General features: G+C 72.4%; 38 protein-coding genes and 3 pseudogenes. 26 read left to right on the plus strand and 15 right to left on the minus strand.

All coding sequences use genetic code 11. From position 1 onward, the window contains the following. Positions 1–540 precede the first annotated feature (540 nt). The 6 genes from IG64_RS29770 to IG64_RS29795 all read left to right on the plus strand — a co-directional run bounded on the left by IG64_RS29770 (position 541) and on the right by IG64_RS29795 (position 7,992). Positions 541–1,401, plus strand: a complete 861-nt coding sequence (locus IG64_RS29770) for a helix-turn-helix transcriptional regulator (RefSeq protein ID WP_107474397.1) — start codon at positions 541–543, stop codon at positions 1,399–1,401. Between the two features lie 101 nt (positions 1,402–1,502). Continuing rightward, positions 1,503–1,868 (plus strand): DUF4440 domain-containing protein, encoded by a 366-nt coding sequence (locus tag IG64_RS29775; protein ID WP_037861782.1) that lies wholly within the window; start codon positions 1,503–1,505, stop codon positions 1,866–1,868. A gap of 253 nt (positions 1,869–2,121) precedes the next feature. Next, entirely contained in the window at positions 2,122–2,481 is a 360-nt protein-coding gene (locus IG64_RS29780) for a hypothetical protein (protein ID WP_037861785.1), read from the plus strand. A gap of 178 nt (positions 2,482–2,659) precedes the next feature. Next, positions 2,660–3,622, plus strand: a complete 963-nt coding sequence (locus IG64_RS29785; protein ID WP_037861787.1) for an ABC transporter ATP-binding protein — start codon at positions 2,660–2,662, stop codon at positions 3,620–3,622. Beyond that, positions 3,619–5,160 (plus strand): ABC transporter permease, encoded by a 1,542-nt coding sequence (locus tag IG64_RS29790; RefSeq protein ID WP_234438654.1) that lies wholly within the window; start codon positions 3,619–3,621, stop codon positions 5,158–5,160. Before IG64_RS29785 ends, IG64_RS29790 begins: the two co-directional genes overlap by 4 nt. 81 nt (positions 5,161–5,241) lie before the next feature. Beyond that, positions 5,242–7,992, plus strand: coding sequence for a bifunctional YncE family protein/alkaline phosphatase family protein (locus IG64_RS29795; RefSeq protein ID WP_037861788.1), 2,751 nt, complete (start codon positions 5,242–5,244; stop codon positions 7,990–7,992). Between the two features lie 103 nt (positions 7,993–8,095). On the opposite strand, the gene IG64_RS29800 is transcribed toward IG64_RS29795, so the two are convergent. Continuing rightward, positions 8,096–9,538: an MFS transporter gene (locus IG64_RS29800; RefSeq protein ID WP_037861789.1), complete on the minus strand. Its 1,443-nt coding sequence runs from the start codon at positions 9,536–9,538 to the stop codon at positions 8,096–8,098. A 206-nt stretch (positions 9,539–9,744) separates the two neighbouring features. Between IG64_RS29800 and IG64_RS29805 the strand changes: the two genes are divergently transcribed. After that, the gene (locus IG64_RS29805) at positions 9,745–10,632 is read left to right on the plus strand and encodes a helix-turn-helix domain-containing protein (RefSeq protein WP_037861791.1); all 888 of its coding nucleotides are present in this window, start codon (positions 9,745–9,747) and stop codon (positions 10,630–10,632) included. A 141-nt stretch (positions 10,633–10,773) separates the two neighbouring features. Here the strand turns inward: IG64_RS29805 and IG64_RS29810 are convergent, their stop codons facing one another. After that, positions 10,774–11,142, minus strand: coding sequence for an ArsR/SmtB family transcription factor (locus tag IG64_RS29810; RefSeq protein ID WP_037861795.1), 369 nt, complete (start codon positions 11,140–11,142; stop codon positions 10,774–10,776). A 110-nt stretch (positions 11,143–11,252) separates the two neighbouring features. Between IG64_RS29810 and IG64_RS29815 the strand changes: the two genes are divergently transcribed. Further along, positions 11,253–13,235 (plus strand): heavy metal translocating P-type ATPase, encoded by a 1,983-nt coding sequence (locus tag IG64_RS29815; RefSeq protein ID WP_037861798.1) that lies wholly within the window; start codon positions 11,253–11,255, stop codon positions 13,233–13,235. A 100-nt stretch (positions 13,236–13,335) separates the two neighbouring features. Here IG64_RS29815 and IG64_RS29820 read toward each other — a convergent pair. From IG64_RS29820 to IG64_RS29830, 3 genes and pseudogenes are all read right to left on the minus strand, one after another. Continuing rightward, positions 13,336–14,436: pseudogene (locus tag IG64_RS29820) on the minus strand (pectate lyase family protein); the annotation flags it as partial. A gap of 181 nt (positions 14,437–14,617) precedes the next feature. After that, positions 14,618–15,847, minus strand: a complete 1,230-nt coding sequence (locus IG64_RS29825) for a right-handed parallel beta-helix repeat-containing protein (protein ID WP_037861802.1) — start codon at positions 15,845–15,847, stop codon at positions 14,618–14,620. A 436-nt stretch (positions 15,848–16,283) separates the two neighbouring features. Next, the gene (locus IG64_RS29830) at positions 16,284–17,225 is read right to left on the minus strand and encodes a LysR family transcriptional regulator (RefSeq protein WP_107474399.1); all 942 of its coding nucleotides are present in this window, start codon (positions 17,223–17,225) and stop codon (positions 16,284–16,286) included. Between the two features lie 293 nt (positions 17,226–17,518). Between IG64_RS29830 and IG64_RS29835 the strand changes: the two genes are divergently transcribed. The 5 genes from IG64_RS29835 to IG64_RS29855 all read left to right on the plus strand — a co-directional run bounded on the left by IG64_RS29835 (position 17,519) and on the right by IG64_RS29855 (position 21,934). Then, positions 17,519–18,160: a hypothetical protein gene (locus IG64_RS29835; RefSeq protein WP_051813485.1), complete on the plus strand. Its 642-nt coding sequence runs from the start codon at positions 17,519–17,521 to the stop codon at positions 18,158–18,160. Further along, complete coding sequence (locus IG64_RS29840) at positions 18,151–18,582, plus strand: tautomerase family protein (protein ID WP_037861804.1); 432 nt, start codon at positions 18,151–18,153, stop codon at positions 18,580–18,582. Before IG64_RS29835 ends, IG64_RS29840 begins: the two co-directional genes overlap by 10 nt. A gap of 201 nt (positions 18,583–18,783) precedes the next feature. After that, a complete protein-coding gene (locus IG64_RS29845; RefSeq protein WP_037861805.1) occupies positions 18,784–19,146 on the plus strand; it encodes a YciI family protein in 363 nt (120 codons plus the stop codon). Then, positions 19,143–20,396 carry an RNA polymerase sigma factor gene (locus tag IG64_RS29850; protein ID WP_037861806.1) on the plus strand — a complete coding sequence of 418 codons (1,254 nt, stop codon included), beginning with the start codon at positions 19,143–19,145 and terminating at the stop codon, positions 20,394–20,396. The genes IG64_RS29845 and IG64_RS29850 overlap by 4 nt, the downstream gene beginning before the upstream one ends. 317 nt (positions 20,397–20,713) lie before the next feature. Then, on the plus strand, positions 20,714–21,934 hold the full coding sequence (locus IG64_RS29855) for an FG-GAP-like repeat-containing protein (RefSeq protein ID WP_037861808.1): 1,221 nt from the start codon (positions 20,714–20,716) through the stop codon (positions 21,932–21,934). A gap of 169 nt (positions 21,935–22,103) precedes the next feature. On the opposite strand, the gene IG64_RS29860 is transcribed toward IG64_RS29855, so the two are convergent. Next, positions 22,104–22,700 carry a dihydrofolate reductase family protein gene (locus tag IG64_RS29860; RefSeq protein WP_037861809.1) on the minus strand — a complete coding sequence of 199 codons (597 nt, stop codon included), beginning with the start codon at positions 22,698–22,700 and terminating at the stop codon, positions 22,104–22,106. 330 nt (positions 22,701–23,030) lie between these two features. Then, positions 23,031–23,942 (minus strand): SDR family oxidoreductase, encoded by a 912-nt coding sequence (locus IG64_RS29865; protein ID WP_037861810.1) that lies wholly within the window; start codon positions 23,940–23,942, stop codon positions 23,031–23,033. Positions 23,943–24,064: 122 nt separating this feature from the next. On the opposite strand from IG64_RS29865, the gene IG64_RS29870 reads away from it, so the two are divergent. Next, entirely contained in the window at positions 24,065–24,655 is a 591-nt protein-coding gene (locus IG64_RS29870; protein ID WP_037861812.1) for a TetR family transcriptional regulator, read from the plus strand. Positions 24,656–24,851: 196 nt separating this feature from the next. Here IG64_RS29870 and IG64_RS29875 read toward each other — a convergent pair whose 3' ends face one another. Continuing rightward, the gene (locus IG64_RS29875; RefSeq protein ID WP_037861817.1) at positions 24,852–25,493 is read right to left on the minus strand and encodes an MBL fold metallo-hydrolase; all 642 of its coding nucleotides are present in this window, start codon (positions 25,491–25,493) and stop codon (positions 24,852–24,854) included. Positions 25,494–25,589: 96 nt separating this feature from the next. Here IG64_RS29875 and IG64_RS29880 point away from each other — a divergent pair, with 96 nt between their 5' ends. Next, positions 25,590–26,015 (plus strand): MarR family winged helix-turn-helix transcriptional regulator, encoded by a 426-nt coding sequence (locus tag IG64_RS29880; RefSeq protein ID WP_037861818.1) that lies wholly within the window; start codon positions 25,590–25,592, stop codon positions 26,013–26,015. Positions 26,016–26,288: 273 nt separating this feature from the next. Further along, positions 26,289–27,026: a phosphotransferase family protein gene (locus IG64_RS29885; protein WP_037861819.1), complete on the plus strand. Its 738-nt coding sequence runs from the start codon at positions 26,289–26,291 to the stop codon at positions 27,024–27,026. A 318-nt stretch (positions 27,027–27,344) separates the two neighbouring features. Here the strand turns inward: IG64_RS29885 and IG64_RS29890 are convergent, their stop codons facing one another. After that, positions 27,345–28,298: a LysR family transcriptional regulator gene (locus tag IG64_RS29890; RefSeq protein WP_051813486.1), complete on the minus strand. Its 954-nt coding sequence runs from the start codon at positions 28,296–28,298 to the stop codon at positions 27,345–27,347. Between the two features lie 130 nt (positions 28,299–28,428). Here IG64_RS29890 and IG64_RS29895 point away from each other — a divergent pair, with 130 nt between their 5' ends. From IG64_RS29895 to IG64_RS29905, 3 genes are all read left to right on the plus strand, one after another. Then, entirely contained in the window at positions 28,429–29,154 is a 726-nt protein-coding gene (locus IG64_RS29895; RefSeq protein WP_037861825.1) for an SDR family oxidoreductase, read from the plus strand. A gap of 342 nt (positions 29,155–29,496) precedes the next feature. After that, entirely contained in the window at positions 29,497–30,105 is a 609-nt protein-coding gene (locus IG64_RS29900) for an ester cyclase (protein WP_037861829.1), read from the plus strand. Between the two features lie 230 nt (positions 30,106–30,335). Further along, complete coding sequence (locus tag IG64_RS29905) at positions 30,336–30,731, plus strand: Imm7 family immunity protein (RefSeq protein WP_037861831.1); 396 nt, start codon at positions 30,336–30,338, stop codon at positions 30,729–30,731. Between the two features lie 12 nt (positions 30,732–30,743). Here IG64_RS29905 and IG64_RS43360 read toward each other — a convergent pair whose 3' ends face one another. Together IG64_RS43360 and IG64_RS39535 are read right to left on the minus strand one after the other, a co-directional pair. Continuing rightward, positions 30,744–30,968: a BRCT domain-containing protein gene (locus IG64_RS43360; RefSeq protein WP_420710008.1), complete on the minus strand. Its 225-nt coding sequence runs from the start codon at positions 30,966–30,968 to the stop codon at positions 30,744–30,746. A 111-nt stretch (positions 30,969–31,079) separates the two neighbouring features. Continuing rightward, a pseudogene (locus tag IG64_RS39535) lies at positions 31,080–31,950 on the minus strand (NAD-dependent DNA ligase LigA); the annotation flags it as partial. Positions 31,951–32,302: 352 nt separating this feature from the next. Here IG64_RS39535 and IG64_RS43365 point away from each other — a divergent pair. Both IG64_RS43365 and IG64_RS29925 read left to right on the plus strand, forming a co-directional pair. Beyond that, positions 32,303–32,512: a hydrophobic protein gene (locus tag IG64_RS43365; RefSeq protein ID WP_078884300.1), complete on the plus strand. Its 210-nt coding sequence runs from the start codon at positions 32,303–32,305 to the stop codon at positions 32,510–32,512. 130 nt (positions 32,513–32,642) lie between these two features. Beyond that, positions 32,643–33,140 (plus strand): DUF2231 domain-containing protein, encoded by a 498-nt coding sequence (locus IG64_RS29925; RefSeq protein ID WP_037861837.1) that lies wholly within the window; start codon positions 32,643–32,645, stop codon positions 33,138–33,140. A gap of 59 nt (positions 33,141–33,199) precedes the next feature. Here IG64_RS29925 and IG64_RS29930 read toward each other — a convergent pair whose 3' ends face one another. Further along, the gene (locus tag IG64_RS29930; protein ID WP_234438655.1) at positions 33,200–33,847 is read right to left on the minus strand and encodes an ATP-binding protein; all 648 of its coding nucleotides are present in this window, start codon (positions 33,845–33,847) and stop codon (positions 33,200–33,202) included. A 198-nt stretch (positions 33,848–34,045) separates the two neighbouring features. Continuing rightward, the gene (locus tag IG64_RS29935) at positions 34,046–34,912 is read right to left on the minus strand and encodes an RNA polymerase sigma factor SigF (RefSeq protein WP_037861884.1); all 867 of its coding nucleotides are present in this window, start codon (positions 34,910–34,912) and stop codon (positions 34,046–34,048) included. 195 nt (positions 34,913–35,107) lie between these two features. Between IG64_RS29935 and IG64_RS29940 the strand changes: the two genes are divergently transcribed. From IG64_RS29940 to IG64_RS29950, 3 genes are read left to right on the plus strand one after another with little or no spacing between them, the layout of a single operon-like run. Further along, positions 35,108–35,911: an alpha/beta fold hydrolase gene (locus IG64_RS29940; RefSeq protein ID WP_037861839.1), complete on the plus strand. Its 804-nt coding sequence runs from the start codon at positions 35,108–35,110 to the stop codon at positions 35,909–35,911. Next, positions 35,911–37,272, plus strand: coding sequence for a PP2C family protein-serine/threonine phosphatase (locus tag IG64_RS29945; protein ID WP_037861845.1), 1,362 nt, complete (start codon positions 35,911–35,913; stop codon positions 37,270–37,272). The genes IG64_RS29940 and IG64_RS29945 overlap by 1 nt, the downstream gene beginning before the upstream one ends. Further along, positions 37,269–37,586: an STAS domain-containing protein gene (locus IG64_RS29950; RefSeq protein ID WP_037861846.1), complete on the plus strand. Its 318-nt coding sequence runs from the start codon at positions 37,269–37,271 to the stop codon at positions 37,584–37,586. The genes IG64_RS29945 and IG64_RS29950 overlap by 4 nt, the downstream gene beginning before the upstream one ends. Positions 37,587–37,819: 233 nt before the next feature. Here IG64_RS29950 and IG64_RS29955 read toward each other — a convergent pair whose 3' ends face one another. Then, a complete protein-coding gene (locus tag IG64_RS29955; RefSeq protein ID WP_051813488.1) occupies positions 37,820–38,431 on the minus strand; it encodes a hypothetical protein in 612 nt (203 codons plus the stop codon). 271 nt (positions 38,432–38,702) lie between these two features. On the opposite strand from IG64_RS29955, the gene IG64_RS29960 reads away from it, so the two are divergent. Continuing rightward, positions 38,703–39,533 carry a hypothetical protein gene (locus tag IG64_RS29960; protein WP_037861892.1) on the plus strand — a complete coding sequence of 277 codons (831 nt, stop codon included), beginning with the start codon at positions 38,703–38,705 and terminating at the stop codon, positions 39,531–39,533. 7 nt (positions 39,534–39,540) lie between these two features. On the opposite strand, the gene IG64_RS29965 is transcribed toward IG64_RS29960, so the two are convergent. Then, positions 39,541–39,765, minus strand: coding sequence for a hypothetical protein (locus tag IG64_RS29965; protein WP_037861847.1), 225 nt, complete (start codon positions 39,763–39,765; stop codon positions 39,541–39,543). A gap of 463 nt (positions 39,766–40,228) precedes the next feature. Between IG64_RS29965 and IG64_RS29970 the strand changes: the two are divergent. After that, positions 40,229–40,612: pseudogene (locus IG64_RS29970) on the plus strand (MFS transporter); the annotation flags it as partial. Between the last annotated feature and the right edge of the window lie 124 nt (positions 40,613–40,736).

Here is a 40,736-nt window from a genome sequence, read left to right on the forward strand (position 1 = left end):
GCTGGTCCAGCACCGGGGGCTGGGCACGGGCGGCCTGCGGCGGGGCCAGTGGGACAACGCCAGTTGGCGGGGTCTGGACAGCGGCCCTTCTGACCTGCCGGACCCGTCGCCCCGTACGGGCCCGGAACCGCGGGGCCGGGCCCGTACGGGTGTGGCGGGACTCAGAGCTGCGAACAAAAGTGGGCCCCGGCGGGCGGTGTCCGGCACGCGCCCTCGCCGCGTTGCCGGAAGGCCCTGGCAGCTCCGCTGCAAGGACCTTCCGGCGCCTTGCGATCGCACGCACCGGACACCGCCCGCTGGCAGGGACCTTGAAATGGGCGAAAGGCACTGGGTTCTCCTTGGATCGATCTGTTTTCTCCGCGCGTGGGGCGCGGGGCGTGGGGTGCGGTGCGTGCGGCGTGGTTGCGGTCGTCTCCGATGGCGACAGCGTTGGCGGGGAAGGGCCTGCGTGCACGTCTCCAGAGTGAGCGCTGCGGGCCGGCGCAACCAGGGGATGTCATCCCCTGGGTCGCCGCCCCGGCCGCGCGCAGAATGGGGGCCATGGGTTCTGCGAAATACACCGAGCTGGGGTCCTTTCTGCGGTCGCGGCGTGAACGCATCCGCCCGGCGGAGGTGGGCCTCCCCACCGGGCCCCGCCGCCGGGTGCCCGGGCTGCGGCGTGAGGAGGTCGCCCAGCTCGCCGGGGCATCGGTGGACTACTACAACGAGCTGGAACGCGGAGCGGGATCCCAGCCGTCGGAGCAGATGATCGCCGCCCTGGCCAGGGCGCTGCGGCTGAGCGCCGACGAACGCGACCATCTCTACCATCTGGCCGGTCGCCCGGTGCCGGTGCACGGCGGGGCCGCCTCCCACGTCCACCCCGGCATGTCCGACCTGCTCCAGCGCCTGACCTCGACACCGGCGCAGGTCATCACCGACCTGCACGTCACCCTGGTGCAGAACCCGCTCGCGGTGGCCCTGCTCGGGGACCAGTCCGGCTTCCGCGGCGCCCGGGCCAGTTTCGTCCACCGCTGGTTCACCGAGCCCGGAGCCCGGCAGCTCTATCCCGAAGCCGACCACGACGCCCAGTCCCGCGCCTTCGTCGCCGATCTGCGGGCGGCGGCCGCACGGCGGGACGCGAAGGACGCCGAGGCCTCCTCGATGATCAGCACGCTGCTCGACACCTCCTCCGAGTTCGCCGCCCTCTGGGCCGGCCATGAAGTGGCGTTCCGGCGGGACGACCGCAAGCGCCTCAACCACCCGGCGATCGGTCTGATCGAGGTCAACTGTCTCAGTCTGTTCAGTGAGGACGGCCGGCAACGACTGCTCTGGTTCACCCCCGCGGTCGGCACGGACAGCGCCGGCCTGCTCGACCTGCTCACGGTCATCGGCACCCAGGACATCGTCGACTCGGCCCGCTGAAGGGCGCGGTGCGTGCCGCGGGCGCGACGCGTCACCGTGCCCTCGCCGCCGCGGAGGGCCGCCCGCCGTGTCCTGGCCGGCAGCACCCGTAGGCTTCCCGCATGACCGACGAGAGCGAGCGTGCCGTGCAGGCGGCCGTCGAGGGGGAGATGCGGCTCCTCGACCCCGTGGTGCGCGCTTCCCCGGACCGGGTCCTGGCGCTTCTGGACCCGGAGTTCACCGAGATCGGAGCTTCCGGGCGCCGCTGGGACGTGGAGTCGATCCTCACGGTGACCAGTGGCGGCTCGGTGTCCGCGGAGTCTCCCGTCGAGGTCAGCGAGGTGTCCGGGGTCGTCCTCGCTCCGGGCGTCGTGCACCTGACGTACTTCGCCGACCACCAGGGCCGTCGGGCATGGCGCAGCTCTCTGTGGCGTCTGACCAGGACGGGCTGGCGGCTGTACTTCCACCAGGGCACCTTGACCGGTTGAACGGGGGCCGCGCACCTGCCGGTGCGACGATCTCGCGGCGCCAGGTCCAAGACCTCGTCGACCTCCTGCCGGCTCGTCCTGCGCGCGATGCGCGGCGGGGGGCGGCTCCGGCGGGGGACTTCCCCCCGGTGCCGGACGCCGCCGTGCTTCACCCGCCCTCCATCGTCCCTCCAGGGCGTACGGCCATGGTGGTCCAGGACAGCCGTACCCCTGTCCGCACGGGATGACGAACCACAAGGGAGGGCCTCCTGCCATGGCGCCCGCGTCGATCTCCCCCCTCGGTGAGGTGCTGCACGACCTCCTCACCGCCCGCACTCTGCGCGAGCGCAACAAGGAACTCGCCCTCGCCCTGGTCGCGGCGGTCAACCGCGGCGAGGACGACAGCCTCACCAGAGACTGGACGGCCCCCGCCGGACCGGGCCGGCGCGCCCTGCCCGCCGGGCTCCGGCTGACGGTGGAGAGCCTCCTCGCCGACGGTGACGTCGTCGTCCTGCGGGCGACCGCGCGCGCCGGACAGGAGGCCTGGTCGCTGGTCACGGAGTTCCGCTTCGACACCGCGGGCCGGATCGCGTCCCACCACGACATGCTCGTACCGGAGCCGATGGCGACCTGAGCCGTCCCTCCGTCCGGCGTCGGACGGGCCCGTTCGCCGGGCGCGTGCCGAACACCGGCGCCCGCCGGGCTCGTTGACTCCCGTTTGGCATTCCGTTCGCTGAGCGTTCAACCCGTGATCCCTGTCAGGGACGTGTGTGCTTCCTAGGGTGCATGAGGCTTTCCGAAAGAAGGAGCTCATGGACTCACAGCTCGCCATCCGGGCTCGCGGCATCACGAAGTGCTTCGGGGACGTCGTCGCGCTCGACGGCGTCGACCTGGATGTGGCGCAGGGACAGATCCACGGCCTGGTCGGTCCGAACGGCGCCGGCAAGACGACCCTGCTCGGCGTCCTTCTCGGCCTGGCCGTGACGGACAGCGGAAGTCTGGAGATCCTCGGCACGCCGGTGGGCCGTGCGTTCGAAGCACCCGGCGGTGTCGCCGGGTTCGTGGACGGGCCGGGGCTGTACCCCTCGCTCACCGCCCGGCAGAACCTCACCGCGCTCGCCGCACTGCGCAGGGACGACAGGCGGCCGGCGGACGTCGACGACGCGCTGGAGCAGGTGGGGCTCACGGACGTCGCCGACGACCGCACCCGCGGCTTCTCCCTGGGCATGCGCCAACGGCTCGGGCTCGCCGCGGCCCTGCTCTCCGAGCCGCGGCTGCTCGTCCTGGACGAACCATCCAACGGCCTCGACCCGGCCGGGAAGAAGCACGTCCACGGTGTGCTCACCCGGCTCGCGCGGCAGGGGACGGCCGTCGTGCTCTCCAGTCACCGCATGGACGACCTGGAGGCCCTGTGCTCCGAGGTCACGATCCTGGCGACCGGGCGGACCGTCTTCTCCGGTCCCCTGGGCGAGCTGGCCGCCGAGAACCGTGAACTCGACTACCGGCTCGTCACGTCCGACCCGGCGCGCGCCCGCCGGCTGGCCGCCGACGCCCCGGGGATCCGCCTGGTCGACGGCAGCCCGGGACGCCACGACGGGGCGGGTCTCGTGGTGCGCGCGCTGGTGCCCGCCCTCGACGGCCTGGTGGTACGGCTCGTCGAGGAGGGCATCGCGCTGCGCGAACTGGGCCCGCTGGTCTCCCCGTTGGAGGCGGCGTTCCTGGCCCTGACCGAGCAGCAGAGCACCGACGTCCAGCAGCAGGAGACCGGTCGATGACCACCATGTCCCCCACCCCGGACTCCGCCTCCACCCCGGACTCCGCCCCTGCGGCAGACCCCGCCGCCACCGAAGACACCGCCACCGCGGATCCCACCCCCGCGGAGGATCCGGCCCGCACGGAGACCCCGACGCCGCCCGAAGACCCGGCGCCCACGGCAGGCGGCGCGACCGCCGCACGCTCCGAGCGAGCACACAGCACCGCCTCGGGCCGCGCCACCGTCGTCCGGACCTACCGCTTCGAAGTCGTCAAGCTTCTCTCCCAGTGGCGGATCCGCCTCCTGCTCATCGCCTGCTGGATCGCACCGGCGCTCTTCGTGGCTGGGGTGAGCGTGCAGAGCACGCTGCCCACCGACACCCTCTTCGGCCGCTGGATGCACGCCACCGGGTGGGCGGGACCGCTGGTGACGCTCGGCTTCGCGGGCACCTGGGCGCTTCCGCTGCTCACCTCCGTCGTCGCCGGCGACGTGTTCGCCGCCGAGGACCGGCTCGGCACCTGGCGCCATCTCCTCGTCGCCGTCCGCTCGCCCCGGCGGATCTTCGCGGCGAAGGCCCTGGCCGGCCTCACCGTCCTCCTGCTGCTCGTGGCCGGGCTGGCGGCCTCCAGCACGGCCGGCGGGCTGCTGGCCGTCGGCGACCAGCCGCTCGTCGGCCTCGACGGTCATCTGCTCGCGCCGGGCGAGGCAGCCGGCAAGGTCCTGCTCGCCTGGTCCTGCGTGCTCGCCCCGACCCTGGCCCTCGCCGGAATCGGACTGCTCGGATCGGTCGTGCTCGGGCGTTCCCCGATGGGTCTGCTGCTGCCCGCGATCGTCGCACTGGCTATGCAACTGGCCCAGATGCTGCCGCTCCCCGTCGCCGTGCGCCTCGCCCTGCCCGGCGACGCCTTCCTCACCTGGAACGGCCTGTTCACCCGCCCGGCGCAGCTCACCCCGCTCCTCGTCGGCATCGTCGTCAGCCTGCTGTGGGCCGTGACGGCGACGGCGCTGGCGTACGTCCTCTTCCTCCGGCGGGACTTCACCAACCCCACCGACGACGGCGCGGTGCGCCACGCGGTCACCCGGGCCGCGCTGCCGCCGGCGGCGCTGCTCGGTGTGACGGTCGCGGTCGTGGCGGCGACGACCACGGCCGCCGGCTCCGGGATCGACCAGGCCAAGGTGGAACAGGCGCTCGCCACCGAGTTCGCCCACCTGTACCGCATGCAGACCGCCCAGCTCCACCGGCCCGCCGTCACCGAGGCGCAGCTGAGGACCACGGCGGCATGCACGAAGGCCGGTGTCCAGGACGGCGCCCAGGGGGCGGGCAACGACTGGCGGTGCGTCGTCTCCTGGCACCTGCCGGGCGCCGCGGCTCCCGGGTCGGCCGTCTACCAGCTCGACATCACCTCCGACGGGCGGTTCGTCGCGGACGGCGACGGACCGAAGGAAGTCAACGGCTACTTCCTGGTGCGGACTTCGGACCGGGACGCGCCCAACCCGCTCTGGCAGTTCGACGGCAACGTCGACCTGCTGTCCGCCTCCCCCGGCGCCAGGACTCCCTGACCCCGGCTTCCCCGGACGGACTCCCCGAACTCCTCCTCCCGGCCACCCCCCGACGCTCCCGATTCCCGAAGGAATGACCTCATGCAGACAACACGCCGCCGCCGGCAGGCGGAGAAGAAGTACTACGACCTGCTGGGCAGACGTGTCAGCCGCCGGGCGACGCTGGTCACGGCATGCATCGCCACGGCCGCCCTGGCCACCGGGACGGCCGTGGCCGACACCCGTCCCTTCGGCACCGACCAGGTCGGCCAGGTCACCGGCAAGGGCCAGGTCGTCTCCGCCGACCAGTACATCGCTCCGTACGGCCACCGCCTCGTCATCGACGACGGCAAGATCATGTCGTCGGCGGTCAGCCCGGACGGCGCCCACCTCGCCGCCGCGGTCACCGACGGCGACGCCGCGCTGGTCGTGGTGGACCTCGCGACCGGGCGGGTCAAGCAGCGGGTCGGCACCAACGCCGCCGACGACCTGCGCATCGCGAACAGCTCCGTCGGCCAGGAAGGCCCGGCGTACTCACCCGACGGCAAGCAGCTGTGGCTGGGCCAGGCCGACGGCTACACCAGGTTCACCGTGACCGCGGACGGCACCCTCGCCGACCCGGTGACCGTCAAGATCCCGGCCGACGGCGGCAAGCAGGCCCTGGTCGCCGCGGCGGTCTTCTCCGCCGACGGCTCCACCGTGTACGCCGCGGTCAACGGCCAGAACCGGGTGGTGGCCATCGACGCGGCGACCGGGACCGTCGAGCGGAGCTGGGCGGTGGGCAACGCCCCGCGCGGCATGGCCCGGGTGGGCGGCAAGCTCTACGTCAGCAACGAGGGCGGCCGGCCCGCGAAGGCGGGGGACTCCACCCTCAACTCCTACGGCACCCAGGTCCCGGCAGACCCGAAGACCGGTGCCACCACGACCGGCACGGTCAGCGTCATCGACCTGGCCGACCCGTCCGCCGCCGTCGCCACCGTCGGCGTCGGCCTGCACCCCACCGCCGTGTACGCCCGGCGCGGCGCGGTGTTCGTCACCAACACCGCCGACAACAACGTGTCGGTCATCAGCACGGCCAACGACAAGGTCGTCCAGACCATCTCCACCCAGCCGTGGCCGGAGGCCTCGGTCGGCTACGAACCCGACGCGGTGACCCTCACCGACGACGGCCGGCTGCTGGTGACGCTCGGCCGTGCCAACGCCGTCGCCGTCTACCGCTACACCTCCGCACAGGAGCCGGTCAGCTACGTCGGCCTCCTCCCGACGGACTACTTCCCCGCCGAGATCACCACCGTCGGCAAGAAGGTCGTCGTCTCCAACACCCGCGGCATCGACGCGCGTCGCCCCGCCGCCGCCGGCCACGGCACCCATGACACGACCTCCAGCCTGACGCAGTTCACCCTGCCCAGTGACCGTGTCATCCGCGCACAGACCGCCAAGGTCTTCCGGCAGAACGGCTGGAGCGCCGGTTCCGTCCGGCTGGCCCCGGGACACGGCCACACCAAGGCGCAGCCGGTCCCGGAGCGGATCGGCGACCCGTCGACGATCAAGCACGTCTTCCTGATCGTCAAGGAGAACCGCACCTACGACCAGGTCCTCGGTGATGTCGCCAAGGGCAACGGGGATGCGTCGCTGGCGCAGTTCGGTGAGAACGTGACGCCCAACCAGCACGCGCTGGCCGAGCAGTTCGGGCTGTACGACAACACCTACGACATCGGCACCAACTCCGCCGAGGGCCACAACTGGCTCATGCAGGCGGACAATCCCGAGTACACCGAGTCCTCGGCCGGCGAGTACAAGCGCAGTTACGACACCGAGGACGACGCCCTCGGCCATCAGAAGACCGGCTTCCTGTGGACGGGAGCGCAGGCGGCCGGCAAGAGCGTACGGGACTTCGGCGAGTTCCAGCAGTTCCTGACCAAGCCGTCCGGCGCCAGTTGGCAGAACCTGTACTGCGACGCCAAGAACATGGACGCCACCGGCCAGGCCACCGCCTACCCCCTGAACTCCTCCTCACCGATCCCGTCGCTCAACAGCGTCTCGGTGCCCGGCTTCCCGAAGTTCGACACCGGCGTCCCGGACCAGTACCGGTACGAGATCTGGAAGAAGGACTTCGAGAAGAACGGGCCGGCGAACCTGAACATGTTCTGGCTCTCCAGCGACCACACCGGCGGTCCGGCGAGCCCGGCCGCCCAGGTCGCCGACAACGACCTCGCCACCGGCAGGATCATCGACAGGATCTCGCACAGCAAGTACTGGAAGGACTCTGCGGTCTTCGTCGTCGAGGACGACTCCCAGGCCGGCCTGGACCACGTCGACGGCCACCGCGCCCCGGTGCAGATCGTCAGCCCCTGGGTCCGGCGCGGCACCGTCGACAGCCGCTACTACTCGCAGATCACGATGATCCGCACCATCGAGCAGATCCTCGGGATCCACCCGATGAACCAGAAGGACAGCGCGGCCACCCCCATGCGGGGCGTGTTCACCCGGCACCCCGACTACCGGCCGTTCACCGCCCTGCCCAACCGCACCTCACTGACCGACGGCCTGAAGACCCCGCCGGCCTGCGGCGTGGACACCCCCGCCGCGCAGGACCGCAAGGCGGCGGCCGTACCGCCGGCGGAGGTGCCGGCGGACAAGAAGTCGCTGGCCGCCGCGTGGGACACCTGGAAGTCCCGGCAGCGCCTGACCGGTCCCGACGCCGTCCCCGACTACGCCAACCCGGCCCAGATGAACCACCTCACCTGGTACCAGACCCACAACTGGGCCCGTCCGTACCCCGGTGAGAAGAAGATCTACGCGCCCAACGACGTACCCGGCGCCTACATCCCGTCGCCGGAGTCCGACGGCTGACCCACGCCGCGCACCACCGAGGACCCCTGCCGGGCCGGCCGCCTGTCAGGGGTCCTTCGCGGATACCGGGGGGCGTCGCGTGCTCACCGCCGGGCAGGACGCGCTACCTGGTGGTGCGGGCGCGCAGGAACAGGGCGCTGGTGAGGGCGGCGACGAGGACGAGAGCGGTGTCGGCGGCGACGGCGGTCCGGATGCCGCCGAGGACGCCGGTGACGGTGGTGGTCGTCATGGCGCCGGTGGCGACGGCACTCATGACGGGGGTTCCCATGGTGATGCCGATCTGCTGGCTCATGGTGGCCAGTCCGGTCGCCATGCCCTGTTCGTGGTCGGGCAGACCGCTGGTCGCGGTGACCATGAAGCCGACGATCAGGAGCATGTTGCCGACGCCGCCGACGAACGTGGCGGGCAGCAGCAGGGCGAGGCTGTGGGCAGTGGTGCCCAGGAGGAGCAGGGCGGCGGTGGCGACGGTCTGCACCAGCGCGCCGGTGACCAGGGTGGCGCGGGTGCCGGTGGCCGCGATGACGCGGGGTGCGACGGTGCCGCCCAGGACGGTGCCCAGGCCCAGGACGCCGAAGGACAGCCCGGCCGCCAGCGGTGAGAAGCCCAGGACCTCTTGCAGGTAGAGGGTCATCAGGAAGACCAGGGAGGTCTCGGTGACGAAGGCGAGGACGCCCGCGACGTTGCCCCAGGCCACGCTGCGCCGGGCGAGGACGCTGACCGGGACCAGCGGGGCGGGGCTCTCGCGTTCGACGAAGTAGAACGCGACCAGCAGGAGCACGCCGGTGGCCAGCACGGCGAGGGCGGTGGGGTCGGACCAGCCGTGCCCACCGGCCCGGGTGAAGCCGAAGACCACGGCGAGCAGACCGAGGGTGACGCTCAGGGCACCGGGCAGGTCCAGGCGCGGACGGACCCCGGGGCGGGACTCGGCCAGCACCATCGGGGCGATGACCAGCACGGCGGCGGCGACGGGCACGTTGATGAAGAACGACCACCGCCACGACAGCAGGTCGGTCAGCACGCCGCCCAGGACGGCGCCGGTGGTGAAACCGGCCGACATCAGGGCGCCGTTCAGGCCGAGGGCCTTCTCCCGCAGCGGCCCCTCCGGGAAGGAGGTGGTCAGCAGCGACAGACCGGCCGGGGTGACCGCCGCGGTCGCGAGTCCCTGAAGGACACGGGCGAGGACGAGTACCTGCGGGCTGGTGGCCAGACCGCCGGCCAGCGAGGCCAGCCCCAGAACGGCCAGGCCGGCCAGGAACAGCCGGCGTCGGCCGAACAGGTCCGCGACCCGGCCGAAGAGCAGGGTGAAACCCGCCGCGCACAGCGCGAACGAGGTCGCGATCCACTGCAGGCCGCCCAGCGAGAAACCCAGGCCCTCGCCGATCACCGGCAGCGCCACGTTCAGGATCGAGAAGTCCACCGCCAGCATGAACTGCGCGACCAGCAGCACCACCAGCGTCAGCCGCATCCGGGACGTCAACCGGCGCGGTCCCGGGTCACCCGGACCACTCGCGACAGCCTTCCCGGCCACACCATCGACAACAGACATGAGATTCCCTTCGAGAAGCTTCGACCGGGGGAATCCTGCGCCGCCGGCCGGCCGCCACCCAGTCCCCGAAGAGGACTCCCCGCCCGCTGACGAGGCGTGCGGTGGGTGGTCAGAACATGACCACCCAGGGCGGGAAGCACGCGGGCGCCGCGTCCGTTGGACCCAGGGCACGGTTCACTTCACCGGATCGACTGGGAGAGCACCTCATGCCTGACTTCTCCGAGCTGAGCGATTTCCTGCGCAGCCGCCGAGCAGCCCTGACGCCCGAGGAGATCGGGCTTCCGCAACTGGCGGAACGACGCAGGGTGCCCGGTCTGCGGCGCGAGGAAGTGGCGTTGGCGGCAGGCCTGAGCGTCACCCACTACACCCGGCTCGAGCAGGGCCGCGTCCACCAGGTCTCCGACTCCGTGCTCCGGGCGATCGCCCGCACCCTGCGCCTGACCCCGGACGAGTCCGGCCACCTCATGGATCTCGCCCGGCCGGAGGCGATCACCTCCCGGCGTGCCCAGACCCCGCGGACCTCCGGCGCCGCTCCCGGTGTCCGCCAGCTCATCGACACCTTCACGGACACCCCCGCCCTGGTCCTGGACCGGCGCAACGACATCCTCGCCTGGAACGCCATGGGCCATCTCCTGCTGGCCATGCATCTGCCCTTCGACGCGCCCGGGCAGCGGGACCGCCGGCCGAACCTGACCCGGATGCTGTTCCTGGACGAGCACAACCGCGACCTCTACCCGCGCTGGCACGACGAGGCCCAGCTCGCGGTGGCGTCGCTGCGGCTCGTCGCCGGCCGTCACCCCCACGACAAGCAGCTCGCCGAACTCATCGGCGAACTCACCATGAACAGCGAGGAGTTCGCCCAGCGCTGGGCCCGGCACCCGGTGCGGACGTGTGTCGCGGGCACCAAGGAGATCGACCACCCTCTCGTCGGTTCCATGGAACTCTCCTTCCAGAGCCTGCTGCTTCCGGAGGCGGCCGGGCAGCGCGTGATCGCCTACACCGCCCGGCCCGGCTCGAGTTCGGACGCGGCCCTGCGGCTCCTCTCCTCCACCCTCTGCGTCCCCAACACGAGCGTCCCGACGAACCTCGACTGACGCCCGGGCAGTGCGACGGCACAACGCGCACGACCGGCACATCCCGTGCGACGGCCAGGTCGCCGCGGGACGCACCGGAGCCGGGCGGCTTGCGGTCGGTAGGGCGGCGTAGAACCTCGCCCACGGCCGGGGCCAGGACGCCTACTGAGCGGGCAGGGCCGTGTCGCTCAGGCCGAGGCGGAGGTGTTCGACGTGGTAGAGGGCCTGGTCCAGGAGTTCGGCGACGTGGTTGTCGTAGAGGGCGTAGACCACGGAGCGGCCCTTGCGGGTGCCGGTGACGAGGCCGAGGTTGCGCAGCAGCCGCAGCTGGTGGGAGCAGGCGGACTGCTCCATGCCGACCTCGGCGGCCAACTCGGTGGCCGGCAGGGGGCCTTCGCGCAGGCGGGCGAGGATGAGCAAGCGCGAGGGCGTGGCCAGGGCCTGGAGGGTCGTGGCGACCTTGGCGGCGCCGGCCGCGTCCAGGCGTGTGCGCGGGACGTTGCTGGAAGGCGGTGCGGCTCCGTGACCCATGCGTCCATGGTACGCCGCCCGATGAACACATGAATCAATGTTCATTCGTTCCTGTTACGGTGGTGGTGCCGGACGCGCTGCGCGTCACCGCTTCTCCAGGGGCTGCCTCGATGTCTTCCACTCTTCTCCGCCCGGCCTCATCCGGCGGCGCCGCCCGCGGCACGGTGGTGCCGCGGCGCCGTACGCGGATCCTCGCCCTGCCCGAGGCCCGCTGGGCGGCCGCGGCGCTGGTGCTGTTCCTGGCCGCGCTGCCGCTGTACCTGACGGGGGCGCCGGCGTGGTCCTGGGCGCCGCTGTTCGCGCTCTCCTACGCCACCGGCGGCTGGGAGCCGGGCTGGGCGGGCCTTCAGGCCCTGCGGGAGAAGACCCTGGACGTGGACCTGCTGATGGTGGTCGCCGCGCTCGGGGCGGCGGCGATCGGGCAGGTCCTGGACGGTGCGCTGCTGATCGTCATCTTCGCCACCTCCGGCGCCCTGGAGGCGATCGCCACCGCCCGCACCGCCGATTCGGTACGCGGTCTGCTCGATCTGGCCCCCGCGACAGCGACCCGGCTCGCCGACGACGGCACGGAGGAGGCGGTCCCCACCGAGCGGCTGGCCGCGGGCGACGTCGTCCTGGTGCGGCCGGGGGAGCGGATCGGTGCCGACGGCCGGGTGCTGGAGGGGGCGAGCGAGGTCGATCAGGCCACCATCACCGGCGAGCCGCTGCCGGTGGCCAAGCAGGTGGGCGACGAGGTCTTCGCCGGTACGCTGAACGGCACCGGCGCGCTGCGGGTGAAGGTGGAGCGGGACCCGTCGGACTCGGTGATCGCACGGATCGTGGCGATGGTCGAGGAAGCCTCCGGGACCAAGGCGCCCACCCAGCTGTTCATCGAGAAGGTCGAGCAGCGCTACAGCCTCGGCATGGTCGCCGCCACCCTCGCCCTGTTCGTCCTGCCCCTGCTCCTCGGCGCCGGGCTGCGGCCGACGCTGCTGCGCGCGATGACGTTCATGATCGTCGCCTCGCCCTGCGCGGTGGTGCTGGCGACCATGCCCCCGCTGCTGTCGGCCATCGCCAACGCCGGCCGCCACGGCGTGCTGGTGAAGTCCGCGGTGGTCATGGAACGACTGGGACAGGTGGACGCGGTCGCCCTGGACAAGACCGGCACGCTGACCGAGGGCACCCCGCGCGTGACCGGCCTCCGCCCGCTGGCCGCCTCCGGCCTGAGCGAGGAGGAGCTGCTGCGGCTGGCGGCGGCCGCCGAGCACCCCAGCGAGCACCCGCTGGCCCGCGCGATCGTGGACGCCGCCCGCGCCCGCGGCCTGGACATCCCCCCGGCCGAGGATTTCGCCTCCACCCCCGGCGCGGGGGTGAGCGCGCGGGTCGGGGGCCGCACGGTCGCGGTCGGCAGTCCCGCCCGTCTGCTGGACCCCCGCGCCGGGCACCGGGCCGCCTCCGTGGCCGCGGGGCTCGAGGAGGAGGGCCGCACGGCCGTACTGGTCACCCTGGACGGCACGCCGGCGGGGGTGCTCGCCATCGCCGACCGGCTGCGTGCGGAGGCCGCCGCCACCGTGACCGCGCTGAGGGAACTGACCGGCACCGCACCGGTGCTGGTCACCGGGGACAACCCGCGCGCGGCGGCCCGTCTGGCGGCCGAGGCCGGCATCACCGACGTCCGCGCGGGCCTGCTGCCGCAGGACAAGGTCGCCGCGGTGCGGGAGATGGAGCGGGCCGGGCGGAAGGTGCTGGTGGTCGGCGACGGCGTCAACGACGCCCCCGCGCTGGCCGCCGCGCACACCGGCGTCGCCATGGGCCGGGCCGGCTCCGACCTGGCCCTGGAGACCGCCGACGCGGTCGTGGTCCGCGACGAACTGGCCACCGTCCCCGCCGTCGTCCGCCTGTCGCGCACCGCTCGTCGCCTGGTCGCGCAGAACCTGGTCATCGCCGCGGTGTTCATCACCGGCCTGGTCGTCTGGGACCTGGCGGGCACACTGCCCCTGCCGCTCGGTGTCGCCGGCCACGAGGGCTCCACCGTCATCGTCGGCCTCAACGGCCTGCGCCTGCTCGCCGACGGCGCCTGGCGCCGCGCCCGCGCCGCCGGGGAACCGCGGTGAGCCCCGGCGGCAGCGGGCCGCGCTGCCGCCGGGGACGGCCGGGGCGGTGACGCTCACCCCGGCCGTCCGGGGCCGCCGGGGGTGCGGGCGTCCGCCGTCAGCAACCGCCGTTCGACGTGAGCAGCCCCGTGCCGGCGCCGGCCGTCCGGCTCACGACGGCCGGCACGCACCTGGCCGCGTCGAGGGTGTAGGAGTAGGGGATGGCGACGGTGGTGCCGGACTGCGGGTCCGGGCCGGCCGGGTGGTTCTCGCTGCCGGGGGCCGACCAGGTCACGTTGTCGTAGATGTTGCCGCTGACCTGCCAGTAGCCGGCCTCGTCGGTGTAGAAGGTGCCCAGGACGTCCTTGGAGTCCTTGAAGTAGTTGTTGTCCACCTTGGCGTGGGCCCCGGCCCGGGAGTTGATGCCCGACTTGTGGAGGTTCACGTAGTAGTTGTCGTAGATGTGGGCCGTGCCGCCGCGCAGCAGCGGGGCGCGGGAGTCCAGGTTCTCGTACAGGTTGTGGTGGTACGTGATGAAGGTGCTCGTGAGGTCGCTGTCGCTGTGGCCGACGAGACCGCCGCGGCCGGAGTCGCGCAGGACGCTGTAGGACAGCGTCACGTACCGGGTGTTGTTCTTCAGGTCGAAGAGGCTGTCGTACCCCTCGTCCTCGCCGCCCGACGCTTCGAGGGTGACGTGGTCGACCCAGACGTTGTGGACGTTCTTCTCCATGCCGATGGCGTCCCCGCCGTTGGACACCGGCGAGCCGGACTTCTTGACGTCGCGGACGGTGACGTTCTGGATGACGATGTTGCCGGCCTCGCGGACATGGATGCCGAGCTGGTCGAAGACGGCGCCGCTGCCGACCCCGACGAGGGTGACGTTGCTGATCTGCTTCAGCTCGATCACGTCGTCGGCGGTGTTGCAGCTTTTGCCGGACACCTGGCTGGTGTTGCCGTGGTTGATGGTGCCCTCGACCTCGATGACGATCGGGGTGCTGCTGCCGGCCCGGTCGCACAGCGCCGCGTTGATCTCGGTACCCGTGGTGGCCCGCACCGTCTGGCCGCCCGCGCCGCCGGTGGTGCCGCCGTTCTGGCTCGCGTAGCCCGAGGCCCCGCCGGCCGCCGCCGACGCCTCGGGTGCCGACAGGGCCGCGCCGCCCGCGGCCACGAGGGTCATCGTGGCCAGCGCCGCACCGACCCGGGACATGACCGGTCTGCTCATCGGCATCTCCTCATCTCCTTGTCTCCTCACCGGTTCTCGCCGTCTCTTCATCGGTTGCCGCCGCCGCGGGGCCGGAGCCTCGCGGCGGCGCCGAACACGTCGTACGGGCCCGTGCGGCCGTGTCACCGGGCAGGGCCGGCGGCGTGCGCCCGGGGCCTCGCGGCCCGGGGCGACCGCGTCGTCACGGGGTGACCGCCTTGCCGCCGAAGGTCACGACGAGGCGGCCGTCGGAGGCGAAGGACCAGCCCAGGGCCCCGGTGTAGGAGGAGCAGCGCGACCCGTTCGAACCGAGCCAGAACTGGTTCGAGGCGTCGGCGTCGGCGTCCGTGCCGATCTTGTCGTTCGTGCCGCTGCCGCTGCGGCACGAGGTGTTGTTGCGGAACACCGAAGTCCCCTCGTCGAACGCGAAGTTGCGGACGCCGTTGTCGACACTGGCGTTGTTCGAGACGGTCATCGTCCCGGGGTTGCTGTTGTAGGTGAAGCCGTGGTGGCCGTTGCCGTACGCCACGTTGTGCCGGACGATGTGGTCGACCTCGATGCCGGAACCGCCGAGCTTGTAGCCGTTGCGGTCGCCGTTCTTGTTCTGGGTGCCGTCGGTGAGGGTGCCGTTGCCGTAGGAGAGGGAGTACTCGATGGTCACCGGGCCGATGGCGCCGGTGTCGGTCTTGGCGTAGAGGTCCCAGCCGTCGTCGATGTTGTGGTGGGAGACGTCGTAGCGGAAGACGTTCCCGGTGCCCGTGGTGAGCTTCGCGGCGAAGCCGTCGGCGTTCTCGCCGGAGGAGTCCTTGTTGTCGTGGGACTCCGAACTCACGACGAGGTTGTTCGACGGCCACTGGGACTTGGGGGTGCTGGAGGCGATCCTCCCGAGCTGCAGTCCCGTGTCACGGTTGTACGCCGTCACCACGCGCTCGACGACGTTGTTGCTGCCGCCGACGTAGATGCCGTTGTCCCCGGCGTGCTGGACGGTCAGGCCGTACAGGTGCCAGTAGTCGGCCATCAGCTGGAGCCCCCGGTTGGAGGAGCTCTCGCTCTGCGCCGAGAAGTCCAGCACCGGCTTCTCGCCCGGGTAGGCGGACAGGGTGGTGCGGGCCCCGGAGGTGCCGTTGTCGCCGGCCGGGACGGTGATCGTCGAGGAGTACTTGTATGTCCCGCCGCGCAGGTAGATCGTGCCGCCGGAGGTGATCCGGCTGATCGCCGAGGTGAGCGTCGTCGGGGCCGACTCAGTTCCGGCCGCGCTGTCCTTGCCGTTCGGCGCGACGTAGAGAACGGTGCCCGACGCCGTCACGGCGCCGGCCGCCCCGGCGGGCGCGGCGTCGCCGTGGACGGAAACGGCCTGCGCCATGGTGCCGGACAGCGTGACGAGCGCGCCGGCCAGCAGGCCGACCGATGCGATTGCGGCTCTCGAGTGCATTGCGTGTCTCCTTGGCCGTGGGGATGCGCGCGGGCGGTCGCCGCCCTTGGGGTGGGGCGTCGTTCCGGAAGGACCGAGGGGCTGTCCGGGCCCTTGAGGTTCACCCGCGCACCGCTGGGGAAAGCGCTTGCTGGAGAAAGCTAGAGGCCTGCCGTGACCGCGTCAATAATCCTGTACGTTGAACGCCGTTCACATTACTGAACCTTGGCGTTCGGGCTGCGGGTGTGAAGTCCCGTGCTGATGACGGGTGTTGAGGCCGCCGAGGGGGAGTCGCCCGACCGTGCTCACACAGACTCCGTGTTCAACAGAGTGACCCGTGCTGCGGGCTCAGCAGCGTCCGGCCTTGCTCGTCCGCCGGATCACCGGCGGACGAGCAAGGCGGCCGGATCCGCCGTTCGCCGGGCCGCCGCGCCTCCGGGATCGGCGCGCGCCACGATCAGCCGGCGGGGTCGCTGAGGTCGCTGAGGTCGCTGAGGTCCGCGAGGTCGGCGGCTTGGCGGCGCAGAGCGCGTGCCAGCGCCTGCACGGGCGCCCCGGCGGGGCCCGGCATGCGCACCAGGCTGACGCGTCGTACCTCCTCCGCGACGCCCTCGACGGGTACGACGCGGACCCCGGGCGGGAGGACGGGCAGCAGTGCCGGCGTCGCCGTGGTGATGCCGGCACCGGCCGCGACCAGGTGGAGTTTGGTCAGCCAGTCGCGGGCGGTGTGACGGACCCGGGGCCGCCCGGGCAGACCGGGCCAGACGCCCAGTACGGGCTCGTCCGCGCTGCCGGCACCGGCGATCCATGGTTCGCGCGCGATCTCCTCGACGCTGACGCTGTCCCGTTCGGCGAACGGGCCGTCGGCCGGCACCACCACGGCCAGGCGCAGTTCCAGCAGCGGTTCGACGCTCAGGGGCGGATCGTCCGTGTCGGGCGAGCGGTGCGGTGGCCGGGAGGAGAGGAGCGCGAGATCCAGGGTGCCGGCGCGCAGCGCGCGCACCAGCGAGGGAGTGCTGCCCTCACGCGTCGTCACCTCCAGGCGAGGGCGCTCCTGGCGCAGCATCGCCAGGGCATGGGGCACGATCACCGCACCGGCGGTGGGGAAGAAGCCGAGCCGGACACGGCCCCTGTCCACCTCCTCCGTTCCGCGCAGCTCCCGGTCGGCGGCCTCAAGGGCATCGAGGGCGACGACGGCGTTCCGCAGGAGGACACGGCCTGCGCCGGTCAGCCGGACACCGCCCGCGTGGCGGTCGAAGAGCCGGGCGCCGCTCGCCTGTTCCAGCGCGGCCATCTGCCGGGAGACGGCCGACTGCGTGTACCCGAGCGCGTCCGCCGCGGCCGTGAAGGTACCCCGCTCCGCCACCTCCCGCAGCACCCGCAGCCCGACCAGCGTCATCTCCATGAGGTCTCCGTGGGACAGCCATGAGCAGTGAGCCGGCCCCGGCAGCGAGGCGGCCCGAGCACCGAGTCGGAGTGGTGGGTCAGTGAGCAGTGAGTCACCGGGAGCATCGAGTCCGTCAGGGCAGTGGGTCGGTCAGGGCATCGAGTCGGTCAGAGCATCGAGTCAATCAGAGCAGTGGGTCAGTGTGAGCAGTGGGTTGCTCCGGGCGGTGTCATGAGTGATCGGAATGCCCATCATGCCGAACATTCGTTGGCGGAATACCCGTCCGCCTTCCTAGCGTGGAGGGCATGAACGACGACCCCCCTGACACGGCATCCGGGCTGGGCGGCCGGTTGCCCCTCCTTCCTCCCGACGGCCTCGACGAGGCGCAGCGCGCACTGCGCGACCGTCTGCGGGCCACGCGGGCGCGCGACGCACAGGAGGCGGGCTATACGGCCGTCCTGCCCGACGGGCGGTTCATCGGCCCGTTCAACGCCCTGCTGCGCACTCCGCACCTCGCCCGGCCTCTGCTGGAGTGGGCCCGGGCGCTCACCCGGGCCGGCATCGCGGCGGACGTCCGAGAGACCGTCATCCTCACCGTGGCCGCCCACTGGCGGGCCGAGTACGCGCTGTACGCCCACGCCGCGGCGGCCGGGAAGGCCGGGCTGCCCGCTCCGGCCATCGCGTCGTTGCTCCGAGGTGAGGCCCCCCGCGGGCTGCGCCCCGACGCTGAGCTCGCGCACCGCCTGGCCGCCGCCCTGGTCCGCGACCACCGCGTGCCGGACGGCCTGTACGACGAGGCATCGGCCGCGTTCGGCACGAACACTCTCATCGCCCTGGTCGGCCTCGTCGGCCAGTACCTCAACACCTCGGCCCTGCTGGCCTGCTTCCAGGTACCGGCACCGGACGACGACCAGAAAGAGAAGGAAGGCGGCAGCCCATGCCTCTGATCAACATCTACCTGCGCCAGGGAACCCCCGCCGAGTACCGCCGGAACGTGTCCCTGGGCCTGCACAAGGCGATGGTCGACGTGCTGAAGATCCCCCAGGACGACCAGTTCCACGTCTTCCACGAGGTCCTGCCCGACAACTTCCAGATGCAGCCGGTGGTGTTCGGCCTGCGCCGCACCGAGCGGGCCATGCTCATCCAGTTGTCCTTCAACCACCGCACCGCCGAGCAGAAGGCCGAGCTGTTCCAGGCGGTCGTCGACAACCTCCGGCTCTTCGCCGACGTCCCCGAAGAGGACATCCTGATGATGATCAACGAGACGGCCAGGGAGAACTGGTGGGCCGCCGGCCGCGTCGTCAACCCCGCCACCGGCTATGACGAGCGGATGGAGGAAGACCTCACCGGTACCGGGGCCGCGAGCTGAGGCCGACGCCGACGGCTGCCCTGCCGGGGAAAGGCCAGGTAAGTTGATCACCCGCGTCACGAGGGGGCGTGGGACGGCCCTCGGTCCCGCGGAAGAAAAGCCGGAGAAAGCCGTCGCCGGATGTCGAGGGCCCGTTCCCGGCTCCGACTGAGGGGTGACAGCGCGCCGACGGGGCGCGCGGGACCGAAGGGGACACCCGGGATGAAGTACGTCGCGATGATCTACGGCAACCAGGCCAAGTGGGACTCCTTCCCGGCCGAGGACTGGCCGGAGGCCATCGCCGCGCAGGAGGCGTTCAACAAGAAGTACCGGGAGACCGGAGAGCTTCTGGGCGCCTACGGCCTGGCGGACGCGGCCAACGCCCAGCTCGTGCGCCGCGAGGGCGGGGCCCCGGCGGTCACCGACGGCCCCTACCTGGAGACCAAGGAGTACATCGCCAGCTTCTACCTGCTCGACTGCGCAAGCCAGGAGCGCGCGCAGCGGATCGCGGCGGAGATGCCCTTCGCCGACGTCGAGCCGGTCGAACTGTGGCCCGTCCTGCACGAGTCCGCGGCCGACCTGTGACCGTGGACCACGGCGTCGAGGACCTGCTGCGCGAACTGGCGCCGCAGGTCCTCGGCGCACTGCTGCGCAGGTACGGCACCTTCGACGCCTGCGAGGACGCCGTCCAGGAAGCCCTGCTCGCCGCAGCGCTCCAGTGGCCCGCCGAAGGGCCGCCGGACAACCCGAGGGGCTGGCTGGTCACCGTCGCCTCCCGCAAGCTGGTCGACCAGGTGCGCAGCGAGCAGGCACGCCGGCGCCGTGAGGACCGCATCGCCCTGGCCACCCCGCAGTCGGAACTGCTCAGCCGCGCCGCCGACGCCGATCCGGCCACCGACAGGGACGACTCGCTCGCCCTGCTGTTCCTGTGCTGCCACCCGGCGTTGTCCACGCCGAGCCGGATCGCGCTGACGCTGCGCGCCGTCGGCGGCCTGACCACCGCCCAGGTCGCCGCCGCCTTCCTGGTCCCGGAAGCGACCATGGCCCAGCGCATCAGCCGGGCCAAGCAGACCATCAGGACCTCCGGCACGGCGCTGCGCATGCCCGAGGCGGCCGAGCGCGGCCGGCGGCTGGACGAAGTGCTGCACGTGCTGTACCTGATCTTCAACGAGGGATACACCACCACGGACGGCGCCGACCTGACCGCGCCCGCCCTGTCGGCCGAGGCGATCCGGCTCACCCGGCTGCTGCACCGCCTGCTGCCCGACGACACGGAAACGGCGGGCCTGCTGGCGCTGATGCTGCTCACCGACGCCCGCCGCCCCGCCCGCATCGGCGCCGGCGGCGACCTGGTGCCGCTGGCGGAGCAGGACCGCGGCCGGTGGGACCGCCGGCTCGTCACCGAGGGGATCGAGCTGATCAGCAGGACCCTGCCGCGGGGGCGGACCGGCCCGTACCAGGTGCAGGCCGCCATCGCCGCCGTCCACGACGAGGCGGAGCACGTCGACGCCACGGACTGGCCGCAGATCCTCGCCCTGTACGAACTCCTGGAGCACCTCGCTCCCAACCCGGTGGTCACCCTCAACCGTGTGGTCGCCCTCGCCATGGTGTACGGTCCCGCCGCCGGACTCGACCTGCTCGCCACCCTGCGGTCCGACAAGCGCATGGCACGCCACCACCGCCTGCTCGCCACCACAGCGCACCTCATGGAGATGCTCGGCCGCCACGACGCGGCGGCGGACGCCTACCGCGAGGCCGCCCGACGCGCCACCAGCGCACCGGAACGGCGCCACCTGGCCGCCCGCGCGGCACGGCTGTCACCGGGACCGGGTTGACCGGCAACGGCCGGGCCGCCGGACCGGCACGCGGCCCCGGCGAAGGCGCCGGTTACGGTCGGACCCCCACCCCGGCGCGAAGGGCGCCCGAGCCCGGTGCGGCGCGGTGCGTCGCGGGGCCACCGGGAGCGGGAGGCCCGGCCCCCGCACGGAAGGCCTCCTGGCCTGGTGAGCGGGCCGGGCGACCGGTGCGGACTCGTACGCGTTCTCTCGCGTCCCGCCAGATCGCCCCGCGCACCGCGGTGATCATCTCGACCAGGTATCTTCCTCTCGCGGCGCGTCGAGCGTCTCTCCGCGCCGCGTTAGGGAGGGAACGCATGCGCGTATCACCGCTTCGGCGTCTGGCCACCGTGGCCACGGCACTGGGGCTCGCTTCACTCGGGCTGCTCGGCGCGGGCGGGACGCCCGCGCAGGCCGCGGTCAGCGACTGCCCGTCGGGCTACTTCTGTGCCTGGAAGACCGAGAACGCCTCGGGCACCATGTTCAAGACGAACACGGCCAAGGCGACGCTCGGCAGCTGGAACAACACGTTCCGGTCGGTCGAGAACCACACGTCCAAGTACGTATGCCTGCACGACGACGCGAACTACGGTCAGGTCGGTCCCGTCGACGTGTGGGCGCCCGACCCCGCGGGCAAGGACTGGGGCCACTCGGCCGGCAGCACCAGCTCGGTGCGGTTCGTCTCCACCGCGCGGGAGTGCACCCTGCCGGCCTACCCGCAGTGGTTCTCCTCGCCCGCGCCCAAGGCGGCGGGCTTCGGCGACCTGAACGCCGACCGCCAGGCCGACGTCCTGGTCCGGGACAAGGCGGGCCGGCTGTGGTTCCTGCCCGGGGACCAGACCGGCAAGCTGGTCGGCACCGGCGGCTGGAACGGCATGAACGCCCTGGTCCGGCACGGCGACTTCAGCGGTGACGGCCGCGAGGACGTCATCGCCCGTGAGGCCTCGACCGGAAAGCTGTGGCTGTACCCGGGCACCGGTACGGGCAGTCTCGGCTCGCGCAAGCTCATGGGCACCGGCGGGTGGAACGGCATGAGCCGGATCGTCGCGTCCGGAGACATCTCCGGCGACGGCCGCTCCGACGTGCTGGCCGTGGAGAAGTCCACGGGCAAGCTGTGGCTGTACCCGGGCACCGGCGCCGGCGGCCTCGGCTCGCGCAAGCTCCTCGGCAACGGCGGCTGGAACGGCATGAACGCCCTGACCGGGGCAGGTGACATGAACGGTGACGGCCGTGCCGACCTGATCGCCCGCGAGGCGTCCACCGGGAAGCTGTGGCTGTACCCGGGCCGGACCGGTTCCCTCGGTTCGCGGGTGCTGGTCGGTTCCGGCGGCTGGAACGTCATGGACACCGTGCTGGGTCTGGGCGACGTCACCGGCGACGGCCACGCCGACCTCGTCACCACGACGACCGCGGGCTATGCGGGCGAGGGCTGCCGGGGCACCGGCTGCCAGCTCGTCTACACCGGCCGCGGCACCGGCGCGCTGAACGCGGGCCAGGTGACGGCCACCGACTGGTGGGGTCTGAACGGCGCCTTCTGATCCGGTCATCCGGTGAAAGGGCCTCCGCCGGCGGGCGGAGGCCCTTTGCGCGTTCACCCCACGACTCGGACGCCCCGGGCACCCGGCTGCGGCGGCGCGCCCCGGGGCGGCGGACGGGGACGGGTCCTGACACCCGGCCCGGGTCACGGGCTGTCCCCGCCCGCGGCCTTCAGCCGTCTGCGCGCGTGTAGGTGAGGAACACCGCGCCGCTCTTGAGGACGGTGTGGTCGGCGAGCGTCCAGGTGCGCGGGTCGAAGGCGGCCTTGCGGGAGAACAGCGGGATCCCGTCCCCGATGGTCAGCGGACCGACCTTGAGGATGAGCGTGTCGATCTCGGCGTACAGGGAGCCCGCCAGCTCGGCGCCGCCCAGGAGCCAGATGTCCTTGCCGTCCTGCCGCTTGAGGTCGCGCACGGTCGCCACCGGGTCGTCGGCGACCAACTCGACGGCGGGGTCCGGGCTCTCGGTCAGGGTCCGGGAGAACACCAGGTGCCGCAGGTGGGGATAGGCGTCGGTGAGACCGGCCGCGAGACCGATCTCGTAGCTGCGCCGCCCCTCCAGCACGGTGTCGAAGTGCGTGCCCTCCGCCGTGACGGACAGTGCCTGACGGGCCTGGACGGGCAGCGTCTCCGGGTACTCGGCCACGAGGTGCTGTATGTAGTCCGCCGGGACGGGCCAGAAGCCGTCGGGACCGGTGGGGTCCCCGCCGTCCGGGCCCGCGATGAAGCCGTCGAGAGTGGTGGCGATGTAGTGGACGAGTCTGCGCATGACGGTTCCCTTCCGTTGGTCACGCTGTCGCGCCACGGCCCGGCACCGCCGGCCGGTGTGCCGGGGCGCGAGGCCGCTGAGCGATCATGACACCCGTCCGGCCGAGGTGAGTACCGTGCCGTCAGATCCCGCCCGTCCGCCCCCTGCCAGGGCGTCCCCACCGGTCCTGACCGGGATCGCCGTGATCACTCCCGGAGCCGTCGTGCCGTGGCGCCGGCGCTCCGCGCGTCGGGGGGCCAGTTACTCCGAGCGGCGTGCCGAGCGGGTCACCGGCGTGGACGAGCGACACCGCCGGGTCTCACTCGGGCGCAAGGCCGCGGGGGCGCGGGATCAGGAGGCCGGCCGGGTCAGGTAGTCGCCGTGCTCCAGGTCTTCGAGGAGTGCCGGGTGGGTGGGCGACCAGCCGAGCAGTTCCCGCGTGTGCGCACTGGAGGCAGGCCCGTCGAAGCCGTAGGCCGTGGCCATGAACGGGCTCACGAAGTGGGTGGCGGCCTCGTCGGGGGTCAGGGAGACCGTGGGCAGGTCCAGGCCCCGGGCGATCGTCTCCGCGATGCTCTTCAGGGTGACCCCGCTCTCGGCCACTCCGTGCAGCACGCTGCCCGCGGGTGCCTTCTCCAGCGCCAGACGGAACAGGGCCGCCGCGTCGAGACGGTGCACGGCGGGCCACCGGTTGGTGCCGTCGCCGATGTAGGCCGAGACGCCGGTCTTGCGCGCGGTGGCGATGAGCATGGGGATGAAACCGTGGTCCTCGGGACCGTGGACGGTGGGGGCGAGACGGACCACGCTCGCGCGCACCCCCCGCGCGGCGAAGCTCAGACCGGCCCGCTCACCCGCGATCCGGAAGGCGGCGATCCCGGTCGTGTCCGGCTCGTCCAGCTCCGTCGCCACCCGGCCGGCGGGCATGACCAGTGTGCCGGAGGTCACGACGAGGGGCTTGCCCGAGTCTTCCAACGGCCGGCCCAGCGTCTCGATGGCGGTCCGGTCGCGCCGCATCATGTCGCCGAGGTCGGAGAAGTCGCCGCCGTAGGCCATGTGCAGGACGCCGTCGGCGGCCTCCGCGCCTCGGCGCAGACTGCCGAGGTCGTCCAGGGACCCGCGGTGCGGGGTGGCCCCCAGTGACTCGAGCCGGGCGGCGGCGGTGTCCGAGCGCGCCAGGGCGGTGACCGTGTGGCCGGCCGCGATGAGTTCGGTGACGACGGCGGGGCCGGTCTGACCGGAACCCCCAGTGACGAACACGTGCATGGAAACGGTCTCCTCTTAACGCCAGTGACTGGCACTACGTAGCGCCAGTCGCTGACCTTAAGTAGTGTCAGTCACTGGCGTCAAGTAGCGCCAGTGACTGACACGCGGGTATCGTTGGGGGCGTGCCACGGAGCGGAGCAGAAGCGCGACGCCGCCTTCAGCAGGCAGCCCTGGAGCTGTACCGGGAACGCGGTTTCGACCAGACGACCACAGCGGAGATCGCCGCCCGGGCCGGCGTCAACGAACGCACTTTCTTCCGCCACTTCCCGGACAAACGCGAGGTCCTCTTCGACGGCGAAGCCGACCTGCGCGCCGCGCTGACGCGAGCGGTGGCCGAAGCACCCGAGGATCTTCAGCCGCTCGGTGCCCTGCTCCACGCCTTCCGCAAGGCCGGGCGGATCCTCGAGGAGAACCGCCCGTTCTCCGAACCGCGACTGGCGATCATCGCGGTGACACCGGCGCTGCGCGAACGCGACCTGGCCAAGGCCGCGTCGCTCACCGAAGCCGTGGCGGAGGCGCTGCGGGGGCGCGGCGTCCCCGGCCGGCTGGCCGGCCTGGCCGCTCAGACCGGCTGGGCCGCCTTTCACCACGCGGCCCAGGCCTGGATCGACGACCCTTCCCGGAGCCTGGACGCACACCTCCGCCAGGCCTTCGACGATCTGCGCGCCCTCTGCGCGACCGCCTCACCGACACGGACGCAGCCCGGGAGCTGACCTCCCCCACCGGTGATCACCGGCCGTCTCGCGCGCCGGGCGGCACGCATCCTGGACGGGCGGAAGCCGGGCGCTCCTTGCGCGCAGACCTCGGTCCGTCACCGGAAGGGCGCCGGACGGTGCACCGCGCACGCCGCGCGCTGTTCGCCGGAGCCGGGTGCCGCACGGCGCACGCCGCGCGCTGTTCGCCGGAGCCTCAGCCGATCTCGGCGCAGGCTCCCGCGGTCAGGCGGTGGTAGGCGGCCCCGGTGCCGGGGCCGTTGTCGCCCAGGAAGCCGGCGATCATCGCGGTGCCGGCATCGTTGAGCGCGCCGTCGTGGACGGCGTAGGTCTGCCGCGGGGCCACCGCGCGCACGTAGTCGATGAGTTGCCCGGTGGTGGACCAGGGGCCGTGCACGGGCAGCAGGAGGGTGTCCACGGGGGTGCCCGGGACCGTGAGCGCGTCCCCCGGGTGGAACAGGGCGTCGTCGACGAGGAAGCCGATGTTTCCGATGCGCGGGATGTCGGGGTGGAGGGGTGCGTGCCAGGTCCCGTGGACCTTCACGTCGAAGCCGGCCGCGGTGAACGCATCCCCCTCGCCGACGGCGGTGACCTGGGCGCCGAGACCGTCCAGCAGCCTGGCGACGGAGGTGTTGGTCCAGATCTTCAGGGCCGGGTTGTTCCGGGCGGCCCTGCGGAGGAGTTCTTCGGAGAAGTGGTCGAAGTGTTCATGTGTGACGAGGACCGCGTCGGCGCCGTCCACTGCGTGCGTTTCGGTCAGGCCGCCGGGGTCGACGACCAGGCGGCGGCCGTCCTTCTCGATGCGCACACAGGCATGGCCGAACTTTGTGAGGTGCATGGTGATGTCCCGGTTTCCTTCCAGCGGAAATGTGTACAACCAATCTGTACAACTAAGTTATACACCTAGGTTACATACTTCTGTTAGGGTGAGGGCATGGACGACGACGCGCTGCCCGAAGACCTGCGGCAGGTGATCGGTGAGCTGGTGCGCGCCGTGCGGGCCGCGGACACGATGCCCCCCGGCGAAGCCGCCATCCTCGGCCATCTCGACCGCGGGGGCCCGCAGACCACGGCCGACCTCGCCCACCTGCGCGGCGTGAGCCACCAGGCAGCCGCGAAATCCGTGAAGGAACTCGCCGGCAACGGACTCGTCCGCGCAGAGCCCCACCCCACCGACGGCCGCAAGCTCCTGCTGCACATCACCGACGCAGGCCGGGCTCGCCTGGAGCGGGAACGCTCGCAGCGCGCCGACTGGCTCAACACCGCCGTCCGCGACGCGCTCAGCTCCGACGAGCAGCGGCAACTCCGGCAGTGCATCCCCCTGCTGGCCCGCCTGGTCACCCGCATCACCGGACAGTGACCCGCGTCCGGACGCCCGTACACCGGCCCGACGCATCACCCGTCACCGGCAACGACACGTTGACGCCTGACGCCTGACGCCTGACGCCTGATGCCTGAGGGCCTGCCCGCCGTTCGTGCGACTCGTGGCGGAAGGGGCGGGCTCGGTCCGGGCGGCGGCCTGGGCGAGGCCGGTGCCGTGCACGGAGCCGCCGGGCAGCGGGACGCGGCCGGTCACACAGTCCCACGCGAAATTCCCGGCGGCGTCGGCGGTCCTCCCGGGATACTGGTCGCCATGGATGAGGTCAAGGTCGTCGTCGCCCATTCCGAGCGCGCGACCCTGCGCGTCGGCGACGTGTTCCTGAAGGTGGACGCCGATCAGGCGCGCATCGACGTGGAGGCCGAGGCGATGGCCCTGGCGCCGGTCCCGACGCCGAAGGTCCTGTGGCGCAAGCCGTCCGTGCTGGCCATCGCGGCGGTCCCGGGGAAGGCGCTCGGCCGCCTCGGCGAGCCGTCCGCCGCGCCGCCGGCGGCATGGGCGGCGGCGGGTGCCGCCATCCGGAAACTGCACGAGGCGCCGTTGCCGCCCTGGGCCGGCCGGGGCCTCGACGAGCTGGCGGCGGATCTCGACGCCGAGTGCGAGTGGCTCATGGCGAACGGCGTCCTGCCCGCCGACCTGGTCACCCGCAACCGCCGGATCGCCAGGGCCGCGCTCCGGCCGTGGACTCCCGTCTTCGCACACGGCGATCTGCAGATCTCTCACGTGTTCGTCGACGGCGACGAGGTCACCGGCATCATCGACTGGTCCGAAGCGGCCCCGGGTGACGCGCTGTTCGACCTCGCCACGTTGACGCTCGGACACGAGGAGCACCTCGGTGACGTCGTCGCCGGCTATGGCGCCGATGTCGACCTCGACGTGATCCGCGCCTGGTGGTCGCTGCGGAGCCTGCTGGCGGTTCGCTGGCTGGTCGAGCACGGCTTCGACCCGTCCGCGCCGGGCTGCGAGGTCGACGTGCTGAGATCGGCGTACTGAGACCGGCGGGCTGGGACCGGCGGGCTGGGACCGCCGTACTGACACCCGCCTGTGAGGGTGTGCGGGCCGCACGGCTACGAGTGCGTTGCGACGCAACGAGCAGGCCGCTTCCCGCTCCCGCCTCCCGCCTCCCGCCTCCCGCCTCCCGCCTCCCGCCTCCCGCCTCCTCAAGAACATCACCGCCCGGCGTTGACGTCGCCGTGAGGCGGGCGACGCATGTGTGCCGTGTGTGAGTACACGTGTGCGCATGCGTGTGCGCCGGTCCCCGGTCGGCGGGCGGACACCGGTCGACGCCGGCTCAGCTCAGCTCGCCCAGGTTCATCCGGCGGACCGCGCGGGGGCGTCGGCCCGGGGCGGGAGCGGGACGGTGGGCGGGAAACCGGCCGGGTTGACACGGGCCTGGTCGGCGAGCAGTTCGGTGAAGGCGACGGTGAGGGGGTCGGGGCGGGTGCGGGTGTAGGCGGTGAGGGTGCGGCGGATCGGGGGATCGGGACGGAGCAGTGCGCCGTCGAAGTGGGGCGGGACGGCGTTGGCGGGCACCAGGGCCGGACCGAGTCCGGCGGCGGCGAGCAGGGGCGCGGCGGGAGTCTGCTCCGTGCGGATCGCCGCGCGGGGGTGGAAGCCCGCCTGGGCGCAGGCACGGTCGAGCAGATCGGCGAGGCCGTTGTCGGGGGCGTAGTGAACCCAGGCGCGGTCGGCGAGGTCGATGAGGGCGACCGTGCCGGTGGGGCGTTCGGCCAGCGGGTCGTCGGCGGGCAGGACGATGGCGAACTCCTCGACGCCGAGTTCGCGGATCGGGCCGTCCCAGGCGGTGGGCGCGGGACCGACGGCGAGATCGGCGCGGCCGGAGTCCATGGCGGCCTGGAGCCGGTCGGTGTGCGGGTACTCGCGCAGCCGGATCCGTACACCGGGGTGACGGCGGCGCCAGGCGCGCAGGACGGGCGGCAGGATGCCGAGACTGACCGAATAGATGGCGGCGACCTCCAGTTCGCCCTCCTCCAGGCCCGACGTCCGCCGCGCCACCGTGTGCAGGCGCTCTGCCTCGGCCAGCGCGGCGCGGGCGTGCGGCAGGACCGCCCGGCCCATCGGGGTCAGCCGCACCGACCGCGGCAGGCGTTCGAGCAGCGGGCCGCCGACCGTTCTCTCCAGGGCCCGCACCTGGTGGGAGAGCGCGGGCTGGGTGACGTGCAACTGCTCGGCCGCCCGTGTGAAGGAGCCGGTGTCGACCACGGTGACCAGGTATTCGAGCTGCCGGAGCGTCGGGGCTGCCATGAACAGAATTTATCACTGAGGTAGAAAGCAAGCCTTGGACGCATGGCAGGAGGCTGCGGGAGGCTCCTGGTGCGGCCCCGAGGAAGAGCAGAGCGGGCGGCCGTACCCCGATGACTCGAAGGAGAACCTCATGTTCGATGGCACGCCTCTCAAGGAGCAGCGGCTCGTCGTGGTGGGCGCGGGCTCGCGCACCGGGCGCGCTCTCGCCCGAGCCGCCTCCGCGGCCGGTGCCGCGCTCGTGCTGGCCGGTCCGGATCCGCGCAGGCTGGAGTGGACGGCGGGCGAGCTGTCCGGGCCGTCCGAGGTGCTCGCGCTGGACCTCGCCGACGAGCGGTCGATCGCCGGCTTCGCCGGGCGCGTGGGCGGGTTCGACCACTTGGTCTCCACCGCCGCGATGCCCGCGAACGGCCCGCTGAAGGACCTCGAAGCGGCCGATGTGCAGCGGGCGTTCTCGGCCAAGGTGATCGGTCCGCTGCTGCTGGCCAAACACCTGTCCGGGCAGGTGGCCGCGAGCGGTTCGTTCACCTTCTTCTCGGGACTGGCCGCCTGGCGGCCGGCTCCCGAGCGCACCGTGATGGCCACCACCAACGGCGCGCTGGCCTTCCTGGTGCGGGCGCTGGCGGTGGAGATCGCCCCGGTCCGGGTGAACGCGGTCTCCCCGGGCATCGTCGACACCGGTTCCTGGGACGGCCTCGGGGCGGACAAGGAGGCGTTTCTGCGCGGCGTGGCCGAGCGCAACCCGGCCGGGCGGGTCGGCAGCCCGGAGGATCTGGTCAAGGCCGTGTTCTACGCCATCGACAACCCCTACGTCACCGGCACCGTGTTGCACGTCGACGGTGGCGGCCGCCTCGCCTGACCGGCGCCCCGCGCACCCCGTCCCCGGCTCGGCCGACGCTCGGCCGGCGAAGGACACCGCTGACGGAAGCGGCTGCCGGGCGGCCGGGTCTCCCGGTCACCCGAGCGTCCTCGTCGGCGCCGCGGGCTGGGGGTGCGGCCAGGGGCGGCCAGGGTCCGCCAACCTCGCCGCCGAGCCTCCCGGGCCAGGTCACCGGCGCCGGACACGCCGTCCGGACGGGGCTCCGCGCGCCGGAAGCGCCCCTCATTTCTCCACTTCCCCCGACCGGTCCCAGAGGACCGGCGGCCCCCCGGTCACGCCCGAAACGTCAAGCATGACCGGCTGACCGAAGGAGCACTCCTCATGCGTTCGCACACACTCTTCCGGATCGCCGCCCTCGCCGCCGCGGCAGCCTGCCTGGCTGGTGGCACCGCTGCCGCGGGCTACGCCCACACCGAGGACCACCACCCGGCCTCGCGCGCCTGGCCCCAGCGCCTGATCGACCGCTCGCCGGATCTGGTCCGGCCCCGGGCGATCACCGTCGACCGCTCGATCGGCGTGCAGCGAGCGGCCCGGGAGGTCCACCTGGCCCAGCAGTTGTACACCTTCTGGAACACCGGGCGGCAGACGTACCTGGATGCCGCCGTCAGCCCCCGGTTCAAGGACAACACCCTGCCCGCCGGCCGGCCGCAGGGCCCCGCCGGGCCGGTCTTCGCCTCGAAGAACTTCCGCACCGCGGTGCCGGATCTGACCTGCGAGCTGTCCGACCTGCTGGTCACCGGTGACAAGATCACCGCGCGGCTGGTCTTCCGCGGACACTTCACCGGCACCTTCAACGGCGTCCAGGGCAAGGGCCAGAGCGTCGACTTCGGCGCCCTCGACATCCAGCACGTCGGCCCCGACAAGATCATCGAGGACTGGCACATCGAGGACAACGAGACCCTGCTGGCCCAACTGGGCGTCACCGCCTGACGATTCACCTCCTAAGCGCCCTCCCCGGACGGGGCAGGGGGAGTCACACGAGGGCCAGCGCCATCTCCACATCCTCGTGTGTGGTCATGACCGAGGGGGCGGCGCGTGACCAGGGTGTCCGTCCGGCGGACGACGCCGACCGCTGTCGGCTGCCGGCTGTTGTAAGGAGTGCCCGGCGGATCACGCTCTGGCCGGAAGGGCAGAGGGGGGCGCCTCACTATGATCGTGGGGTGTTCGAGTACCACGGGTGGATCACGGTCAGGGAGACCGCAGCCGGTGACGACGATGAGTTCCGGTTGCGGCAGATCGTCGATGAGCTTCGCCGTCGCATCGCTCAGATGGACAGCCCGTACTTGCTGGACATCAGGTGGATGAACGGCGAGCCGTTCATCCACCTCGGCGGCGCCTCCAATCACCGCTCATCACCGGACGTCCTCGAACTGTTTGAGCATGTTGCCGTGGTAGCCCCTGGTTCCTACGGGCTCCTCCACGTTCTCGACGACGAGGAACCGGGTCGCGGGAACGAGGTACGTGTGCTGAGGCTCGTTCGGGGAAGAGTCACGCAGCACACGGAAGCCCTGCTGTCGCCGTACGTCCCGACGGTGGAAGATCCCTTCACGGGGTGAGGCGCCGCCGGATCATGCGGCAGGCCGGTTCAGGCAGCCGGCGATGATGATGGCGAATTTGTCCGGGGTGGCCAGGCGGACACCGAGCTGCTCGGCCTTCGCTCGCTTGGAGCCCGCGCCGTCTCCGGCGACGACGAGGGCCGTCTTCCTGGAGACGCTGGAGGACGAGCGGCCGCCGGCTTGTTCGGTCAGCTCGTTCATCTGGTTGCGGCTGCGCTTTTCCAGGGGACCGGTCATCGCGCCGCTGACGACCACGGTCGTGCCGCCCAGCGGGCCGCCCGCACGCTCGGTGTCCTCGTCCTGGGCGCGGATCTCGCCGGCGGGCGAGGTGGGCGGGGTGGCGCCGGGCTCGGCCCGCAGGGCGGCGATCTCCTGCACGCGGACCAGCACCTGCTCGACGGTCCCGGCGGTGATGCCGGCCACCGGGGTGCCGACGATGGTGTGGATGCCGTACGCGGCGGCCTGGGCCATGAGGTCGCTGTGCGCCGTTTCACCGAGCCGCGCGGCGAGCGGTGCCTCGGTGCCGGGCCGGGGCGCAGGCCGTAGCCGAAGAACGTCAACGGCACGGTGCAGGCGCGCTCCTTGGCACGCACAGTGCCGGCCGCGGCGCCCCGCGGATTGGCGAACGGCTGCCCGCCGTGCGCGGTGCGCACGTCGTTGGCGTGCTCGAACTGAGCGGTCGTCATCAGGACTTCGCCCCGCACCTCCAGGGTGACCGGCTCGGCGAGTTCATCCGGCAGGCCCTCGATGGTGCCGATCGCGTGCGAGACGTCCTCCCCGGCCGTCCCGTCGCCGCGTGTGATCAGCTGTCGCAGGCGACCGCCTGTGCAGCGGGCGGCGACCGCGAGCCCGTCGAGCTTCGGCTCGACGCTGAACCGCTCGGCCTCGTGGCCGATGCGCCGGGCCAGGGAGGCAGTCCAGGCGGTGAACTCCTGCGGTGAGAACACGTTGTCCAGGCTCAGCATCGCCACCGTGTGCGGGACATCGCCCTGCACGGCACCGCCGGCGACCTTCCCCGTCGGAGAGCCGGGCAGCACCTGATCGGGATGTCCGGCCTCCCACGCGGCGATGTCTCGCACCGACCGGTCGTAGGCGTCGTCGTCCAAGGCCGATGTCCCCTCGCGTAGTAGGCCGCCGACGCCTTCACCGCGTCCTCGACCGCCTGCGCGTAGGCGGCGGCATCCTCGATCGCAGCTACGGTTGTTGTCATGCCGGCCATCCTGCCTGCCACCACTGACACCGCCGGTTCAGCGGGAGGGGAGGCCCTCTGCGCACACGCGAGGCAGCGGCGCACGCGGCAGCCTCCGCCGGGGGACGTTCGGCGGTCACCGCAGGAGGCCCGAGGCCAGACCGCGGGAGCCGTCCACACGGAGTTCTGCCCTGCGTGGGCCGCGGTCCGGGCGGCGGCGGTGCGTGATCCGTCTCAAGGAGTTGCCGCCCCTGTTCCCCCGGCCGTGAGCGTTTGCCGGGGAAAGGGAAAACGGAGCAGTCGGCTCCACTGGTGCGGTAGCCGGCTCATGCCCCAGCTTTTCCCCCATGAACAAAGGAGATTGCGAGGAATGCGCGCCACGATGCAGGGCATTCGGTGGGTCAGGAGGTTGATAACAATGGTTCCCCTTTTGCTTGTCCTGCTTCTCGCTCTCATCCTTTTCGGCGCCGGATTCGCCCTCAAGATTCTGTGGTGGGTGGCGCTGATCGTCCTGGTGGCACCGGGGTACGCGCGTCGGAATCGCGGGCGCCCCACGGGACGGGGGTGGGACGGACACGCTGGCGCCGGCTGACCTGCCGAGGGGTACCAGGTCCACCGGTCCCGCGGGGACACGAGCGGGTCAGAAGAGACTGAGAGGTTGCCGTGCGACTCTGGCGCGTCCCGTAACCAACCCCGTCGCCCACCAGCCGGAGGAACCGTCCATGAGCCTGATCAACGGCCTGCCCGCACACGTCCTGCTCGTGCATGTCGTCGTGGTGTTCGTCCCGCTGACCGCGCTGGCACTCGTGCTCTGCGCCGCCCGGCCCGCGGCGGCGCGGCGCCTGGGCGTCGCCCTGCCGCTCTTCGCCCTGGTCACGCTCGTGAGCGTTCCCCTCACCACGGGGGCGGGGGAGTGGCTGGAGAAGCACGTCGGCAGCAACGCGCTGGTGCGCCGGCACGCCGAACTCGGTGACGGCCTGCTCCCCTGGGCCGCCGGCCTGTTCGTCCTGGCGGTCGCCGTCTGGTGGTCGGCCCGCCGCACCGCCGCCTCCGGACCGTCGGGCACCTCGCGCTGGACCACCGCACCGGTGCGGGTCGCGACCGCGGTGCTGGCGCTCGTCGTGGCCGTGGGAGCCGTCGTGGACGTCTACCGCATCGGTGACTCGGGGGCCAGGGCCGCCTGGCAGGACGCCGTCACGAGGACGACGTCGGGCGGGTGAGCCGGGCGGGACGGCACGGCGGGCAGACCGCCGGCGTCCAGCATGCTCCTGCCGTCCGGTCACACCGTCGTCGTGCCCGGGCGCGGGCGCGTGTCCGGCGTGTCCGCGGCTTCGCCGGGGCCCAGCGGAATGTGCGCGACGACCGTCTTGCCGCCCCGCTCGCTCCGTACGGTGAGAACGCTCGCCACGGCCCGGACGATCTCGAGGCCGTGCCGGCCGACCCGGTGAGGATCCGGAGCCTGTGCCGTCGGGAAGACCGGAGCGCTGTCCCACACCTCCACCCGGACCGTTCCGCCGGACAGGCACAGGCGCAGCACGACGGGCCCGTGCGCGTACTTGCAGGCGTTGGTGACCAGTTCGCTGACCACCAGCTGGACCAGGCCCACGAAACGTTCCGGCACCGGCGAGCGATGGCCGGCGGCCCCGTCCCGGGCGAAGAAGGCGGCGGCGCAGGCGCGTGCTTCGGCGATGCAGGCGCCCTCACCGGACAGGGTGACCGTCGTCCGCGCCCCTTCCGCTTCCTGCGCCGCTCCGCCTTCACCCGCTGTGCCCGCCCTTGCTGCTGCCCGCGCCTCTCCGGCGGTGCGTACGTCTCCCGCTGCCCGCGCCTCTCCGGCGGTGCGTACGTCTCCAGCTGCGCCCGGTTCTTCCCAGTCCGCCCCGCCGTCGCGGCGGCTGCCCACCGGCCAGTCGCTCCGTCCCTTCACGTCGACCCCCGTTCCTGCGCACAGTTCACCCGGCTCGGCGATGTGACACGCTGCCAAGCATGCACCCTCCAGTGGTGTGACCGGGCGGCGTTGCCCCCACTGTGTGCGATCCGCTCCCTCTTCTTCGGGGGTGGCGTCGGACACGCCGTATGCCCGCCACGGCAGCGACGGGCATACGACAGGTGCGGACGGGGCGGCTCAGCCGGCGGCGAGCATGCCCGTGCGGAGCCGGGCCAGGCAGCGCGAGAGCAGTCTGGAGACGTGCATCTGGGAGACCCCCAGGCGTTCACCGATCTGCGCCTGGGTGAGTTCCTCCACGAACCGCATGTGCAGCAGCCGCCGGTCGCGCTCGTCGAGTCGGGCGATCAGGGGGGCGAGGGCGTGGAAGTCCTCCACCAGTTCCAGCGCGGTGTCCTCGGTGCCGATGAAGTCCTGCAGTGCGGACTCGTCGTCCTCGCTGCCGCTGAGGCCGGCGTCCAAGGAGGAGGAGTTGTAACCGTTGGCGGCCAGGCGCGCCTCACGGACCTCGTCCTCGGACAGACTCATCAGCTCAGCCAGTTCCCGCACCGTGGGGGTGCGGCCCAGGCGGCTGTGCAACTCCTCGGTGGCACGGGCGAGCTGGACCCGGGCCTCCTGAAGCCGCCGCGGGACGTGCACGGCCCACGTGGTGTCGCGGAAGAACCGCTTGATCTCGCCGACGATGTAGGGAATGGCGAAGGACGTGAACTCCGCTTCCCGGGACAGCTCGAACCGGTCGATCGCCTTGATCAGCCCGATCATGCCGACCTGGACGATGTCCTCCATCTCCTCCGGCCCCCGGCTGCGGAAGCGCCCCGCCGCGTACCGCACCAGGGACATGTTCATCTCGATCAGCGTGTTGCGGGCGTAGCTGTACTCGGGCGTCCCCTCTTCCCGCACCGCCAACTGCTCGAAGAACAGCCGGGACAGTTCCCGCGCGTCCTTGGGTGCCACCCGCGAGGGATCGGCGATGTCCGGCAGCCCGGCCGCCCGGCCGTCCACCGCGTCCGTCCGCGAGTGTGCCGCCGCCGCGCGTGTTGCGCTCATGGGCCCCATGATGTCGATGCCCCTCCCGTGATCGGTCCGGCCGCTCCCGCGGTCCGGACGGCCGATGCCGTGGCACTCGTACCCCCGGACCACGCGCCTACTCCCACCGGATCCGGCATGCGGGGCACCACCGCGACGCGGAGCGGTCGTGAACCGCCTGCGGGGCGCGTTGCGCCGAATGGGAGGATGGCGGACATGGACATCCGCCGCAGGAACAATGTGACGATCACTGGCCCCGCCGACGGACCGGTCGTGGTGCTGGCCCACGGCTTCGGCTGCGATCAGAACATGTGGCGCGCGATCGTGCCCGCACTGGCCGAGCGGCACCGGGTGGTGATGTTCGACTACGTGGGATCCGGCGGGTCCGACCTGTCGGCGTGGACCCAGGAGCGGTACTCCTCGCTCCACGGCTACGCCCTGGACGTGGTGGAGGTCTGCCAGGAGCTGGACCTGGAGCGGGCCGTGTTCGTGGGGCACTCGGTCAGCGCGATGATCGGGGTGCTGGCGGCCCGGACCGCGCCGGAGCGGATCGGAGCGCTGGTGATGGTGGCCCCGTCCCCCTGCTACATCGACGACGACGGCTACCGAGGCGGCTTCACGGCGGACGACATCGACGAACTGCTCGCCTCACTGGAGTCGAACTACCTGGGCTGGTCCTCCGCCATGGCCCCCGTGATCATGGGCAATCCGGACCGCCCCGAGCTGGGACGGGAGCTGACCAACAGCTTCTGCGCCACCGACCCCGACATCGCCCGGGTCTTCGCCCGCACCACCTTCCTGTCCGACAGCCGTGAGGACCTCAGGAGCGTCAGCGTGCCCACGCTGGTGCTGGAGTGCTCACAGGACGTCATCGCGCCCCGCGAGGTCGGCGCCTTCGTGCACGCGGCGGTCCCCGGCTCCCGCCTGGTCACGCTGGACGCCACCGGCCACTGCCCCCAGCTGAGCGCCCCGGAGGTCACCTCGGACGCGATCCTGCACTTCCTGAAAGAGCTGCTGTGATGTGCCGCACGGGCGGGCAGCCGGACCCGTGGGAGACGGGCGGCAGGGCCACCGACGCCGCCTTCACCGCGCTCCTGGAGGACAGCGCCGAGGACCTGTACGAGTCGGCGCCCTGCGGTTACCTCTCCACGATGATGGACGGCACGATCGCCCGGATCAACACCACGCTCCTGGACTGGCTCGGTCTCGCGCGCGAGGAGCTGGTCGGGCGCCGGTACTTCACCGACCTGCTCAGCGTGGGCGGCAAGCTGTACCACGAGACGCACTTCGCGCCCCTGCTGCGGATGCAGGGCGAACTGCGCGGCATAGCCCTGGAGATGAAGACCGCCGACGGCCGCCGCCTGCCGGTCCTGGTCTCGTCCCAGGTCAAGTACGGTGGTGAGGGCGAGCCGCTGCTGATCCGCACCACGGTCGTCGACGCCTCCGACCGGCGCGCCTACGAAGAGGAACTGCTGCGCCGCCGCCAGGACGCGGAAAAGGCCCGGGCGCAGGCCGAGAAGGCGCGGGCGGAGGCCGAGAAGGCGCGGGCGGAAGCGGAAGCGGCCCGCCGGGAGGCCGAGGCCGACCGGGCGAGGCTGGCCCACGCGCTGACCGTGCTGCAACGGTCCCTGCTGCCCGACTCCCTGCCCACGGTCCCCGGGCTGGAGACGGCCGTGTACTACCACACCGCCTCGCCGCACCGCCTCGGCGGCGACTTCTACGACCTCTTCCAGACAGACGGGAAACGCTGGGCGTTCTTCCTCGGCGACGTGTGCGGCAAGGGGCCGGAAGCGGCTGCCCTCACCTCGCTGACGCGCTACACGCTGCGGGCCGCGGCCCTGCACGACCCGGAGCCCGCCGCCGCACTCACCACGCTGAACACCGTGCTCTACGAGCGGTACTCCGCCGGCGGGGACCCCCGCTACTGCACGGTGGTCCACGGTGTCGTCGAACCCGGCGACGAAGCCGGTCACATGACCGTGCGCCTCGCCTCCGGTGGCCACCCGTCCGCCCTCGTGCTGCGCGCCGACGGCCGCGCCGAGTTCCTGCCCACCCCCGGCGGCCTGCTCGTCGGTGTCCTGCCCACCGCCCCGGTCGGCACGACCGAGACCACCCTGGCCCCCGGCGACACCCTGCTGCTCTACACGGACGGCCTCACCGAGGCGCGCACCGGCTCCGCCCGGGACGACCTGTACGGTGAGGACGCCCTGCACGCCTTCGCCCGCGACCTCGCCCCCGCGACACCGCAGGAGACGATCGCGGCCCTGGGCGAGCTGCTGAAGAATTTCGGTGACGGCCTCGACGACGACACCGCGCTCCTGGCGGTCGGCGTCCCGCCGCGCCCCTTCCCCACCCGCCCGTCAACGAATCACCTGCGATGAGCCCGTTGAACATCACCCGACGCGAAACCCCGGCCGGCCCCGTCCTGCGGGTGGCCGGCGAACTCGACTACGCCCAGGCGGCCGCCCTGCGGGAACAGGTCGGCGGACTGGTACTGAGCGCGGACCAGTGCCTGGTGATCGACCTGTCCGGGCTGGAGTTCTGCGACTCCACCGGCATCACCGCCCTCCTCGCCGCCCGCCAGCACGCCCACGCCGCAGGGGCCGACATCGTACTGGCCGGCGTCCCCTCCAACACCCTGCGCGTCCTGACCATCGTCGGACTCGACCAGGTCTTCACCATCCGGCAGGACTGACCCCTCCAGCCGGCGGTACTACTCCTCCACCCGCCGGAACTCTCCTCCAGCCGGTGGGACCGGCTTCTCCACCCGCCGGGACTCTCCTCCACCTGGTGGGACCCGCTCCTCCACCGTCCTGCGGCACTGGCCGGGGGCGCCGAGCCGAAGCGAGCCCGGTCCAGCCCAGCCGAAGCGAGCCGGGCCGGGCCTGCCGGGCGGGTCGGGGCGAGGACCGGGGCCCGGAGCGCCGGTCACCGCTGTGCCGTACTCCCCAGGGCGCCGGGCGAACCGTCCTCTTCCGCCACCGCCCTGGCGGCCCTGGGCCAGTGGGCCCGCAGCCGGCGCAGATAGGACCGCGCCATCGGGCCCGGGGGCACGCCCCTGGCGAAAGCCCGCATGTTGCGTTCCCCCGCGTTGTAGCCGAGGGCGAGGAGTTCGTCCCTGCGGTAGCGGCGCGCGCACCGCCCGGGCAGCACGCGGTCGAGGTCCTTCAGGTGCAGGGCCGCAACGTGGACGGCGAACGCCGGGTCGTCACGCAGGTCCTGCCAGCGTCCCGGCAGCGCGTGCGCGCGCCGCACCTTCTCGAACGTCGCCCTGTGCATGTTGGCGACACCGAAGGAGGCGTCCCGCTTCCACCACTGCCAGACCCGTTCGAGCAGCGGATGGTGCGGTTTGTACGCCTCGTTGTGGAGCACCGCCATCAGCAGTACCGGCGAGACACCCGCCTCCCGGGCGCTGCGCACCACCGCCGTGGTGTAGTCGGCCGGGTCGTAGCCGCCGGGCCGCAGGGGCGGGGTGCGCGCGGCCTCCCGGCCGCCCGGTCCCCCCGTCCGTCCCCGCGTCGCTCGCAGTCCCTCACCCATCCTTGTCCCGTTCTCCTCTGCTGTACCGAAGGGCCGCCGGAGCGACCACCGTGCGGAGGAGCACGTGCCCCCGCGACCGCACCTCAATCCGAGGGCCCCGGCTCGGGCAGCGCCCCCCCCGTACGGCTCGGCCCCGCACCACGCACGATCCCGGCCACCCGCCTCCTGCGGTCCCGGTCACGCCCCTCGCACGGTCCCGGTCACGCTCCTCCCGCGGCCTCGGCCGCGGTCCGGCACGTCCGTTGTCAGTGGGGTGCGCTTCACTGTCGTCATGGAGCTCACACAGACGACCGTCGGCGACCTGCTGGCCGGGCTCGGTCCGGGGGACGGCTGCATGTACCTGTCCGGCGACCTGGACCCGCAGGCCCTGACCGACGTGCTCGCCGACAGGTACGGCGCCCCGCGCACCCTCGTCCTGGACGGCTTCACCGATCCGACGGCCGACGAATCCCGGGGCGCCGCCCTCCTCGTCCCCTTCCAGGACCGGGCCGTGTGGATACGGGCGTGGGCGTGGGGGGACCGGTGGGTCGGCGCGGGCACGGCGCGGGACGCCCGAGGGGTCCTACGGCCGGTGCCGGCGGTCGCGCACAGGCGGGTCCCGGAACCCGCGGTGATCGCTCCGGGGGAGGACGGGGACCAGGACGTCGACTGGACGGCGCGGCTCCTCGGGATCACCGGCTGGAGGTATCCCGCCCGGCGGCCGGACGTGAACTGGGCGGAGGCGGAGTCGCGCCTGGGGACCCCGCTCCCGCGCGACTACAAGTGGATGGTCACGACCTTCGGCACGGGCGCCTTCGACGGATACCTGGACCTGAACCAGGAGCCGTGGACACATCTCAGGGAGGAAGGTCTGCTCGTCTGGGCGGGCACGGAGCACGAGGACCTGTACTGCTGGAGGGCCGACGGCGACGACCCCGACCGCTGGCCCGTCGTCGTCCGGTCCTGCGACGGCGAGGACGTCCCCTACGACTGCCGGACGGCCGAGTTCGTCTGCCGCATCCTCGTCGACCCGCACCACCGGTTCACGACGGCCCGCTACTTCGGCACCCACTGGTTCATGAACTGCCGGCAGGCGGACCGCGATCTTCCGGACCGGTTCTGACGAGGGCTCACCGCCGTGCTTCGGTGGGGGCGGCCAGCAGCAGCGCCGCCCACAGCGCCGCCTGCACCGCGAGGCCGAGCACGGCGCGCACACCGGCCCCGGTGGCGAGGGAGGAGGCCAGAAGGGCCACGGAGAGCAACAGGAACGCGAGGTAGGCCAACTGGGCCGAGCGCAGGAGCGCGGCCGTCCAGGCCGAGGAACGTGAGAGCTGTCGATTCTGATGCACTGTCATCCAACCGCCCGAATGGACATCGACGTCACCGTCCTGATCCGAGAAGGACCCCCGGGACCGGCCACGAGGCTCCTCGCCCGGCCGGCGGGACCCTGATGCTCTCCGGGTGCCCCGGCCGACGGGACCGACACCCGCCGGCCGGCGCACCAGGGGTGAACTTGGGCCCGCGGCGGGGAAGTTCGGCGCGCCCGGGCGCCGCCCGTCCGGGTGGGCGGGAGGCCGCCGAGGACGCGGCGCGGAGCAGAACAGGCCTGGCCGCGGCCGCTTGCCGCGGCGTATCGCGATCGACGTGAACGTACCGGCCTCGCCCGTCTCTCCGGACGCCTTGATCGTCACCGTCGCCCTGCCCTGCCCGGCATCGGCGGCGGCATGCCGGGCCTGCAACGGGTGGCGGACGGACACGCGCGGGTCCTCGCCGCCCTGATGCTCTCCGCGGGCGCCCACTGCGACCGCATCGGGGGCCCGGCGGGCGTACGGCGCCGGCCTGGTCCTGCCCGCGGTGGCCTCGGCCGCGTGCGGACTGGCGCCGGACCTGGGCGTGCTCGCGGTGGCGCGACCGGTCCAGGGGAGCGCGGCGGCGCTGATGACGCCCACGTCGCCGGCGCTGGTCCGGCAGGGTTCTCCCGACCGGGCGAAGCGGGCTCGGGTGATCGCCGTGTGGACGGTGGGCGGCGCGGTCGCGGTGGCGGCGGCCCCCGTGCTCGGCGGTGCGCTCACCGCCTCCCTGGGCCGGCGGTGGGTGTTCTTCGCCGATCTCCCGGCCGCCCTGTCGGCGCTCGTCCTGCTCGCCCGCGTGCCGGCTTCTCCGCGAGCGGCGGCAACGTCCCGGGACACCACACCTAGATGAATGAGTCCGATGTCGGTGCTGGTCACGACGATGGCGAAGGGCGCCCGTTGGTCAGTGTGTGAAGACAAACCTGGACGCCCTTCTGGCGGCACTGTACGTGTTCATCGACGACCATGTGGCGCCT

This window comes from Streptomyces sp. NRRL S-340, assembly GCF_000720185.1.
GTDB lineage: Bacteria > Actinomycetota > Actinomycetes > Streptomycetales > Streptomycetaceae > Streptomyces.

What these genes read in the sequence shown, in the direction of transcription:
- IG64_RS29770 (WP_107474397.1), top strand. Translation starts at nt 541, where the DNA reads ATGGGTTCTGCGAAATACACCGAGCTGGGGTCCTTTCTGCGGTCGCGG.
- IG64_RS29775 (WP_037861782.1), top strand. Translation starts at nt 1,503, where the DNA reads ATGACCGACGAGAGCGAGCGTGCCGTGCAGGCGGCCGTCGAGGGGGAG.
- IG64_RS29780 (WP_037861785.1), top strand. Translation starts at nt 2,122, where the DNA reads ATGGCGCCCGCGTCGATCTCCCCCCTCGGTGAGGTGCTGCACGACCTC.
- IG64_RS29785 (WP_037861787.1), top strand. Translation starts at nt 2,660, where the DNA reads ATGGACTCACAGCTCGCCATCCGGGCTCGCGGCATCACGAAGTGCTTC.
- IG64_RS29790 (WP_234438654.1), top strand. Translation starts at nt 3,619, where the DNA reads ATGACCACCATGTCCCCCACCCCGGACTCCGCCTCCACCCCGGACTCC.
- IG64_RS29795 (WP_037861788.1), top strand. Translation starts at nt 5,242, where the DNA reads ATGCAGACAACACGCCGCCGCCGGCAGGCGGAGAAGAAGTACTACGAC.
- IG64_RS29800 (WP_037861789.1), bottom strand. Translation starts at nt 9,538, where the DNA reads ATGTCTGTTGTCGATGGTGTGGCCGGGAAGGCTGTCGCGAGTGGTCCG.
- IG64_RS29805 (WP_037861791.1), top strand. Translation starts at nt 9,745, where the DNA reads ATGCCTGACTTCTCCGAGCTGAGCGATTTCCTGCGCAGCCGCCGAGCA.
- IG64_RS29810 (WP_037861795.1), bottom strand. Translation starts at nt 11,142, where the DNA reads ATGGGTCACGGAGCCGCACCGCCTTCCAGCAACGTCCCGCGCACACGC.
- IG64_RS29815 (WP_037861798.1), top strand. Translation starts at nt 11,253, where the DNA reads ATGTCTTCCACTCTTCTCCGCCCGGCCTCATCCGGCGGCGCCGCCCGC.
- IG64_RS29825 (WP_037861802.1), bottom strand. Translation starts at nt 15,847, where the DNA reads ATGCACTCGAGAGCCGCAATCGCATCGGTCGGCCTGCTGGCCGGCGCG.
- IG64_RS29830 (WP_107474399.1), bottom strand. Translation starts at nt 17,225, where the DNA reads ATGACGCTGGTCGGGCTGCGGGTGCTGCGGGAGGTGGCGGAGCGGGGT.
- IG64_RS29835 (WP_051813485.1), top strand. Translation starts at nt 17,519, where the DNA reads ATGAACGACGACCCCCCTGACACGGCATCCGGGCTGGGCGGCCGGTTG.
- IG64_RS29840 (WP_037861804.1), top strand. Translation starts at nt 18,151, where the DNA reads ATGCCTCTGATCAACATCTACCTGCGCCAGGGAACCCCCGCCGAGTAC.
- IG64_RS29845 (WP_037861805.1), top strand. Translation starts at nt 18,784, where the DNA reads ATGAAGTACGTCGCGATGATCTACGGCAACCAGGCCAAGTGGGACTCC.
- IG64_RS29855 (WP_037861808.1), top strand. Translation starts at nt 20,714, where the DNA reads ATGCGCGTATCACCGCTTCGGCGTCTGGCCACCGTGGCCACGGCACTG.
- IG64_RS29860 (WP_037861809.1), bottom strand. Translation starts at nt 22,700, where the DNA reads ATGCGCAGACTCGTCCACTACATCGCCACCACTCTCGACGGCTTCATC.
- IG64_RS29865 (WP_037861810.1), bottom strand. Translation starts at nt 23,942, where the DNA reads ATGCACGTGTTCGTCACTGGGGGTTCCGGTCAGACCGGCCCCGCCGTC.
- IG64_RS29875 (WP_037861817.1), bottom strand. Translation starts at nt 25,493, where the DNA reads ATGCACCTCACAAAGTTCGGCCATGCCTGTGTGCGCATCGAGAAGGAC.
- IG64_RS29880 (WP_037861818.1), top strand. Translation starts at nt 25,590, where the DNA reads ATGGACGACGACGCGCTGCCCGAAGACCTGCGGCAGGTGATCGGTGAG.
- IG64_RS29885 (WP_037861819.1), top strand. Translation starts at nt 26,289, where the DNA reads ATGGATGAGGTCAAGGTCGTCGTCGCCCATTCCGAGCGCGCGACCCTG.
- IG64_RS29890 (WP_051813486.1), bottom strand. Translation starts at nt 28,298, where the DNA reads ATGGCAGCCCCGACGCTCCGGCAGCTCGAATACCTGGTCACCGTGGTC.
- IG64_RS29895 (WP_037861825.1), top strand. Translation starts at nt 28,429, where the DNA reads ATGTTCGATGGCACGCCTCTCAAGGAGCAGCGGCTCGTCGTGGTGGGC.
- IG64_RS29900 (WP_037861829.1), top strand. Translation starts at nt 29,497, where the DNA reads ATGCGTTCGCACACACTCTTCCGGATCGCCGCCCTCGCCGCCGCGGCA.
- IG64_RS43360 (WP_420710008.1), bottom strand. Translation starts at nt 30,968, where the DNA reads ATGACCGGTCCCCTGGAAAAGCGCAGCCGCAACCAGATGAACGAGCTG.
- IG64_RS43365 (WP_078884300.1), top strand. Translation starts at nt 32,303, where the DNA reads ATGCAGGGCATTCGGTGGGTCAGGAGGTTGATAACAATGGTTCCCCTT.
- IG64_RS29925 (WP_037861837.1), top strand. Translation starts at nt 32,643, where the DNA reads ATGAGCCTGATCAACGGCCTGCCCGCACACGTCCTGCTCGTGCATGTC.
- IG64_RS29935 (WP_037861884.1), bottom strand. Translation starts at nt 34,912, where the DNA reads ATGAGCGCAACACGCGCGGCGGCGGCACACTCGCGGACGGACGCGGTG.
- IG64_RS29940 (WP_037861839.1), top strand. Translation starts at nt 35,108, where the DNA reads ATGGACATCCGCCGCAGGAACAATGTGACGATCACTGGCCCCGCCGAC.
- IG64_RS29945 (WP_037861845.1), top strand. Translation starts at nt 35,911, where the DNA reads ATGTGCCGCACGGGCGGGCAGCCGGACCCGTGGGAGACGGGCGGCAGG.
- IG64_RS29950 (WP_037861846.1), top strand. Translation starts at nt 37,269, where the DNA reads ATGAGCCCGTTGAACATCACCCGACGCGAAACCCCGGCCGGCCCCGTC.
- IG64_RS29955 (WP_051813488.1), bottom strand. Translation starts at nt 38,431, where the DNA reads ATGGGTGAGGGACTGCGAGCGACGCGGGGACGGACGGGGGGACCGGGC.
- IG64_RS29960 (WP_037861892.1), top strand. Translation starts at nt 38,703, where the DNA reads ATGGAGCTCACACAGACGACCGTCGGCGACCTGCTGGCCGGGCTCGGT.
- IG64_RS29965 (WP_037861847.1), bottom strand. Translation starts at nt 39,765, where the DNA reads ATGACAGTGCATCAGAATCGACAGCTCTCACGTTCCTCGGCCTGGACG.